Source organism: Sphingobium sp. L-44, assembly GCF_056859495.1.
In genome coordinates this window covers 1-52,433 of record NZ_JBSXOQ010000029.1, presented here as the reverse complement: position 1 = coordinate 52,433, position 52,433 = coordinate 1, and the positions used below count along the sequence as shown (strand labels likewise).

Annotated in this window: 49 protein-coding genes and 1 pseudogene; 17 read left to right on the top strand and 33 right to left on the bottom strand. The window is 61.9% G+C overall.

The window, feature by feature from the left end; genetic code table 11:
• The 4 genes and pseudogenes from AC13EK_RS01710 to AC13EK_RS01695 all read right to left on the bottom strand — a co-directional run.
• Window positions 1-226: pseudogene (locus tag AC13EK_RS01710) on the bottom strand (IS30 family transposase); the annotation flags it as partial.
• Window positions 175-444: an acylphosphatase gene (locus AC13EK_RS01705; protein WP_069337051.1), complete on the bottom strand. Its 270-nt coding sequence runs from the start codon at window positions 442-444 to the stop codon at window positions 175-177. The gene AC13EK_RS01705 and the pseudogene AC13EK_RS01710, both read right to left, overlap by 52 nt.
• Window positions 444-1,262, bottom strand: coding sequence for an NYN domain-containing protein (locus AC13EK_RS01700; RefSeq protein WP_069337052.1), 819 nt, complete (start codon window positions 1,260-1,262; stop codon window positions 444-446). The genes AC13EK_RS01705 and AC13EK_RS01700 overlap by 1 nt, the downstream gene beginning before the upstream one ends.
• 13 nt (window positions 1,263-1,275) lie before the next feature.
• A complete protein-coding gene (locus tag AC13EK_RS01695) occupies window positions 1,276-1,914 on the bottom strand; it encodes a carbonic anhydrase (protein WP_048936498.1) in 639 nt (212 codons plus the stop codon).
• 38 nt (window positions 1,915-1,952) lie between these two features.
• Between AC13EK_RS01695 and lipA the strand changes: the two genes are divergently transcribed.
• Both lipA and AC13EK_RS01685 read left to right on the top strand, forming a co-directional pair.
• Window positions 1,953-2,933 (top strand): lipoyl synthase, encoded by a 981-nt coding sequence (gene lipA, locus AC13EK_RS01690; protein WP_069337053.1) that lies wholly within the window; start codon window positions 1,953-1,955, stop codon window positions 2,931-2,933.
• Between the two features lie 7 nt (window positions 2,934-2,940).
• Entirely contained in the window at window positions 2,941-3,417 is a 477-nt protein-coding gene (locus AC13EK_RS01685; RefSeq protein ID WP_026109377.1) for a type II toxin-antitoxin system RatA family toxin, read from the top strand.
• On the opposite strand, the gene AC13EK_RS01680 is transcribed toward AC13EK_RS01685, so the two are convergent.
• Both AC13EK_RS01680 and AC13EK_RS01675 read right to left on the bottom strand, forming a co-directional pair.
• A complete protein-coding gene (locus tag AC13EK_RS01680) occupies window positions 3,363-3,881 on the bottom strand; it encodes a CinA family protein (RefSeq protein ID WP_004212578.1) in 519 nt (172 codons plus the stop codon). The two genes, AC13EK_RS01685 and AC13EK_RS01680, sit on opposite strands and share 55 nt — an antisense overlap.
• 7 nt (window positions 3,882-3,888) lie before the next feature.
• Window positions 3,889-5,070 (bottom strand): bifunctional 2-C-methyl-D-erythritol 4-phosphate cytidylyltransferase/2-C-methyl-D-erythritol 2,4-cyclodiphosphate synthase, encoded by a 1,182-nt coding sequence (locus AC13EK_RS01675; RefSeq protein WP_069337054.1) that lies wholly within the window; start codon window positions 5,068-5,070, stop codon window positions 3,889-3,891.
• A 116-nt stretch (window positions 5,071-5,186) separates the two neighbouring features.
• On the opposite strand from AC13EK_RS01675, the gene dusB reads away from it, so the two are divergent.
• The 7 genes from dusB (at window position 5,187) to hflX (ending at window position 14,520) form a co-directional block, all read left to right on the top strand.
• Window positions 5,187-6,209 carry a tRNA dihydrouridine synthase DusB gene (gene dusB / locus AC13EK_RS01670; protein WP_069337055.1) on the top strand — a complete coding sequence of 341 codons (1,023 nt, stop codon included), beginning with the start codon at window positions 5,187-5,189 and terminating at the stop codon, window positions 6,207-6,209.
• Window positions 6,206-7,315 carry a two-component system sensor histidine kinase NtrB gene (locus AC13EK_RS01665; protein WP_069337056.1) on the top strand — a complete coding sequence of 370 codons (1,110 nt, stop codon included), beginning with the start codon at window positions 6,206-6,208 and terminating at the stop codon, window positions 7,313-7,315. Before dusB ends, AC13EK_RS01665 begins: the two co-directional genes overlap by 4 nt.
• Entirely contained in the window at window positions 7,315-8,757 is a 1,443-nt protein-coding gene (gene ntrC / locus AC13EK_RS01660) for a nitrogen regulation protein NR(I) (protein ID WP_069337057.1), read from the top strand. Before AC13EK_RS01665 ends, ntrC begins: the two co-directional genes overlap by 1 nt.
• 98 nt (window positions 8,758-8,855) lie before the next feature.
• The gene (locus AC13EK_RS01655) at window positions 8,856-11,111 is read left to right on the top strand and encodes a sensor histidine kinase (RefSeq protein WP_069337058.1); all 2,256 of its coding nucleotides are present in this window, start codon (window positions 8,856-8,858) and stop codon (window positions 11,109-11,111) included.
• Window positions 11,101-12,474, top strand: coding sequence for a nitrogen assimilation response regulator NtrX (ntrX, locus tag AC13EK_RS01650; protein WP_004212586.1), 1,374 nt, complete (start codon window positions 11,101-11,103; stop codon window positions 12,472-12,474). Before AC13EK_RS01655 ends, ntrX begins: the two co-directional genes overlap by 11 nt.
• A 156-nt stretch (window positions 12,475-12,630) precedes the next feature.
• Window positions 12,631-13,113 carry an RNA chaperone Hfq gene (hfq, locus tag AC13EK_RS01645; protein WP_004212587.1) on the top strand — a complete coding sequence of 161 codons (483 nt, stop codon included), beginning with the start codon at window positions 12,631-12,633 and terminating at the stop codon, window positions 13,111-13,113.
• A 75-nt stretch (window positions 13,114-13,188) separates the two neighbouring features.
• On the top strand, window positions 13,189-14,520 hold the full coding sequence (gene hflX / locus AC13EK_RS01640; RefSeq protein ID WP_069337059.1) for a GTPase HflX: 1,332 nt from the start codon (window positions 13,189-13,191) through the stop codon (window positions 14,518-14,520).
• A 99-nt stretch (window positions 14,521-14,619) separates the two neighbouring features.
• Here the strand turns inward: hflX and AC13EK_RS01635 are convergent, their stop codons facing one another.
• The 11 genes from AC13EK_RS01635 to AC13EK_RS01585 all read right to left on the bottom strand — a co-directional run bounded on the left by AC13EK_RS01635 (window position 14,620) and on the right by AC13EK_RS01585 (window position 24,531).
• Entirely contained in the window at window positions 14,620-15,525 is a 906-nt protein-coding gene (locus AC13EK_RS01635; RefSeq protein WP_069337060.1) for a 5'-methylthioadenosine/S-adenosylhomocysteine nucleosidase, read from the bottom strand.
• Window positions 15,522-16,847 carry an NCS2 family permease gene (locus tag AC13EK_RS01630; protein WP_277788497.1) on the bottom strand — a complete coding sequence of 442 codons (1,326 nt, stop codon included), beginning with the start codon at window positions 16,845-16,847 and terminating at the stop codon, window positions 15,522-15,524. The genes AC13EK_RS01635 and AC13EK_RS01630 overlap by 4 nt, the downstream gene beginning before the upstream one ends.
• A 169-nt stretch (window positions 16,848-17,016) precedes the next feature.
• Window positions 17,017-17,571 carry a tetratricopeptide repeat protein gene (locus AC13EK_RS01625; RefSeq protein WP_139149990.1) on the bottom strand — a complete coding sequence of 185 codons (555 nt, stop codon included), beginning with the start codon at window positions 17,569-17,571 and terminating at the stop codon, window positions 17,017-17,019.
• Window positions 17,572-17,626: 55 nt separating this feature from the next.
• Window positions 17,627-18,130, bottom strand: a complete 504-nt coding sequence (locus AC13EK_RS01620) for a GNAT family N-acetyltransferase (protein WP_069337063.1) — start codon at window positions 18,128-18,130, stop codon at window positions 17,627-17,629.
• A complete protein-coding gene (gene mazG, locus AC13EK_RS01615) occupies window positions 18,103-18,873 on the bottom strand; it encodes a nucleoside triphosphate pyrophosphohydrolase (protein WP_010339363.1) in 771 nt (256 codons plus the stop codon). Before mazG ends, AC13EK_RS01620 begins: the two co-directional genes overlap by 28 nt.
• 135 nt (window positions 18,874-19,008) lie before the next feature.
• Complete coding sequence (locus AC13EK_RS01610; protein WP_069337064.1) at window positions 19,009-20,754, bottom strand: ABC transporter ATP-binding protein; 1,746 nt, start codon at window positions 20,752-20,754, stop codon at window positions 19,009-19,011.
• Complete coding sequence (locus AC13EK_RS01605; protein ID WP_483021993.1) at window positions 20,751-21,728, bottom strand: hypothetical protein; 978 nt, start codon at window positions 21,726-21,728, stop codon at window positions 20,751-20,753. The genes AC13EK_RS01610 and AC13EK_RS01605 overlap by 4 nt, the downstream gene beginning before the upstream one ends.
• The gene (locus tag AC13EK_RS01600) at window positions 21,715-23,604 is read right to left on the bottom strand and encodes an asparagine synthase-related protein (RefSeq protein WP_277788498.1); all 1,890 of its coding nucleotides are present in this window, start codon (window positions 23,602-23,604) and stop codon (window positions 21,715-21,717) included. The genes AC13EK_RS01605 and AC13EK_RS01600 overlap by 14 nt, the downstream gene beginning before the upstream one ends.
• Entirely contained in the window at window positions 23,601-24,035 is a 435-nt protein-coding gene (locus AC13EK_RS01595) for a lasso peptide biosynthesis B2 protein (RefSeq protein ID WP_004212597.1), read from the bottom strand. Before AC13EK_RS01595 ends, AC13EK_RS01600 begins: the two co-directional genes overlap by 4 nt.
• Window positions 24,019-24,318 (bottom strand): PqqD family protein, encoded by a 300-nt coding sequence (locus AC13EK_RS01590; protein ID WP_069337069.1) that lies wholly within the window; start codon window positions 24,316-24,318, stop codon window positions 24,019-24,021. Before AC13EK_RS01590 ends, AC13EK_RS01595 begins: the two co-directional genes overlap by 17 nt.
• Window positions 24,319-24,390: 72 nt before the next feature.
• Window positions 24,391-24,531: a lasso RiPP family leader peptide-containing protein gene (locus tag AC13EK_RS01585; protein WP_004212599.1), complete on the bottom strand. Its 141-nt coding sequence runs from the start codon at window positions 24,529-24,531 to the stop codon at window positions 24,391-24,393.
• Window positions 24,532-24,698: 167 nt separating this feature from the next.
• Here AC13EK_RS01585 and AC13EK_RS01580 point away from each other — a divergent pair, with 167 nt between their 5' ends.
• Window positions 24,699-25,859, top strand: a complete 1,161-nt coding sequence (locus AC13EK_RS01580) for a nucleotidyltransferase family protein (protein ID WP_234792337.1) — start codon at window positions 24,699-24,701, stop codon at window positions 25,857-25,859.
• Window positions 25,860-25,877: 18 nt separating this feature from the next.
• On the opposite strand, the gene AC13EK_RS01575 is transcribed toward AC13EK_RS01580, so the two are convergent.
• The 5 genes from AC13EK_RS01575 to AC13EK_RS01555 form a co-directional block, all read right to left on the bottom strand.
• Entirely contained in the window at window positions 25,878-26,663 is a 786-nt protein-coding gene (locus AC13EK_RS01575; RefSeq protein WP_483021992.1) for a class I mannose-6-phosphate isomerase, read from the bottom strand.
• Between the two features lie 198 nt (window positions 26,664-26,861).
• A complete protein-coding gene (locus tag AC13EK_RS01570; RefSeq protein WP_069337071.1) occupies window positions 26,862-27,959 on the bottom strand; it encodes an acyltransferase family protein in 1,098 nt (365 codons plus the stop codon).
• Window positions 27,956-29,227 (bottom strand): polysaccharide biosynthesis protein GumE, encoded by a 1,272-nt coding sequence (locus AC13EK_RS01565; RefSeq protein WP_234792340.1) that lies wholly within the window; start codon window positions 29,225-29,227, stop codon window positions 27,956-27,958. The genes AC13EK_RS01570 and AC13EK_RS01565 overlap by 4 nt, the downstream gene beginning before the upstream one ends.
• Window positions 29,220-30,344 carry a GumK N-terminal domain-containing glycosyltransferase gene (locus AC13EK_RS01560; RefSeq protein WP_069337072.1) on the bottom strand — a complete coding sequence of 375 codons (1,125 nt, stop codon included), beginning with the start codon at window positions 30,342-30,344 and terminating at the stop codon, window positions 29,220-29,222. The genes AC13EK_RS01565 and AC13EK_RS01560 overlap by 8 nt, the downstream gene beginning before the upstream one ends.
• Window positions 30,341-31,525: a glycosyltransferase gene (locus tag AC13EK_RS01555; protein WP_277788499.1), complete on the bottom strand. Its 1,185-nt coding sequence runs from the start codon at window positions 31,523-31,525 to the stop codon at window positions 30,341-30,343. The genes AC13EK_RS01560 and AC13EK_RS01555 overlap by 4 nt, the downstream gene beginning before the upstream one ends.
• 62 nt (window positions 31,526-31,587) lie before the next feature.
• Here AC13EK_RS01555 and AC13EK_RS01550 point away from each other — a divergent pair, with 62 nt between their 5' ends.
• Entirely contained in the window at window positions 31,588-32,604 is a 1,017-nt protein-coding gene (locus AC13EK_RS01550; RefSeq protein ID WP_234792342.1) for a glycosyltransferase family 2 protein, read from the top strand.
• Here AC13EK_RS01550 and AC13EK_RS01545 read toward each other — a convergent pair.
• The 9 genes from AC13EK_RS01545 to AC13EK_RS01505 all read right to left on the bottom strand — a co-directional run bounded on the left by AC13EK_RS01545 (window position 32,562) and on the right by AC13EK_RS01505 (window position 42,916).
• Window positions 32,562-33,578: a polysaccharide pyruvyl transferase family protein gene (locus tag AC13EK_RS01545; RefSeq protein WP_069337075.1), complete on the bottom strand. Its 1,017-nt coding sequence runs from the start codon at window positions 33,576-33,578 to the stop codon at window positions 32,562-32,564. The genes AC13EK_RS01550 and AC13EK_RS01545 overlap by 43 nt on opposite strands.
• A complete protein-coding gene (locus AC13EK_RS01540) occupies window positions 33,575-34,630 on the bottom strand; it encodes a glycosyltransferase family 2 protein (RefSeq protein WP_069337076.1) in 1,056 nt (351 codons plus the stop codon). Before AC13EK_RS01540 ends, AC13EK_RS01545 begins: the two co-directional genes overlap by 4 nt.
• Window positions 34,620-36,665 carry a WecB/TagA/CpsF family glycosyltransferase gene (locus AC13EK_RS01535; protein WP_483021991.1) on the bottom strand — a complete coding sequence of 682 codons (2,046 nt, stop codon included), beginning with the start codon at window positions 36,663-36,665 and terminating at the stop codon, window positions 34,620-34,622. The genes AC13EK_RS01540 and AC13EK_RS01535 overlap by 11 nt, the downstream gene beginning before the upstream one ends.
• Entirely contained in the window at window positions 36,551-37,261 is a 711-nt protein-coding gene (locus AC13EK_RS01530) for a P-loop NTPase family protein (protein WP_069337078.1), read from the bottom strand. The genes AC13EK_RS01535 and AC13EK_RS01530 overlap by 115 nt, the downstream gene beginning before the upstream one ends.
• Window positions 37,258-38,580: an exopolysaccharide biosynthesis protein gene (locus AC13EK_RS01525; protein ID WP_234832033.1), complete on the bottom strand. Its 1,323-nt coding sequence runs from the start codon at window positions 38,578-38,580 to the stop codon at window positions 37,258-37,260. Before AC13EK_RS01525 ends, AC13EK_RS01530 begins: the two co-directional genes overlap by 4 nt.
• Window positions 38,581-38,637: 57 nt before the next feature.
• Window positions 38,638-39,687: an ATP-binding protein gene (locus AC13EK_RS01520; RefSeq protein ID WP_483021990.1), complete on the bottom strand. Its 1,050-nt coding sequence runs from the start codon at window positions 39,685-39,687 to the stop codon at window positions 38,638-38,640.
• A gap of 288 nt (window positions 39,688-39,975) precedes the next feature.
• Window positions 39,976-40,770: a polysaccharide biosynthesis/export family protein gene (locus AC13EK_RS01515; protein WP_004207145.1), complete on the bottom strand. Its 795-nt coding sequence runs from the start codon at window positions 40,768-40,770 to the stop codon at window positions 39,976-39,978.
• Window positions 40,771-40,781: 11 nt separating this feature from the next.
• A complete protein-coding gene (locus AC13EK_RS01510; RefSeq protein WP_069337081.1) occupies window positions 40,782-41,981 on the bottom strand; it encodes an outer membrane beta-barrel protein in 1,200 nt (399 codons plus the stop codon).
• Window positions 41,978-42,916 (bottom strand): glycoside hydrolase family 5 protein, encoded by a 939-nt coding sequence (locus tag AC13EK_RS01505; protein WP_234792351.1) that lies wholly within the window; start codon window positions 42,914-42,916, stop codon window positions 41,978-41,980. Before AC13EK_RS01505 ends, AC13EK_RS01510 begins: the two co-directional genes overlap by 4 nt.
• Before the next feature lie 155 nt (window positions 42,917-43,071).
• Here AC13EK_RS01505 and AC13EK_RS01500 point away from each other — a divergent pair, with 155 nt between their 5' ends.
• Window positions 43,072-43,647, top strand: a complete 576-nt coding sequence (locus AC13EK_RS01500; protein ID WP_069337082.1) for a hypothetical protein — start codon at window positions 43,072-43,074, stop codon at window positions 43,645-43,647.
• Window positions 43,648-43,673: 26 nt separating this feature from the next.
• Here the strand turns inward: AC13EK_RS01500 and AC13EK_RS01495 are convergent, their stop codons facing one another.
• Window positions 43,674-44,840 carry an NAD-dependent epimerase/dehydratase family protein gene (locus AC13EK_RS01495; RefSeq protein WP_069337083.1) on the bottom strand — a complete coding sequence of 389 codons (1,167 nt, stop codon included), beginning with the start codon at window positions 44,838-44,840 and terminating at the stop codon, window positions 43,674-43,676.
• A gap of 270 nt (window positions 44,841-45,110) precedes the next feature.
• Between AC13EK_RS01495 and AC13EK_RS01490 the strand changes: the two genes are divergently transcribed.
• The 4 genes from AC13EK_RS01490 (at window position 45,111) to AC13EK_RS01475 (ending at window position 49,986) form a co-directional block, all read left to right on the top strand.
• On the top strand, window positions 45,111-45,677 hold the full coding sequence (locus AC13EK_RS01490; RefSeq protein ID WP_234792362.1) for an acyltransferase: 567 nt from the start codon (window positions 45,111-45,113) through the stop codon (window positions 45,675-45,677).
• 51 nt (window positions 45,678-45,728) lie between these two features.
• Window positions 45,729-47,156 (top strand): lipopolysaccharide biosynthesis protein, encoded by a 1,428-nt coding sequence (locus tag AC13EK_RS01485; RefSeq protein ID WP_069337084.1) that lies wholly within the window; start codon window positions 45,729-45,731, stop codon window positions 47,154-47,156.
• A 291-nt stretch (window positions 47,157-47,447) separates the two neighbouring features.
• Complete coding sequence (locus AC13EK_RS01480; RefSeq protein WP_277788502.1) at window positions 47,448-49,439, top strand: PAS domain-containing sensor histidine kinase; 1,992 nt, start codon at window positions 47,448-47,450, stop codon at window positions 49,437-49,439.
• Window positions 49,369-49,986 carry a response regulator transcription factor gene (locus AC13EK_RS01475; protein WP_072894451.1) on the top strand — a complete coding sequence of 206 codons (618 nt, stop codon included), beginning with the start codon at window positions 49,369-49,371 and terminating at the stop codon, window positions 49,984-49,986. The genes AC13EK_RS01480 and AC13EK_RS01475 overlap by 71 nt, the downstream gene beginning before the upstream one ends.
• A 3-nt stretch (window positions 49,987-49,989) precedes the next feature.
• Here AC13EK_RS01475 and AC13EK_RS01470 read toward each other — a convergent pair whose 3' ends face one another.
• A complete protein-coding gene (locus AC13EK_RS01470; protein ID WP_139149991.1) occupies window positions 49,990-50,211 on the bottom strand; it encodes a hypothetical protein in 222 nt (73 codons plus the stop codon).
• 320 nt (window positions 50,212-50,531) lie between these two features.
• On the opposite strand from AC13EK_RS01470, the gene AC13EK_RS01465 reads away from it, so the two are divergent.
• Entirely contained in the window at window positions 50,532-51,917 is a 1,386-nt protein-coding gene (locus AC13EK_RS01465) for a sugar transferase (protein WP_069337085.1), read from the top strand.
• The last annotated feature ends 516 nt before the right edge of the window (window positions 51,918-52,433 follow it).

Here is a 52,433-nt window from a genome sequence, read left to right as displayed (position 1 = left end):
GTGCTATCGCACGCAAGGGTTTACTGACGCTCAGGCCCCGCGATATCTCCTCCCGCTCGGCAAGGCTCAGCGCACGACTGCAACGCTTGCGAGCGGCGGGCTGGATGCCGCCGGTCGGCGAAATCACCGAAAATACCGACGGTGACGCTCGATCAAACCTTCGCCCGATCGAACTCATCGATTCTCCGCGCTGCCAGCGATCCCATATCCCCGCTCGCGCCGGGATGTGGCATAGGCGTCGGTCCGGGAAAGATCCCGTGCCAGCGTGACGAAGTGATCGACCATGTCCGCCTCGCCCTGCACCAGCGCCTCGACACTGCCATCCATCCGGTTGCGGACCCAGCCGGTCAGGCCCAGGCCGCGCGCCGTCTCGACCGTCCAGTTGCGGTAGAAGACGCCCTGCACCCGGCCGAGGATCGTCAGATGGCGGGCGACGACCGGCATCAGCGGATTCGCTTGATCCAGGTCTGGCCGCCTTCGCGCACTTCGGTGGTGAAATTGGGGATGGCCGCGACCAGATCGGACAGGCGCTTGAAGCCATAATTGCGCACGTCGAAGCTGGAGCGGTTGCCGACCCGCTGACCGACCGGTCCCAAGGCGACAAAACCGCGTTCGTCCCGTTTCGCCTCGTCATAGGCGTCGATCAGCAGGCGCACGACTTCCGGGTCCACCGCCGCACCGGTGCCTGCCGGCGCAGGCGTCGCCGCCGGCGGGGGCGGGGCTGCCGCTGCGGGGGCAGGCTTGGCGACCGCGCCGCTCTTGGCCGGCGCCTTTTTCTTCGGCGCAGTCGCGGGCTTGGCCACCGGCACTTCGACCGGGCGCAGCGCCGCGACGTCGATGAAGCGGGTGCAGGCGCGGCGGAAGCCCTCCGGCGCATTGGCGTTGCCAAAGCCATAGACCGGGATGCCGTCCTGGCGCAGGCGCGTCACCAAGGGGGTGAAGTCGCTGTCGCTCGACATCAGGCCGAAGCCGTCGACGCGCCCGCTGGACAGCAGGTCCATCGCGTCGATCGTCATCTTCATGTCGGTGGCGTTCTTGCCCTTGGTCAGGTCGAACTGCTGCTGCGGCTCGATCGCCTGTGCGACCGACAGCGCAGCCCAGGTCTTGAGCGTCGCCTTGTTCCAATTGCCATAGGCGCGGCGGATATTGACCGTGCCCAGCTCCGCCAACACCGTCATCACCGCGTCAAAATGGGCCGCCGACGCATTGTCCGCGTCGATCAGCAGGGCGATATTGCCGCGCCCTTCCTGCCGCATGGGCATGATGCGCCTCCCGTCAGGCTGCGGCGAAGACGCCGGTCTGTTCGTCCAATATGTGGAGCTGGCCATCGGAAATGGCAAAGAAGCTGCCGACCAGCTTCAGCTCGCCGCTCTTTTCCTTGGCGCGCACACAGGGGAAGCTGCGCAAATTGGTAAGGCTGACCTTTACCCCTTCCTGCTCCATGGCGCGCTCAACCTCACGGTCGCGCTGGTCGCCATAGCGGTCCACCACCACGTCGCGGGCATCATCAAGCAGTTGTATCCAGTTATGGATGAAGCCGCCTTCACCCGGAGGCGCATCCTTGAGGTCATGGCTAAGCGCCGCCTTGCAGCCGCCGCACTTGCCATGGCCCATAACGACGATCTCGCCGACCTTGAGCACCTGAACGGCGAATTCCAGCGCCGCTGACACGCCGTGCCAGCCCGGATTGGTTTCGAACGGCGGCACCAGCGCGGCGACATTGCGGACGACGAAGATTTCGCCGGGGCTGGTGTCGAAGATCTGGGCCGGGTCGACTCGGCTGTCGGAACAGGCGATCACCATCACGCGGGGGCTCTGCCCTTCGTTGAGTTCGTCCCATCGTTCGCGCTGCTGGGACCAGCCGGTGTCACGGAAGCGGCGATAGCCTTCGAGCATGTCTGCAAAGTCGGTCATGATGATTGATGTGCCGCACAAAGAGAGGGCTGGCAAGTATGGTCCTGCATCGCTATCTGGGGCCGATGAACGACATTGCCCCGATCCCCGTCCCCGGTCAGCCCGCCACGACCGAGCGTGCCCGCAAGCCTGACTGGATCCGCGTCAAGGCGCCGACCAGCCCCGCTTATCATGAGACGCGCAAGTTGATGCGGGAAAAGGGTCTGAACACGGTCTGCGAGGAAGCGGCCTGCCCGAACATCGGCGAATGCTGGACCAAGAAGCACGCCACGGTGATGATCCTGGGCGATGTCTGCACCCGCGCCTGCGCCTTCTGCAACGTCAAGACCGGCATGCCGCGCAAGGTGGACGTCAACGAGCCGCAGAACCTGGCCGATGCCGCCGCCGAGATGGGCCTTGAACATATCGTCATCACCTCGGTCGATCGCGACGACCTGCCCGATGGCGGCGCTAGCCAGTTCGTCAAGGTGATCGAGGCGCTGCGCCGCACGACGCCGGGCACCACGATCGAGATCCTGACCCCGGATTTCCGCAACAAGCATGAGCGTGCGATCGAGATGATCGTCGCCGCCCGTCCGGACGTCTATAACCATAATTTGGAGACCGTGCCCCGGCTCTATCCGACCATCCGCCCCGGTGCGCGCTATTATGCGTCGCTGCGCCTGCTGGAGAGCGTCAAGAAGCTCGACCCGTCGATCTTCACCAAGTCGGGCATCATGCTGGGCCTGGGCGAGGAGCGTCTGGAAGTGCATCAGGTGATGGACGACATGCGTTCGGCCGACATCGACTTCCTGACCATGGGCCAATATCTGCAGCCCACGCCCAAGCATGCCAAGGTGATGGAATTTGTCACCCCGGCTGCGTTCAACGCCTATGCGGCGATCGCACGCGCCAAGGGCTTCCTGCAGGTCGCATCGAGCCCGCTGACCCGGTCGAGCTATCATGCCGGCAAGGACTTCGCCGAGATGCGCGCCGCGCGCGAGGCGAAGCTGGCCAAGGCGGCCGTCGCGAAGGCCTGATCGGCGAATGCCCAAGCATAACGAGACCCGTCAGCTGCCCTATAGTCCGGAACAGATGTTCGACCTGGTGTCGAACGTCTCGGCCTATCCGCAATTCCTGCCCTGGGTCAGCGCGATCCGTATCCGCTCTGACAGCGAGAGCGAGATGGTCGCGGACATGATCGTCGGCTTCAAGGGGATCAGCGAGAGCTTCACCTCGCGCGTCCACAAGCATCGGCCGGATCATGTCCGCGTCGACTATCTCAATGGCCCGCTCAAGCATCTCCACAATGAATGGCGCTTCCGCGACGACGGGCAGGGCGGCGTGCTGGTGGATTTCGAGGTCGAGTTCGAATTCAAGAACCGGATATTCGAGATGCTGGCCGGTCAGTTCTTCGACAAGGCGCTGCGCAAGATGATCGGCGCGTTCGAGACGCGCGCGGCGGCGCTTTATGGTGCTGGCGAGTCGGGCAGCAGCAGTTCGAGCGCGCACAACGCCGCCTGAAGGCGGACGCCGCCCCGGCCATTATCCTCGAAATGATGCATGTCGGCCACGACCTTGTCGGGGCTGCCGCCGCGTTCCGCGCGCGCGAAGACGACGGTGCCGACCGGCTTCTGCTCGCTGCCGCCGCCCGGCCCGGCGATGCCGGTGATGGCGACCGCGACATGGGCGTGGCTCTTCTTTAGAGCGCCCTGCGCCATCGCCCAGGCGGTGGCGATGGACACCGCGCCGAACGTGTCCAGCACATCATGCGAAACTTTCAGAAGTTCCGCCTTCATATCATTGGAATAGGTGATGAAGCCGGCTTCGAAGACGTCGGAGGAGCCGGCAATTTCGGTAAGGGCCGCGGAGACCAGGCCGCCGGTGCAGCTTTCCGCGACGGCCACGGTGCGACCGGCGCGGCGGTTGGCGATGATGACCTTCTCGGCAAGGTCGACGAGCTGGGCGGGCAGGATGGTATTGGGCATGGTCGGCTCAGAATAGCGTGGGGAGGGAGAGGGTGGCAACCGCCTGCGCGGCGATGCCCTCGCGCCGGCCGGCGAAACCCAGCCGCTCGGTCGTCGTCGCCTTGACGCTGATCCGGTCGAGCGGAACGTCCAATATCTCCGCGATCCTGGCACGCATGGCGTCGCGATGCGGTCCGATCTTGGGCGCTTCGCAGATGATGGTGAGGTCGACATGGTCGATCCGACCGTCCCGTTTCAGGACCAGATCGCGGGCATGGGCGAGAAAGCGATCCGACGAGGCGCCGCGCCATTGTGGATCGGACGGCGGGAAATGGCTGCCGATATCACCATCGGCGAGCGCGCCGAGGATCGCATCGACGATAGCATGGAGGGCGACATCGGCATCGCTGTGGCCGGCGAGGCCCCGATCGTGCGGGACCAGTACGCCGCCGAGCCACAATTCTTCGTTGGGCGCGAGGCGATGGACGTCATAGCCCATGCCGACGCGGGTGGTGCGGGCGTCCACGATGCGTGCTTCGGCGCGAGCGAAGTCTTCGGGATAGGTCAATTTCTCAAGCCTTTCATCGCCCTGCACCAAAATGACGTCATGGCCCCAGGCGTGCAATATCTGGGCATCGTCGGTTGCTTCCTGTTCCTCGTCCCAGCCGCGATGGGCGGCCAGGATGGTGTCGAAGCGGAAGGCCTGCGGCGTCTGCACGCGATGCAGGTCGGCGCGATCGACGCCGTCGCCCATCTGCGCGCCCTCGCTGCGTACCAGCGTATCGGCGACGGGCAGGGCGGGGATGGCACCTTCGGCATCTTCCAGCGCGGCCAGCAGCCGGTCGACCACCGATGCGGGCAGGAAGGGGCGGGCGGCATCATGGATCAGCACGATGTCTGCGCCACCGGCGGCAGCGATCGCCTCAAGTCCGGCCCAGACCGAACCGCGCCGGCTGTCCGCACCGGTGACGAAATAGGCGGTGCGATCGCCCAGCATGGCCTGTGCGCGGCTTTCCTCGCCTTCGCCCAGAACGATGTGGATGGCCGACACGCTGCCATGTGTCGTCAGCGCGTCATGGGCATGGGCCAGCACGGCCTGGCCGCCGATCTGCCGATATTGTTTGGGAATGTCGCCACCGGCCCGGCTTCCCTGCCCGGCGGCGACGATCAGCGCGACGATCCTGCTGTTCGATGTCATGCTGCGGCGCATAGACGCTCTGCCCCATGATCGCCAACCTCTAAAGCGCGACAAGTGGTCCGGCGCCCGCCTTGTCGTCGCGGCCATTTTCGGCTAAGGGCTGCCTGTTTTTTAGGCAGTGATAGAAGATGACGCGCAGGCTTTCCCCCATTTCCGTTGGACCGGTGACGGTCGACATGCCGGTCATATTGGCGCCGATGACCGGTGTTACCGATATGCCCTTCCGTACCCTGGTTCGCCGTTTCGGGTCGGGCCTGAACGTCACCGAGATGATCGCGAGCGCGGCGATGATCCGCGAAACGCGCCAGTCGCTGCAGAAGGCCGCCTGGCATCCGCTGGAAGAACCGGTGTCGATGCAGCTGGCCGGTTGTTCGCCGACGGAAATGTCCGAAGCCGCCAAGCTCAATGCCGATCGCGGCGCGGCGATCATCGACATCAACATGGGCTGCCCGGTGAAGAAGGTCGTCAATGGCGATGCGGGGAGCGCGCTGATGCGCGACCTGCCGCTGGCGGCGGCGCTGATCAAGGCGACGGTCGAGGCGGTCGATGTGCCGGTGACGGTCAAGATGCGCATGGGCTGGGATCATTCGAGCCTCAACGCGCCCGAGCTGGCACATATCGCCGAGGATCTGGGCGCGAAGCTGATCACGGTTCACGGTCGCACCCGCTGCCAGATGTACAAGGGCAGCGCCGACTGGGGCTTCGTCCGCTCGGTCAAGGATGCGGTGAAGCTACCCGTGATCGTCAATGGCGACATCTGTTCGATCGAGGACGCGGAAACCGCGCTTGACCAGAGCGGCGCCGACGGCGTGATGATCGGCCGTGGCGCCTATGGCAAGCCGTGGCTGCTGGGCCAGGTGATGCACTGGTTCGCCACCGGCGAGCGTCGTGCCGACCCGAGCCTTGCCGAGCAATATGATCTGATTACAGAGCATTATCGGATGATGCTCGACCATTATGACAATATGACTGGCGTCAACATGGCACGCAAGCATATCGGCTGGTACACCAAGGGCCTGACAGGATCGGCGGAGTTCCGCAACACGGTCAATCAGGAGGCGGACGCGCAGCGGGTGCTGGATATGCTGGCCGCCTTCTACGAGCCGCTGATTGCGGCGGATGAACCGGCGGTCGCACTTCAGGCTGCATGACCATGCCATTGCCGTCCCTCCCGCCGCTTCAGATGCAGCAGGATGGACCATCCCTGTCGGAACTGATGACGGCGTTGCCGGTCGCGACCTTGGTGGTGCGGCCGGACAACGGCATTGCCGACGCCAATGTGCGGGCGGAAACCCTGCTCAACATGGCGCGGTCGGCGATCATCGGCAGCGATGTGGCGCGCACGGTGCGGATCGCCGAGGCTGGCGCGCGCTTCGATATCTGGCACAGCAACAAGCCGATCGCCGCCTATGACATCAAGGTCCATGCCGGTCGCACCGCCGAGATGGAGGTGGACCTGATGATTTCCCCCATCGTCGATCATGATGGCTGGCGGGTCGTGTCGATCCATGCGCAGGGGCAGGCCCGCAAGATCGGCCATCGCGGCACGGCAGGCGGTGCGCGATCGGCGGTCGGCGCGGCGGCAATTTTGGCGCATGAGATCAAGAACCCGTTGTCGGGCATTCGCGGCGCTGCGCAGTTGCTGGAAACGAGCAATGGCGGCAGCGATGCCGCGCTGACCCAACTCATCTGCAACGAGGTCGACCGGATCGCCGCCCTGATCGACCGGATGCAGGATTTCACGACCGACCGCACGCTGGAATGCGGCCCCGGCAATATCTATCCGCTGATCGATCGTGCATCCCATATTGCGGCGGCCGGTTTTGCCAAGAATGTAAAAATTATAAAGCGTTATGATCCATCCCTACCATTCGCGATCATCAATGACGATGCGCTGGTGCAGGTGATGATCAACTTGCTGAAGAATGCGGCGGAAGCGCTGGAGCATGTCGAGCACCCCTGCATTCGCGTCGAGACGGCGTTCCGGCATGGCATGTCGGTGCTGGTCGGCGATCGCAAGGGCAGCGCCGTGCTGCCGATCGAGATCGTGGTGATCGACAATGGACCGGGCGTGCCGGAGCATATTCTGGACCACCTCTTCAACCCGTTCATCACGGGCAAGCGGGACGGGCAGGGGCTCGGCCTAGCACTGGTCGACAAGTTGGTGAGGGACATGAGCGGTTTCGTGCAATATTCTCGCGATCAGGAAGCCGGGGAGTCGACCTTCCGCATCCTGCTGCCGATGGGCATGGGCTGATGGCCGCGACGGGCACGGTCCTGGTCGTCGATGATGATCCCGCCATCTGCGTGGTGGTAGGGGAAGCTCTGCGGCGCCAGGGGCACAAGGTGAAGATCGCCGGATCGATCCGCGAGCGCACGGCGTTGATGGAGAGTTTTTCTCCGGACATTCTGATCACCGACGTCATGTTGCCGGATGGCGATGGGCTGGATGGCGTGGCGGAGATTATCGAGCGCAAGCCCGACCTGAATGTTATCATTCTTTCTGCACAGAACACCCTGAACACAGCGATCCGGGCGACCGAGAAGGGGGCGTTCGAATATCTGCCAAAGCCGTTCGATCTCAATGAGTTGACGCGCGCTGTTGCGGACGCCTTGGGGCATCGATCGGGCGGCGCTGATGCGGCGGAACAGGGGCTGCCGCATGATGGCTTGCCGCTGGTCGGGCGCTCGCCTGCGATGCAGGAAGTCTATCGCACCATCGCCAGGGTTCTTTCCAATGATCTCAGCATCCTGGTGCTGGGCGAGTCGGGGACGGGCAAGGAACTGGTGGCAGAAGCCATCCATAGCCTGGGCCAGCGACGCACCCGGCCCTTCGTCGCGATCAACATGGCGGCCATTCCGCGCGAGCTGATCGAAGCCGAACTGTTCGGCTACGAAAAGGGGGCCTTTACCGGCGCGCAGGCGCGGACCGCCGGCAAGTTCGAGCAGGCCCAGGGCGGCACCCTGTTCCTTGATGAAATCGGCGACATGCCGATGGAGGCGCAGACAAGGCTGCTGCGCGTGCTCCAGTCGGGCGAGGTGACGACGGTCGGTGGGTCGAAGCCGGTGCGGGTCGATGTCCGCATCATCGCCGCCACCAACAAGGATCTGCCGCGGCTGATCGAGGAAAATCGGTTCCGTCAGGATCTCTATTATCGGCTCAATGTCGTGCCGGTGTCGCTGCCGCCTTTGCGCGAACGGCGCGAGGATGTGATCTTGCTGGCCCGCCATTTCCTGGATCGGGCAGCGCAGGACGGCTTGCCGCGCAAGGCGCTGGCCGAGGACGCCGCGCAGTTGCTGATGGCCTATCACTGGCCGGGCAATGTGCGCGAGTTGCAGAATATCATGCAGCGGCTTGCCGTGCTGAGCCGCGAGAATGTGATCGCGGCCGACATGCTGCGGCATGCGCTGCCGCTGGATGCGGTGCCGGCCGACCACGCCGCGCCCGCAGGGCAGCTTGCGCAGGCCGTGCGGGAATGGACCAAGCGGCAACTGGGCGTCGGGCTGGGACAGGCCAATCCCCAATTGCATGACAATCTGCTGGCGGTGATCGAGCCGATCCTGCTGCAGGAAACGCTGGCCAGCGTCGATGGCAATCAGATCCGCGCCGCCGGCCTGCTAGGCATCAATCGCAATACGCTGCGCAAGAAGTTGACCGATTATGGCCTCGACCCCCTGCAATTGCGGCTGAGCGACTAGCAAGGGCGAGACGAAGCGCCCAATCGCATCGACCAGCGACATGGTTTTATGTAAAAACTGTGTTTGATCGGGCACGGCATTGTTGTAACGAAGCCACTATGACTGGTGCGGTGACAATCCCCCGACGGGGGCAGGCTTGGGCAAGGCTGATCCGGCCTTACCTGCGCAACGGTCGCCTGGCCGCCGCGATCGAAGCGGTCACGCTCATCCTGTTTCTCGGCACCGCTGGCCTGACCTATCGCCTGTTGTCCGGGCAGGACCAGTCCTACACTCTGCTGACCCCGCCGATCGTGGCGCTGTTGCTGGTCGCCAATCTGGTGCCGGCGATCGCGCTGCTGATGCTGCTGGGGCGCCGCGTGGCCAAACGTCGGGCTGCAAAATCGGCGATCGGCAGCGATGGTCAGCTCCACGTCCGCCTGGTGGCGATCTTCTCGGTCGTGGCCAGTGTGCCGATGCTGCTGGTCGTGATCTTTGCGTCACTGTTGTTCCAATATGGTGTGCAATTCTGGTTTTCGGACAGTGCGCGCGGCATGCTGCAAAATGCCAGCGATCTGGCGCGCGGCTATTATGAGCAGAATTTGCGCGAGGTCCGCGACGAGACGCTGACCATGGCGAGCGACCTGCGCGACTATCTGGGCCAGTCGAGCGTTTCGAGCCCCCGCTTTGCCGAGGGCTATATCTATCAGGTGGTGACGCGAAAGCTGAACCGGTCGGCGATCATCGAGATCGGCAAGGACGGCGTGGCGCGGACCGCTGCGACGGTCGATCCCGAGAGCCGGCCAGCGTCTGAAATGCTGTCCGCCGAGGTCGTGAAGCGCCTGGCGTCCGGCGAGGATGTGGTGGTGGCTGCCAAGCCGAACCAGATCGAAGCGGTGACGCTGCTTTACCCCAATTCCAAAATCTATCTCTATGCCACGCGCAATGCCGGCAGTTCGTCCTTCTCCAATGTGGAGCGGGCACAGAAGGTGCTGGGCGATTATGACCTGTTCGCGGCGCAATCCCGCGCGCTGCAATTGCGGTTCAACCTGCTGCTGTTCGTGGGGTCGCTGTTGCTGGTCGGCATCGCCGTCTACATCGCGCTGGCGGTCGCCGACTGGATGGTCAGGCCGGTCAATGAACTGGTGACAGCGGCCCGCAAGATCACGGCGGGCGACCTGTCCGCGCGCGTGACCAGCCCGGCCAGCCGGGATGAAATCGGCACGCTCGCCTCCGCCTTCAACCGCATGACCCAGCGGTTGGAAGCGCAGACTGGCGCGCTGGTCGCGGCCAACAGTCAGCTTGATGAGCGGCGCGCCTTTATCGAGGCGATCCTGTCGGGCGTGAGTGCCGGCGTGTTGTCGGTGGACCGCGGCGGCGTGATCCAGTTGCTGAACAGCTCGGCCGCTGCGATCCTGGTGCGTGAAGGCGATGATCCGGTCGGACGGCCGCTGGCCGAGATTTCGGCTGAGCTGGCCGAACTGGTTGCGTCGCAGGAGGATGCCGGGATTGTCCAGGTGCGCGCCCAAGGCGACCTCCGCACGCTGGCGGTCAAGGTGTCGGAAGATGTGTCCGGCCATATCCTGACCTTCGACGACATCACCCAGCAATTGTCGGATCAGCGCCGTGCAGCCTGGTCGGATGTGGCGCGGCGCATCGCGCATGAGATCAAGAACCCGCTGACCCCGATCCAGCTGGCAGCCGAACGCCTGCAGCGCCGCTATGGCGAGGAGGTGACGAGCGACAAGTCGACCTTTGCACGCCTGACCGGCACGATCGTGCGGCAGGTGGGCGATTTGCGCCGCATCGTCGACGAATTTTCCTCCTTTGCGCGCATGCCCAAGCCGGTGTTCCGGCGCGAGGCGCTGGGCGACATCGCCCGGCACGCGCTGTTCCTGCACGAAGTGGCCCATCCCGATATTCGCTTCGCCTTCGACGCGGATGCCGGGGAGATGGAGATGGTGTGCGATCGCCGGCAGCTTGGCCAGGCGCTGACCAATATCGTCAAGAATGCGGTCGAGGCGATCGAGCCGAAGCCGGTGCCCGAGGATGGCGGGGTGCGCGGCCATGTGCGCATGCGCCTGCATGAGGCTGATGGCGCGCTGGTAATCGAGGTGCGCGACGATGGCATCGGCCTGCCGCCCGAACGTGAGCGCATCCTGGAGCCCTATATGACCACCCGGTCGAAGGGGACGGGTTTGGGCTTGGCCATCGTCAAGAAGATTGTCGAAGAACATATGGGCGAAATCCGCTTCGATGATGCGGAAGGCGGGGGCGCGCGGGTGACGCTGCGCTTCCCTGTCGCGGCCCTGGAGAAACTGGAAGAGGGGCAGGTGGTTGCCTTGCCCAAAGGAAAAGTGACGGCCAATGGCGCTTGATATTCTGATAGTCGACGACGAAGAGGACATTCGCGATCTGGTTGCGGGTGTGCTGGAAGATGAGGGTTTTACCACCCGCACCGCCGCCAACAGCGACAGCGCGATCGAGGCGCTGGACAGCCGGCGCCCCTCGCTGGTGCTGCTCGACGTCTGGCTGCAGGGCTCGAAGCTCGACGGGCTGGAACTGCTGGACGAAATCAAGCGGCGTGACGCGACCGTCCCGGTTCTGATGATTTCCGGCCATGGCAATATCGACACGGCGGTGGCGGCGATCCGCAAGGGCGCGGCCGATTTCATCGAGAAGCCGTTCGAGGCGGACCGGCTGCTCCATCTGGTGGCGCGCGCCACCGAGACCGAGCGGCTGCGGCGCGAGAACCAGACGCTGCGCGCGCGCTTTGGCCAGGATGATGAGCTGACCGGCACGTCGGCATCGATCAACGGCGTGCGGGCGACGATCAAGAAGGTTGCGGGCACCGGTAGCCGGGTGCTGATTTCCGGGCCGGCGGGCGTCGGCAAGGAAGTCGCCGCCCGCATGCTGCACAGCTGGAGCGGTCGCGCCGATGCGCCCTTCATCATCGTCGCCGCGGCGCGGATGGACCCGGACCGGGTCGAGGAGGAGCTGTTCGGCGTCGAGGATCCCAGCGGGCTGGTGCGTCCGGGCTATCTGGAACAGGCGCATGGCGGCACGCTCTATCTGGACGAGATCGCCGACATGCCGGTCACCACCCAGGGCAAGATATTGCGGGTGCTGACCGACCAGAGTTTCACCCGCGTCGGCGGGCAGCGGCAGGTGAAGGTGGACGTGCGCGTCATTTCCTCGACCGCGCGCAACCTGACGGCGGAGATCGAGGAGCGGCGCTTCCGCGAAGATCTCTTCTATCGACTCAATGTCGTGCCCTTGCAGATCCCGTCGCTGTCCGAGCGGCGCGACGATATTCCGCCGTTGGTCGAACATTATCTGGCGCGCTTCGCCGCCGATCGCCGGGTCAATCCACCCGAGATCGCCAGCGATGCCATGGCGGCGCTGCAGGCCAATGAATGGCCGGGCAATGTCCGTCAGTTGCGCAACGTGATCGAGCGGACGATGATCCTGGCGCCGGGCGACCGGATCGGCCGGATTGAACTGGACATGTTGCCGGCCGAACTGACGAGCGGTGGCGGGGGCGACGGCATCGGCCAGTCGGCGATCATGGGCGCGCCGCTGCGTGAGGCGCGCGAAAGTTTCGAACGGGAATATCTGCGCATCCAGATCCGGCGGTTTTCGGGCAATATCTCGCGCACCGCGACCTTCATCGGCATGGAGCGATCTGCGCTGCACCGCAAACTGAAATTGCTGGGCATTACCGACGGAAAGGACGGCTGACGCAAGGGAAATTCCCGATGGCGATGTCAGGCATGGACGCCCCTTCGCAATTGCGGTAGGATTGCCTCGCCCTCGACAAGCGGGGGCAGGCAAGACACCTCCGCCCAGAGGTGCGAGAGCGGGTAACGTCCCGCCAATAAAGGACTGGCAAAAACCATGGCCGACAAAGTGAACAACCTTCAGGATATTTTCCTCAACAGCCTGCGCAAGTCGAAGACCCCGGTGACCATGTTCCTGGTCAAGGGCGTGAAGCTGCAGGGCATCATCACCTGGTTCGACAATTTTTCCGTGCTGCTGCGCCGGGATGGTCAGTCGCAGCTGGTCTACAAGCATGCCATTTCGACGGTGATGCCGGCCCAGACGATGGACCTGACCGATCTGCGCAAGGCCAGCGACGGCAATGGCAAGCCGCGCCTGCTGCAGGAAATCTTCCTGAGCGCCGTGCGCAAGTCGGGCAGCCCGGTGACCATGTTCCTGGTCAACGGCGTGATGCTCCAGGGCGAGATCGCCGCCTTCGACCTGTTCTGCATGCTGCTCGAACGCGACGGCATGGTGCAGCTGGTCTACAAGCACGCCATTTCGACCGTGCAACCGCTCCATTCGCTCGACCTGTCGGGCGAGAACGAGCAGGACGACTGATCGTCCACGCCGCATCCGGTCTTCCCGCCGATCCGCGCGGGTAGACCGGAGCGCGGCCAGATGCTCTAAGCTGACATGGCCATATTCAATCGCGACTCCGAGGACGAAGTGGCGCGCGGTGCGCGTGCCGTCGTCGTGCATGCCGAAACCCATGGCGGTGACCGCCGCGACAGCGACGCCCGGCTGGAGGAAGCCCGTGGCCTCGCCCTGGCGATCGGTATCGATGTGCGCGCCGCCCAGAGCTTCCGCGTCCGTGACCGCAAGCCCGCCACCCTGTTCGGCAGCGGTCAGGTCGATCAGATCGCCACGCTGGTGAACCACGAAGAGGCGGAACTGGTCATCGTCGACAATGCGTTGACCCCGGTGCAGCAGAGCAATCTGGAAAAGGGAACCGGCGCCAAGGTGATCGACCGGACCGGGCTGATCCTGGAAATTTTCGGCGAGCGCGCGGCCACCAATGAAGGGCGGCTGCAGGTCGAACTCGCCCATCTCGACTATCAGGCTGGCCGCCTGGTACGGAGCTGGACCCATCTTGAGCGCCAGCGCGGTGGCTTCGGCTTCCTCGGCGGTCCGGGCGAAACCCAGATCGAGGCGGACCGGCGCATGATCCGCGACCGCATGGCCAAGATCCGGCGCGAACTGGATCAGGTCACCAAGACGCGCGGCCTGCATCGCGCCCGGCGCCAGCGCGCGCCCTGGCCGGTGATCGCGTTGGTCGGCTATACCAATGCCGGCAAGTCGACCCTGTTCAATCGCCTGACCGGCGCCGAGGTGATGGCCGAGGATCTGCTGTTCGCCACGCTCGACCCGACGATGCGGCAGATCGTGCTACCGGGGCTGGACAAGGCGATCCTGTCCGACACGGTCGGCTTCGTCTCCGACCTGCCGACCCAGTTGATCGCGGCCTTTCGTGCGACGCTGGAGGAAGTGCTGTCGGCCGATATCATCGTCCATGTCCGCGACATCGCTCATCCCGATACCGAAGCGCAGCGCGACGACGTGCTGGACGTGCTGAGTGAACTGGGCGTGGCCGGCGAAGGCGCGCTGGAGCGTAGTGATGGCGAGGCTGATCCGCCGCCGATTATCGAGGCGTGGAACAAGCTGGACCTGCTCGATACAGAGAGTGCCGGGCAGGCGCGCGAGATTGCGGCACGGCATGATGACGTCGTCATCATCTCGGCCTTGACCGGCGAGGGTGTCGAAGGACTACAGCGGGCGATCAGCAGCCGGCTGACGCGCGGTGCGCGGGTTCACAGCCTGCGCCTGCCGATCGCCGATGGGGCTGCCCTCGCCTGGCTGCACGAGCATGGCGAGGTGCTGGCAACGCGGCCGAGCGAGGCGGAGATGCAGGTGGATGTCCGCCTGTCCGACTCCGGCCTCGCCCGTTTCCTCAAGCGCGACCGTTAGAGCAAATTCCGATCCGACTGCGTCAGATCGGTTGCTCTAAGTTTTTGGTTTAACGCGTTTTCCGAGTCATCAGGTGATTCCACCTGATTAGAAAACGCTCTAATCGGGCAGTCGCGTCACGAAATCCTGTACGACGCGGGCCGAATTGGCCGAGGCGAGCGCCATGAAGACGCTCATCTGGTTCTGCTCGGCGTCGCCGCCGGCGAGATCCGAGAGGCTGCGGAAGGCCAGGAAGGGCACGCGATTGGCATAGGCGACCTGCGCCACGGCCGCGCTTTCCATGTCCAGCACCTGCGCCTGGAAGGTGGCGAACAGATATTGGCGATAGGCGGCATTGTCCATGAAGGCGGGGCCGCTGATACCGCGCCCGCCGACATGCAGGCTTGGCTGGTGCGGCAGGCATTTTGCAGCGTCCGCATCGGCGCAGCGGGCCAGGCGTTCCGAGGATGACAGGGCGCGGGCGATGGCGAGCAAAGCGGGATCGGCCGGGAAGGCGCGGTGCCAGCTCTTGGCTTCGGCCTCATTGCCGACCTCGACATCGCGGGGGAAGATCATGCCATAATTGGGCAGGTCGTTGCCCGGCGTGCGGAAGATCGGCGCATAGCCGCCCGGCGCCTCGCGCGCGATCGTGCTTTCCATGAACTGGCCCCAGTCGGCCGCGACCACGACATCGCCGATGTGCAGCGACGGATCGATGCCGCCGGCAATGCCGGAAAAGAGGATGCGCTTCACCGCGAAGCGATCGACCAGCCACTGGGTGGTCATCGCGGCATTGACCATGCTGACGCCGCTTTCGACTAGCAGCACCGGCTTGCCGGCCATCTGGCCAAGCGTCACCGGCACGCCGTTGACGCGAACGGTACGCGGTTGCTCGATCCGGCCGACAAGTGCGGCATGTTCGGGCGGGAAGGCGGTCATGATCGCCGTGCGCGGTTGCTCGTCGAGCTTCTGGGCGAGGGCGGGGGTAGCGGTCAGCAGGCCGAACAGGGCGAGGAGGAATTTCATGCAGCGGCAACCCAGGCAAAGCGGATGACGATCAATATAGCGAGCAGGAAGAGCAGCCAGTCGGCGCGGTTCATCCTGCCGCGCAGCAGCTTCAGGATCGCATGGGCGACAATGCCGAAGGCGATGCCGTTGGCGATTGAGAAGGTGAGGGGGATGAGTGCCAGGGTGAGGAAGGCGGGAACGGCCTCGAACGGCTCTTCCCAGCTGACCTCGACCAGCGGCGCCATCATCAGGCTGCCGACCAGGATCAGCGCCGGCGCCGTCGCATAGAGCGGCACCAAGCCGGCATAGGGCGCGGCGAAGATGGTGAGCAGGAAGAGGAGGCCGGTGACGATGGCGCTGAGGCCGGTACGACCGCCGGCCGCGACGCCGGCTGCGCTTTCGACATAGGAGGTGACGGTGCTGGTGCCCGCCGTCGCGCCGACCATGGTCGCGGCCGCGTCGGCGATCAGGATGCGGTTGAGATTGGGCACGCTACCATCGGGGCGAGCGAGGCCGGCGCGCTTGGTCACCGCCATCAGCGTGCCGAGATTGTCGAACAGGTCGACGAACAGGAAAACGAAGATAATCTCCAGCACGCCAATACCGTGGCTGCCGGCGAAGACCGCGCCAAGATCGAGATGGAAGGCCGTGCTGCCCAGCGCCGAGACATCATAGGGCGTCGGCGTGAAATGCAGCGCGCCAACCAGCCAGCCGAGCAGGGTGGTGGCAACGATGCCGATCAGGATCGCGCCGCGCACCTGGCGGATCGAGAGGCCGGCGATCAGCGTCAGGCCGAACAGGGTGAGCAGAACCGGGGCCGAGCGGAGGTCGCCAAGCGCGACCGAGGTGGCGCTGTTGGAGACGACGATGCCGGCATTGCGCAGGCCGATGAAGGCAATGAAAAGGCCGATGCCGCCGGCAACCGCCGCCAGAAGATGCGGCGGGATGGCAGCCAGGATCATCTGGCGGATGCCCGCCAGCGTCAGCGCCAGGAAAGCGACGCCCGAGAGAAAGACGCAGCCGAGCGCGACCGGCCAGGGGATACCAAGGCCCAGCACCACCGAATAGGTGAAATAGGCGTTGAGGCCCATGCCCGGTGCCAGTGCCAGCGGCACGTTCGCGACCATCCCCATCAGAATGCTGGCGAAGGCGGCGGCGAAACAGGTCGCAGCGGCCACGCCGACCAGCGGCATGCCGGCCTCACCCAGGATCGCCGGGTTGACCAGCACGATATAGGCCATGGTGAGGAAGGTGGTGATGCCGGCGACGATTTCCGTGCGCACATTGCTGCCGCGCGCAGCTATCTGGAAACGGCTGTCCAGCCATGCAGGCGCGCTCATATGCGCGCCCCATCGATGAGCCGGACGCTGATATGCTGCATCCCCAACACGCTATCGATCAATTCACGCCCCCTTTATACGCTCTTCAATCTGGCCCTATGCCGTCAGCATGACGTCAGGTCAAAGGGCAGGGCAGTGAGAGCGGGGAAGAGAACGACTCAGAACGAAATCAAACTAGCCCCTTTTCGACCACGGTGATTGCCTGACGAAGCGATTTGGAATCCGCGCACATACCGCCGCATTTTTCAAGTCGGCTGCGCAGACTGTCCAGGATCTTCTGCGCTGCATCCTGATTGCCCAACTGTATATGGGCGAGAGCGAGGCCGGACAGCGCGCCCGGATGCCCCGTTCGACTTGCCGGTTCGAGATAGCGCCGAGCCGCGGCAGGGTCCCCAAGCCCTAGCATGGTGACCCCCTTGAGGAAACGCACCTGGGGGGCGCTGGTCCGTCCAATCAGCATATTGAGAACGGGATCGGCTTCGGCATAGCGGCCTTCGGCAACAAAATTGCGGGCCTTGATGAAATCCCGTTCCAGCGGATTGCCACCGCCAGGCCTGAAATCATGGTTTCCGGCAAAACCGTTGATCGGCCCCGCATAAGAAGAGGTCAATACACCCAGCGAATTGGTGCCAATCGCGTTGGAACTGTCCATATAGGTTTGCGCGATACCTGTTGTGGGCGCGGAAAGCGCGACGCACAAAGTGAAGATCGGACCAAGACGCATGACCTGACACTCCCATCTAGTTGCCAAATGAAACTATCAAGTGATCGCAGACCTGTCAAAGCGGGCGATGCATGATAAGAGTATCGACGGGGCCATAGGTCGGATGCCGAAACGCAGCGGGTGAACGCCCGACGGTGCTGAAACCCATCGCAGTCCAAAGGGAAACGGCGCGGGCGTTGGTGGACACGACAAAATTATATTGCATCGCGCTGAAGCCCAGATCGCGTGCCAGATCGAACGAGGCGGCGCACATGCGCCGGGCGACGCCGCGTCCGGTGGCGTGGCCTGCGGTGACATAGCCGGCATTGGCAACATGGTTGCCACCGCCCGGCTGGTTGGCGCGGACGTAGAAGATGCCGAGCAGGGTGCCATCTTCCTCGACGACGCGAACCGTGCGGTCCGGGGACAGCCACAGGGCAAGGGCATCTTCGCGGCCGATCGCGCGATCGACCGCCAGGGTTTCGCCAGCGCGCAGCACTGGTTTCAGGATATCCCAGATCGCATCATGATCCGCCGGCGTGACCGGCCTGATTATTCCGCCTGCTTCGCCTGTTGCCATAGCGCTTCCTTCTCGTCGAGCGACAGGCCCACGAACGCGTCGCCGGCGATTGCCTCCATCTGACGGAAACGACGATCGAACTTGGCATTTCCGCCACGCAGCGCGACTTCGGGGTCAATCTTGAGATGGCGTGCGAGGTTCACGACGGCAAAGAGCAGGTCGCCGACCTCTTCCTCCCGATGGGCATGGCTGGTCGCGCTGGCGACCTCGTCCAGTTCCTCATGGATCTTCGCGATCGCGCCCTGGGCGTCGGGCCAGTCAAAGCCGGTGCGGGCGGCCCGCTTCTGCAGCTTTTCGGCGCGCAGCAGCGCCGGAAGCGCCTGTGCCACGCCGGCCATGGCGCTCGGGTCGGGGATCTTGTCGGCGCGTTCGGCCGCCTTGATGCTTTCCCATTGGGCATGGCCATCCTCGCGCCGGGCGCCTTCGCCAAAGACATGGGGATGACGCCGGATCATCTTGGCCGCGATACTGTCGATCACATCCTGCAGGCGGAAATGGCCGGCCTGTTCGGCGATGCGGCTGTGGAAGACGACCTGGAGCAGCAGATCGCCCAGTTCATCGCGCAGGTCGGCCATGTCATTGCGCTCGATCGCGTCCGCCACTTCATAGGCTTCCTCGATCGTGTAGGGCGCGATGCTCGCGAAATCCTGCTCTATGTCCCAGGGGCAGCCCGTTTCCGGATCGCGCAGCCGCGCCATGACATCGGCGATCGGCATGATATCGGCGGGACTGGCTTTGGACATGGGAACCTTCGCATTGGCTGCTGATGGCCCTGCGGATAGGCGTTTGCCGGATACAAGGCCACCCCCGATGTCGAACGGGGCGCCGATAGGCGGATATGGTGCCCATGGCGATGCGCGTCGGAGCCTGTGGGAGGGCTATTCCGCTGCGGCGACGACATCCTCGTCCTTGACCGGATTGTTCGTCCGGACCTGCACGACCCGACCCCGGTCGAGATGAATGATGACGTCGGCAAGTGCGACGAGCGATGCCGTATGGGCTATGGCCAATATGGTGATATGGCCCCGCAAACCGGCAATCGCGGTTTCGATCTTGGTCTGTGCGTCGATGTCGAGCGCGCTGGTCGCCTCGTCCAGGATCAGCAGCCTGGGATGGCGCAGCAGCGCGCGCGCGAGGGCAATGCGCTGCCTTTCCCCGCCGGACAGACGGCTGCCACGATCGCCGACCACGGTATCGAGCCCCTGGGGCAAGGCGCCGACGAACTGGAGGGCGTTGGCGGCGTCGAGGGCGTTCCACAACTCCTCATCGCTCGCATCCGCCTTGCCGATGCGCAAATTGGTTGCGATGCTGTCATGCAACAGGAAGACATCCTGGGGCATATAGGCGATCTGGGACCGCCATTGCCGATCATCCTGGGCAAGGTTGACACCGTCGACCAGAATCTGGCCCTCGCTGGGATCGAGTAGCCCCATCAGCATGTCCGCGATGGTGCTCTTGCCTGCGCCCGAAGGCCCGACCAGGGCAATGATCTTGCCGGCGGGCAATTCCAGATCGAGGTTCGCGATCGTCGGCGTGCCCGCGCCCTGATGGGTGATGGATACACGGTCGAAACGGACATGCCGGGTCAGGAGGGGCATCTGCCCGCGCTCCGGTCCTTCGGTGCGGTTCTGCTCCGCCGTGAAGATGTGCAGGAGCCTGGCGACATTCTCATAGCCGGGCAGACAGAGGAGCAGTTGCTGGAGCGTGCTCTGCAGGGCGTTGAAGCGCGGCGCGAGGCGCATGAACAACAGCAGCATTGTCATCAGCTGCGGCAGGGGCAGCGCGATGACGGCATAAGCCACATAAACGAACAGGGCTGCGGCCGCACCGCTTGCCAACTGGAACAGGGCGGTGCTGTTGGATGTCAGCCGGGCGAACTCGACAGTGCCAACGCGCAGCGTTGCGAGCAGCCGATCCAAGCGTTGAAGATAATAGGGTTCGCTGTTGAAAGCCTTGGCGATCTTCATGCCGGTGATGAATTCGAACGCGACATATTGCCGTTCCTGCAGGGAATTCGACATGGATTGCGCATGGCGGGCGATCTTCCGGCGCACCGGGTACAGGCTGAACAGGGTCGCTGCGCCAACGGACATGGCGAACAAAGTCATCTGCCAGGATATCAGCGTGGACAGCAGGCCGTAGAGCGTCAGCCAGATGATATTCTGGCCAAATGACATGAGGCTGAAGACCGCGACCTGGATGCGATCGACATCGTTGCTGAGCGCATGGTTGAGATCGGACCCGCGCATGTTCGCGACCAGCGACCAGCGACCATAGCCGATGGCCGTGAACAGGCGCATGCGGATGTCGTCTACCGCCTGCTGCATCGTGCGGGTCATGAGGAGGAGGCGGCGGCGCGACACCAAGGCCTGAAATACCATGAGGCACAGCATTGCCGTCAGCAACCAGCCGAGCGATATGCTGCCAATCCAGGGCAGTTGAATGCTGCTCTGGGCCGCACCATGATTGGTGCCGATCAGTTTCAGCAACGGGATCATCGCCAGCAGGGAGCAGCTTTCCAGAATGCTGCCGATCAGGATCAGCAACAGGATGACGGACGCCTGTCGGCCATATCCCCCGAGGGAAAAGCGCGCGAAATCGCTGATCTGACGGAACTGGCTCACCTATGGTCCTCGCAGTCGGCGCGGACGAGTTCGACCGTCTCTTCCAGTCGATTGAGGGCATGCGGGACGTGCAGCGTTGCCACCTGGACGCAACGGGCCAGGGCAGCGCAGCCCTGCATGTGACGGGCCTCGTCGGCGGGCGAGAGCGCTGCCTTCCCGAAACGGGTTATGTAGGAGTAGCGCAGGATCGCCGACAGGGCCTGGGTTCCGGCAAGTCGGGTGAGGCCGGGCTGATCCCCCACGCGGTCGAGAACATAGAGGCGTTCGGGTTGAAGCTGATCATGGCGGAAATCGCCCATCAAGCGATGCTGGCGTTTGGAAAAGCCGGGATAGACCAATGGCAATGGCTGGGCTTCGGCCAGTTGCATGGCGTCTGCGGCCTCTTCCGCGAGCTTGAGCTGGCCATAGGCCGGCAGGATTTCGAGCGTGCCGTCCGGGTTCTCGCGGATCGCCAGGAGGTCGTCCGTCAAGAGCCGGTGCCCGGCCCGCAGGAAGGCTGCGGCCGTGGTGGATTTGCCCGCCAGTTTGTCGCCAACGAAGATGACGCCATGCCCGTCCAGGTCGATCGCGCTGGCGTGGAGCGTGATGTAGCCGCGCATGTGCAACGCCAGCGCCATGATCGGCCCCAGCAGAGGGAAGGGGAGGTAGGTCACGGGCGTATCGGGATAGGGCTGAATCTCGATGAGGTCGGGGCCGTGGAACTGGAAGGCCGCAACGTCGGGCCATGCCAGGAAATGCGTTCCGTCCGTGCGGAACTGCGTGATCACGCCCTCTTCGCGCGACGGCAAGGGCAGATCGCGGCTGTAGATGATGCGGATGTCGGGCACGGATCCCGCCGGGGCGGTCGTCAGTTCCGGCAGCGGAACATCCGATTCGATCGTCAGCCCAAAGGCACGATAAAGGGACGAGGCCTTGCCGGCGGGGGTAATGGCGGGCTGAGGCGTTGGGCCCATCTTCATGTCATCCTCCTGCATGTACGATGTGAAATTTAGCCCTCGGAGCGGCGGGCCGGGATCGTCTTGCAAGCCAGCGGCCCAGGCTTGCGACCCGGTAGGCAGCGAATAAGGGGGCGGCATCATTGGCCATGGACTGATCGAACTGCGTGATGGCCGCGCGGGCGACATCAATGTCGACAAATGGCGCCAACATGTCAGCCTGCGCATCCAGCATCGTCAGCAAGGATGCCCGGTGACGCGCCATGCCTGTTCCCAACTGGCCGGCAAAGTTGAACTTGTCGCGCCGCAGCCGGACCTGCTCTGGCAACAGGCCTGCCATGGCGTTCCGCAGGGATGCGCGCGGATAGCCATTGTCGAGCTTGGCATGGGCCGGGAGCGATACGCAGAATTCGACGAGACGGCGATCATAGAATGGGAAGCACAGGCGCACTCCGGCTGCAGCGGCCGAACGATCGAGCACTTCAAACGCATAGGGTTGTTGTGGCGATGTCAGGGTCGACAGGTGGCGCTGCTGCTCGGTCTGATAGGCCGAGCGGCTGGGCATTGTCGCTGCGCGGCGCAAACCTATGTCCGTACGACGGGCGAGGTCTGGTGCGACGAGCGCGGTCGTGAAATTCGGTGAGGTGCGGGGCGGATGTGCATGGTGGACGATGCGCCGCCAATTCTGCCGGAATCGCCGTATCGTCGCGATATGATCGAAATGGGGGGACGCTGCCTGCCAGGTCGAACAGCGGAGAATATGGGCCAAGCCATGTGCTTCGCGCAACAAGGTGGCCCAGCGTCGTTCCATCGCCAGTTCGTTCAGCCGCCCAAACCCGTGGGAAACGACTTCATCGCCGCCATGTCCGTCCAGAAGGCGGGGAAGCCCCAGTTGCCGGGCCCTGTGATAGAGGCGTCGTGAGCTGCCGAGATTGTAGGCGAGGCAGGGGCCGTCCTGTTCAGCCAGGATCATGTCCAGTTCCTGTAGCGGATCCTGATGCTCAGTGGGCAGGAAATGGGGAGCAAAACGCCCTGCTTGCAGAATGGCCTCTATGTGCGGGCCATCCGTCCAGTTGGGACTTGCGTCGAACGTCATGGACAGGCTTGGCACGGGCGGTCCCGCCGCCTCCGCCCGCAAGCGCGATGCCATCATGGCGATGGACGAGGAGTCCAGTCCACCGCTGAGCAGCACGCCGGCTTGTTCGCTGATCCGACACGAGACCGCCTGTTCGAACAAATGCCGAAACTGCTCGGCGGTTTCCTCATCCTTGGGCGGCTGCGATGCCGCCAGATGCCAGTAACGGCTGATGGTGAGTTCGTCGCGCGTGACCTGAATGATGTGCCCTGGCGGCAGACGCCGGATTTCGCGATAGAGCGTCGTCTGGGCATCGCCGACTATGCCGGCGACAAAATCTGCTGCACCAACTTCGTCGATGGCGGATGAAATCTCCGAACCGAGCAGCGCGCCAATCGTTGTCGCTGCCATGAACAGCCTGGGCGAAGCATGATAGTAGAACGGGCGGACGCCGAAATGGTCACGGGCGCCAAATAATGTCTGTGTCACTTCGTCCCAGAGCACAAAGGCGAAGTCGCCCAGCAACATGGAGGCGCAGTCTGTGCCATAGCGCTCGTACAGTGCGGCTATCAGGCTGGCTTCAGGGAGGGCGGGGCGGGGAGGAAGGCCGAGCCGTGCCTCGATTTCCGCGCGATTGTCGAGCCGGACGTCGGCGGCCACAATGAGGCCCGGACGCCGCTTCTCATGGTCCAACGCCTCCATGCCAGCCCCGGCAACAATCGTCGGGCCGCTATCGATCGCGCAACGGACCCCGCGTGATACCAGGGCGGCGATGCCTTCGCCGGGCCAATGCCGTGCCGGCCGGCCATCGCGGTGGAACAGGCCGGCAAAAGCATTCATTGCCGGACCAGTCCGTCCAGGTCCGCCAGGACGTTGAAGCCGGCCAAGTCCTGCCGCCTGCCGCCAATAATGGGCCTTGCACGATGGTCGAGCAGCCAGGCATGGGCCTGGAAGCTGCCATCTTCGGAGCGGCGTACACCGATCCGGATCCAGCTTTCATGTCCCATCCAGGCGAGCAACGTCCGTGTGGCCACGGCCTGGGTCAGGCACGTGGCGCCGGGAACAAGTCGTGAGACGATGCTGACAGCGCGGGCGACCTGGCGCACCCAGAGCGGATTGCGCTGGCCAGTGGATTGCGGCAACCATTCGCACAGGCGCGCATAGCTGGTGAGGCTGAGGGCAAGACGGACAGCCAATACCACAGGCAGTGCGACCGGCAGCAGGAGCGCCAGAAGCAGCCCTGCCAGAGTGCGATCAGGACGCCGGCGCATGCTGGACGCTGATCAATGTGAACTGCGACAGGTCGCTTAGCAGGCTCTCCAGATCCTTGCGACACTGTTCCGGTCGGACGTCGAAGCGTTGCTCGATATTGTCCTGCAACGCGCCGACACTGGTGGGGGTCGCGATCGTTTCCCAGACATGGACGCCGACGCGATTGAGCGCGAAATAGCGGCTGGAGGTCAGGTCCAGTAGAACTCTCTCATTGTCTAGGTCGCAAAACACGATGTTGGGATCTGCTGCCACGATTGTCGCGGCTGGCCAGGCGATCGTCATCTTTCTTCCCCGCTACCAAGGGCTTTGCAGGAGAATGGACGCCCCCTCTGTCCGAGAAGGGCGTCCACCCTGTCAGGAGAACGTGAGCTCGCCGCGCGGCGTACCGTCCGGGAAGGTCGCGTCCAGGCTTTCGCCATAGGACGTGCCCTGCGTCAGCGATTCGAACGAGCCGAGTTCGACGAGCTCGGGCGATTCATAAGACTCCTTTTCCATACTCAACTCCTCATCATCTGCTGAACCATTCAGCGGATATAAATTGATCGTAAGTAAATGTTTAAGTCAAATTCCAATCCATCCGCGGTAACACCTATAGGTATAAACACATATCGCCATGATTTAACTTTGTAGGGCAATGTTTTGCATAAGCTAACATTCGAGGCGTGACTGATGTGTTGTTAGATCCCTCCCGCAAGGCACGGAAAATCGTGGACATCGTGAGATGCCATGTGGCGCTGTCCGTTCCGCAGATGATCGTTAGCGCTCCCTCTCCGGCGATCGACGCGGACGATTGGGCGGACATCATAATGGTTGGGAAATCCTGTAAACTTCTGCTGCACCTTGGTGCCGGACTCCGCGTCGCTGGGCAGGATATTCCGGACGCCTTCTCGCGCGAGGAGGACAGGTTCAGGAAGTTGACGCTCGCGATGAACGGCGTGAACATCGCTACAATAACCAATATATCTAAAGCTCTGATCCGTGATGAGATGCGATTTATAGTTTTCAAAGGGCCGCTTGCGCAGAGAAGAATCCATGGCGGATACTTTCATCGCCCCTCATCGGATGTCGATATCCTGATCGATCGCAGTGATCTGCGTCGCTGCACTGGGCTTCTCCAGGGGGCGGGTTATTTCCTGCCCGCGGAATGTGATCGTATCTGGTGGCGCGCCTTTCTCGGAGAGCAGCATTTCTTCTCGCGTTCGCCGAACCAGGCAACGGTCGACGTTCATCACCGGCTCCAGCAGCCGGGTTGTCCGCACCCCATGGACGTGGGCGCGTTTCTGCGTGAGCCGGCGGATCAGGAACTGGGGCAGGTGAAGGTTCCCTGCATATCGCCGATCCACGAGATTCTGTTGGCAAGCCTGAGCTTCGTGAAGTCTTTGACCCAGCATTGCCACGCAGCGGCCTATCTTCTGGACTTCTGTGCCGCAATTGCCGGGCTCGATCATGCGGCCTTGGCGATTTTGCATCAACGGGCAACGGAGCAGAATATCGAGCATAGCCTGCGCATCACCTTGGCCTGTGCCGAAAGCATGTTCGGCTTGGAAGTACCGGAATTTGCGGAGCCACTGCCGATCTCGGACCTATTTGGCGCGGATTTGTCCCTGGCCGTCTTCACGCCCGATGATCCGTCCATTGCCTGGCCGCGCTTGCGGCATTTGCTGTGGCGGCTATGCGATGACCGGCGAGCCGGCCAGAAACTGGGAACATATATGTGGGTCGGTGGCAGCTTCCTGGCGTCCAAGGCAGCGCGCAAGATACCGGGATGGCCGAAGGAAGATCCCACCATTATCCATGTTGCGCCTGTTGCCGCATCGGGCTGATCGCTCCGCAAAAAAGCATTACACCGTTGCGAACAGATAGTCGGTGTCACTGGCCGCGCGGATCAGGGGAGTGGGTTGGGTCAGCAACCAGCACTCCCCCGCCCGCCAGGTCAGGCCATCGATGTCCCCGCGCCCCCGCAACGGAATGAACCAGGCGAGGCCGCTGTTGGTCACGTGCAGCGCGTCTCCGCCCTGCATATGTGCCAGTCGCAAACCGAAAGGCCCATCATCTAGTAGGACGCCGCTGCAGCCAAGTGGACGATGCAGGGCAACAGCAGGGCGCTGCTCGGTTTGCAGATCTCCGGCGGTCGCCTTTGTCTCAAGGCCGCGAGTGCGGTCATGTCCATCGCGATTGCAGGTCAGGTCGATATTCTGCTGCACTTCGACAAGAGATATGCCGGCGCCAACGGCATATATGGTGCCAGCCGGCACGAAATAGAAATCGCCGGCGCGAGCCGGCCGCCAATCGATGAACTGCGCCCATGCTTCAATTTCCGCCGCATGGTGCTGCAGCGGCTGTTTCAGCGGAACGATCGTGCCGATGCCGATCATCGATGCAGGCTCCGCCTCGAGGATGTACCAGCATTCTTCCTGGCCGGTGGATTCGCGGTGGGCGTGAATATGGGTCGACAATCTAACGCTGGTATAGATGTACCTAACCTGTAGCGGGGGCCTGGTTCCAGACGGAGATCCAAACCACAATTCGCCGATGCGCTTGCCCAATTTGTCGACAGGGTGGTTAGGGACGACGTCCTTTCCCCAGATCTTTTCCACGAAATTTGGCTGAAGCTTAATACTTGGCATCGGGTATGCCTTGCGTTGTACCTTTTCGCAGGGCGATCGATTGCCTCCGAGGTCTCATGCTCGTCTCCCGCAAGGAATGAGTTCATGAGAGTGATTGATTGGCAGCGGATTGAAATCCGTTCGAACACCTAACCGACTGGCAGGGTTGCGCAAGACAAGCTTGTCCATTCTTCCAGTTGGCCGCGCCTGTTTGACTGGTCAGGAAGAAGGGCTTTCTGCCGCTAACGGCAACGGTCGTGTCGCGGCATGCCCGTTCAGGGCATCGGTCAGCTTGCGACGGACCCAATTGCCGACGGGGCGTTCAAACATCTTGTTAGACAGGCCGGCGACGGCCAAGGACAAGATTGTCGCGATCAGGATCTGCATGGGCATGCTGATGCCCGATGCAGGCCCGGCGAGGCGAACCAATTGAAGGATGGGCATGTGGAGCAGATAGAGCGAGAAGCTATATGCACCCAGTCGGCGCATCAACGGATTGCCCCATAGCATGTCGTTGAGCGGATGACGGATTGCTGTGCCCAGAATGACCAAGGCACAGGCAACGATCTTCAAAGGGTCCGCATAATAGATGATGTGTTTCGGATCGTTGGTCACGGGCGGGAATACCCATGCGCTGACTGAAGCAGGAGGTGCGATGAGGACCCAGATAAAGGCCGCGGTGAACAGCAGCAGCGGCGGGAATAATCGCGTCATGCGGTCTTCCGGGATCTGTCGGACCAGTACTGCGCAGAGAATGCCGGTCATGAAGATGTGCATCTTAGCCAGGGCAAAGATGCCCGGCAGCCAAGGGCTCGCTGCATAGCAGCCTGCCACGATCAGCCCGATCAGCACATATAGCCAGCCGCGTAGCGGTTGCTTCGCATGGGTGGCCGCCCAGATCGCCGGGAAGAGAAAGTAGAATTGGAACTCCGGCCCGATCGACCAGAAGACCGATACGGTACTGGTGAATGTTCCCTGCCGGACCAGTTCGATCAGTCCGATCGGATAGATGAAATCGGCGTAGACGAAGCGATAGATCAGGAAGGATAGCAGCGAGACACAGGCGTAGAGCGGCACGATGCGGGCTATGCGCGCCGCAGCGTAGGATGCCAACGCATCTCGGTCGGGCGTTCTGGGGAGGTAGAGATGGCCCATGAGAAAGCCGCTGAGCGTGAAGAACAGCAGGACGCCATAATCGCCGGCGCGCGGATGCAGAAGTTCCGGATAGCCGAACGTGCGGAAGTGGCAGAATACGACGAGCAAGGCAGCAAAGCCTCTGATGCCGTCGAGCGCCGGTATATGACGGCCAGGGCTCATGCGGCGTTTCCTTCCATGCGCGTCAGGCGTCCGCGGGCGTAACAGAAGCCGTAGACGACCCACATCAGGGCGGCTGTCTTGATTGACAGCAGTGAATTGCTGATGGGCAGGCAGAGTGCGAGGAAGAGCATAATGCCATGCTTTGCCATCCGGTTGCCGGGATCGCGGCCGAAGCTGCTGCAGGCGAGCGCCAACCAGAGCCCGATCGCGATCACCACGGATTGGGCCTGGACGAAATCGGCCCAGCCGGCGTCATCGAACCGGACCCGATCCGCACGAATGCCCAACAACTGGTCAAGGTCCATCGATCGCAGTGCATCGAGCCCGACGCTGAGCCGTCCGGGAAGATTGTCTTGGTGCTCCGCCAGGATTCCCAGTGCTTCGCCCCCGACCAATGCGACCAGCAGCAACGGCAGATAGGCGACGCTCCATTGATCGGGAACATAGGCGCTGATCGGCAGATAGAGGCAGAAGAGCAGGATCACGCTGAGCGCAAGCCTGCCATCGCACGTGACCAGCAGCACCGCCGTCGAAACCAGCATGAATAGCCGCGCGCCGCTCGACAGAGACCGCCACATGGCCGCCGTGAAGATGGTGCCGACGATCGCCCAGTTGCCGAGCGATACCGGCTCCAGAAACAGCGATGATCCGCGATGCAGGCCAAGGCCGTCGAGCAGCATGCGGCCGCCGGGACGTTCCGAACTGAGGAAAAGGTCGCCGCCAGCCCAGAAGGCATCTGCGTCATAGCCACGGGTCTGCACATAATAGTCGATCACGCGAAAGGTCGAACCAAAGCCGCCAGGGCTCGCCAGTTCCCACAGGCCCACCAACATGATCAGCAATTGCAACGACAACATTGTCCGACGCAGCAACGCGCCTTCAATGCGGGTTCCAAGCAGGATGAAGGCGGGGATCAACAATATGTCGCCCAGGATCTTGGGTTCGAAATATCCCTTGATCGCGCTCGTCAGCAGCGCCGAAACGACCATGATCCAGGTCAGCGCAAGCCACCGGAAACTATATTGGACCGGTTGTGTGATCCCAACGAGCAGGGCGGTCAGAACTATGCCCGCCTGCGCGGCGGACACGATTCCGGCTGTCATCGGGAACAGATGCGCGTTGACCCAGGCCAGGGCCGGATTGAAGAGGACCGTGGCGACAAGCAGTCCGGCGGCGACATAGTTGACGAGCCTGTCATGGATCAGGCTGCGTCGATGCACCGCGTCGCGCCGCGCGCGAGCCGGCGGAGAAAGGGCAATCTCAGCCAAGAGAAGCCTCGACGAGCCTGGCGGCCACGTCGCTCCAATCCTTGCTCGCCACCGGGCTGCGGCCAGCGTTCAGTGCCCGATCAAAAGCCTCGACCATTTCCTGCGGGTGATCAGGCCGGTAACCAAAGCGCAGGGCATGGTCGCCAACGGCGAAATCGGGGCAAACGGCGGGCAGGCCGATTGCCTTATATTGCAGGAGCTTGAGGCTGGAATCCGCGAGATAGGCGGCGGCAGCTGCGCGCTGATAGGCCGCGATCCCGACATCGGCATGCTGGAGATAGGGCAGCGTTTGCGCAAAAGGCATCTCTTCATGCTGGATCACATTGGTCGGGAAGACGCTCTTGGGCGATCCGATGGTGTGGAAGGTGAATTCCGGGCGTGCCAGCGCGAGGGTGCGGATCGCCCCGGCATCGAACAGCATCGATCCGACTGTGACTGCGTTGCGCTTGGTCGCGTAGGGACTGTCTGTTGCCTGATTAAGCAAAGCAGTATCGACGCCATGCGGAATGAATAATTTGGGGCAGCTGAAGGCCTCGAAATGCGGGAGCATGGAGCGGGCGACGACCACGATCAGGTCGATATCGGCCTCCGATTGCCAAAGCATGTCTTCAATGCATTCAGGCACGCCGGCGGTAGATAGAAGGTCCGTGGCCCGATAGACGATCCGCGCCGAGGGTGCGACGGCTCGGATGCGCTTCAGCAATGCCGGCGCAATGCCGGATTCGACGATGATGATGTCTGCCGCGCCTGCCGCTTCGTCCAGCGCGGTGCAGCGGTTTCTGGCCCATTTGCTGTAAAGCCAGGATTCCACCTTGCCCGAGACCGGCAACTTCACAGGGTGCCATGCACTGCGCCACAGATAGGCCTGAAGCCCGTCCACCTGTTCCCAGGCATTGGCGCGATCAAACAGATCAGCCCGGCTGTCACCACGCAGGCGCGACAGCCAGCTGTAGCCGATCGACATGAAGGTCACCTGATGGCCCTGTTGCGCCATATGGCGCGCCACGAAATGCACGCTCGCGCGGCGCCGGGTCCGATAGTCATGGCGCGAGATGATGAGGACGCGGCGTCCTTCGCAGTGAACCGGCTGCGGCTTTGCGGCGGATTGTCCGGTCATGAACGGGCCTCCGTGCTGGCAAGGATCTCGTCATAATAGTCTTCCAGGGCGGCTACGCGGTTGCGGAGGTCGAACTTGGCGGCCACGTGGGACCGGCCGGCTCGGCCAAAATCGCCGCACAGGTCCGGCGCACCCAGAAGTGTTTGCAGATGGTCGGCAAAGTCGTGGCTGTTGCGCGATCGTGCGAGCAAGCCGGTCATGCCGGGTTTGATCGCTTCGCGCATCGGACCATCGTCAAATGCGATCACCGCCATGCCCATCGCTTGTGCTTCCATCAGAACGATAGGAAGCCCTTCGGAATCGCCGTTCGCCGCGCGCACGCTCGGCATCGCGAAGATGCGGTGACGGGCCATGGCGGCGAAGACTTCCGCGCGAGATCGTGCGCCCAGGAAATGCGGCTGGATACCAAGCCGATGGGCCTGGGCGACCAGGGTGGGCATCAGGGGGCCGTCGCCGATGATGGTGAGCGGTTCGCTTCGAATGCGTTCGGGCAACTTCGCCCAGGCATCCAGCAGGAAATTGACCCCCTTCTTCTCGACCAGACGGCCGACGAAGAGGGCGCCCCGGCGGCCATGGGCGGCGGGTGGCGGCGGCAGGCTGGACGTGTCGATGCCAAGCGGAATGACGCGCAGCTTGTGGTCGGGATAGCCTGCCTCGAGCAGGCACTGTTTGATCCACTGGGATACGCAGATGATGCCATGGGCGTAACGCAGAAGGAAGGGCTTGAGCATCAGATACCAAAGTCCCTCGGTCCGGCGCGCATGTTCGCGCGCGGTCACCGTTGCATCATAGCCATGGGCGGTGACGACCAGTGGGATGTTCCGTCGCGCGGCAAGGGACAGGATGTTCGCCCCATCCTGCAGGAAATGCGCATGGATCAATCGCGTTGAGGGAGCCGACAGGACATCGCCGATATGGCGATATCGGCCGGTCAGCCGATTATAGACTTTTTCATATTTACCCGCCTGGGCACGATGCAACAGATGGGGAGTATGGCCGTTAATAGAGTATCCGTTCAGTATGTTTTCAGTTATTATGATCGGATTATATCTATTAAGGCCATGTATGTGATCTGATATGAAGGTTTCAGAAAGAGGAAGGAAGCCTCTTCTGTATATTGCAACGTTGGGTGTGTCAGATAATTTCACTAGGTGAAATTCCTCAATTCGTTGCGGTTTCATCGATTGGTATATCGAAGCTTATTATCGCTTTCGAGTAAGGCATAACACCTATGCAAAGTCCCGTGACTGCTCCTGCGTCTCCCCTTGTCAGTGTCGTGATTGCGGCGTTCAACGCCGAGGACAGCCTGGATCGCGCGGTACAATCTGCGCTTGCGCAGAAACTCCCGGTGGAGGTGATCATCGTCGATGACGCGTCCGGCGACAAAACCGTGGCAATCGCCGAACGGTTGATGGAGCAGGACCCACGGGTGCGACTGGTGCTAAGCGAGGCCAATGGTGGCCCTTCGGTCGCGCGGAATCAGGGGATTGGGGTCGCGCGCGGCGAATGGATCGCGATACTGGACGCCGATGATGCGTTCGCACCGGGCAGGCTGGTTCATCTGACCGCGCTCGGCGATCGGCATGACGCGGACCTGGTCGCGGACAATCTGTTTTTCTATGATTGGCACGCCGGAACAGTCGTCGGCACGGCATTGTCGCGGACAGCGCAGCCGATCCGGCATATCCGACCGGCCGAATTCGTCCGCAACGCGATCACAGGGCGCTCGCCGTTCGATTTCGGCCAGCTCAAGCCGATCTTTCGTCGCCGTTTCCTGACGACCCGTTGCCTGCGCTACCCGCCCCAGTTGCGGCACGGCGAAGATTTCGCCTTCATCATCGATTGCCTGCTGGCGGACGGTCGCTTCATTCTGAGTGCAGAGCCGCATTATCTGTTCACTCAGCGGCAGGGCTCCATTTCGGATCAGGGATCGGGGCAATCCCGGACATTACTGAACCTGGATGCAATGCGTGCCCATAGTCTTGCCATGCTGGATCTGCCCCGCGTTCGCGATGATCGTGTTCTGTCACGGTTGTTGGCTCGTCGCGCCAGCGCCATAAGGCAGCAGCATAGCTGGAACCGCGTCTATCCGCATCTTCGCGCACGCAAGCCGATGGCATTGCTGGAGGCGATGATGACGGACTGGAGCAACTGGCCCATGCTGGGACGCCATCTGATCCGTCGCTGGCATCATCGCGCGCAGATGGCGCGGATCGCTCAGCCCGATCGCACCAGCTTGTCGAACTCGACGCTGAGCTGATCGACACGGCTTGCAAAGATCCGATCGTCGCTCAGAAATCCCGCCTCATTCTTCAATTGTTCAAGTGCAGAGGCGATGCGGCTGTGTTGCCGTCGGTTCCATGTGGCGATACGCCGCGCGACCGCGGGTGGTTGTGGCAGACGCCGCGGCAGGGCGAGCAGATGATGTTTCAGTTTGGGCCGCATGGACATCCACCAGCCGCGCTGTTCACGACGGGTCATCTGCCTTTGGTGCGCAAGCGCGCCTTCTGCATCAGGATGCGCAAGTCGATAATGTTCACCGACCAGGCGCCGGACTCCGTCGCGATAGGCAGTGTCCAACGTCGCGGTAGGCAATATTCGCGGCTCATACGGCAAGTTGAGGGAAAGTGACCAGTCGAGCCATTTGAAGCTGTTGATCCTTCCCGAACTGGAGACCGGAATCCAGGGAACGCGCAGCGTATCGGCGATGATCGCTGCGTGCATCGAATCGGCGATCACCAGACGTGACCGGCGGATTTCGTCGATGACCTGATGCGCGCATTGCCGTGGGTCCACCAACTTTACGTCGGCGGTGGCGCAGGCCGCAGCCCAGTCGCCTTCATCCATCGCCTCATAGTGGGGAATGAAGATGGGCCGGTCGCGCTCCGCTTCGGGTAGAGGCTTGAGCCGGTCCAGCGTGGAAAGCAGCAGCGCGCCATCGGCAATCGCCCGATCTGGGCGGTTGACGACGCGCGCCGTGAGCGGGCCGCGTAATGCCACCACATCCCAGCGATCGGTCGAGAAATCCTCGGGCACCGGCCTATAGCCCAGGCCGCTCGAGAAAATTCTGATCCGGGATGCGGGCGGCATATGATTGCCGATGATCGTGCCGATGCCGCAGAACAGCGTATCGGCTTCGTCGGACCAACGGCCGGGAGCAAGCTCCTCCCACAGCCAGCCGTTGAGGTCATCGCCAAAATTCCCTTCCTTGGCGCGATAATAGAAGAGTTTCATGTCATGGCCTCGTCCAGGCGGGGGCTGTGCCAGCGCATCTTTCGAATGATGATGTCGCGCCATAATGGCAGCAGCGAGACGTTTATGAGCCGATAGGCATCCAGGATGATGCGACGCTGCTCACCATTTTTCAGGCCCTGATAAACACGGGGGTGAAGCAGGATCGCCGCCATCTCTCGGCGCAAGATCATGATGCGCTGGTCGGTCAGGCACGCGGCAGCGGCGCTGATGCCCGGCGTAATCTTCATCAATCGATTGGCGAGTACCATCGACATGAGGCGGCGCAGATTTTTGGCACCAAGGCGCTCATGCGCATCGCGATAAAGATTGATACCTTCTCCCCGCTGGGCCTTGGCCAGCTTGGAGAAGCAGATCCCCTCAACGCTGTGCGCCAGCCGCACCCACATCAGCCAGTCTTCGCCGGCATAGCGAAGCCGTTCCTCGAACCGGAGATCGCGCATCGCCCTGCGGCGCAAGATTACGGCGGATGTCTGGCAGAGATATTCCTGCACCATGAATTGCCCCGCGCGGTCGGGCTGCAGGCGATAGATTTGCCCGCCCAGAGGCAGGGGTTCGAACGCATCCTCATTGGCGCCCTGCGCAAAAAGTGTCAGCGAAGCGAACAGGCTGGACGGCGGCATGGCGCTGTCGCAGAAATAGAAATCATTCCCAAGTTCGAGCGCGCCGACGCCCTGTTGCAGATGGTCTGGCGCCCAACTGTCATCGGAGTCCAGGAAGGCGACATAGTCGATGTCGGGTCCGATCTGATCAAGGCCGCGATTGCGCGCAGCAGCGGGGCCGGCGTTCGATTGCTGCACGGTCCGGAGCTTCAGCCAGGGTGGCAATTCCATGTCTGCCAGTTCGTCCAGCGCAGGAATGGGCGAACTATCGTCGATTATCAGGAGTTCCACCTTGGTGGGCGCGGTGAACGTTTGCGCAACGATCGAGCGGATGGCCTGCTGCAGGATACCCCGCTCACGCTGGAAGTAAGGGATAATGACCGCGATCCGACGCAGCGCTTTTGGGTTCGGCGGCACGAGATCAGGCGGCATCGGCGTTGCGGACAGTGTGGGAGTGGGGCGATGGCGGCGGGATCGGCCCGTCCGAGTAGCCACCCCTGGCGTCACGGATGGCATTCATGAGGAAGGTGACATTGCCGCGCAAATAGCGGTCTGCCAGTCGGGTCGGTTCGTTCATGAGCCGGAATATCCATTCCATGCGCATGCGGCGCAGCCAGCCAGGCGCGCGCGGGACATGGCCGGCGGTGAAATCGAGCAGGGCGCCCGCGCACAATATGGGGCGGCCGATATGGGATGCCCATTTGGTCGCCCACAATTCCTGGCGGGGGTTTCCCATGGCTGCGATTACCAGATCCGCGCCGCTTTCCCGAATATGGCGGCTCAGATGCTCCTCCTCTTGCGGGTCGAAGAAGCCATGGAGGGTGCCGACTATGCGAATATGGGGATGACGCTCTTCCAGAATGGCGGCTGCACGTTCCGCGATGCCGGGGGCTGCGCCTACCAGAAATAGCCGGAGGCGGTCCGGGTAGCTCTTCAGCAACTGGGGAATGAAGTCCGTGCCGTTCAGATTGTGCGGGAAGGAGTCCCCGTAGCGGAGGCGGCTTGCGATATCGACGCCGACGCCGTCATTAAGGACCAGCGCGTCGTTCAGTGCGGCAGCGACGCCCTCGACCCGCCGTGCCTGGTTGATCAGATGGGCATTGCCGAATGCGACCACGCGCGGCGACTGGTCCCTGATCAGATCGGAAACGGCTTTCAGCGCGTCGCTCTCCGAAAGAACGGCAAGGCGAAGCGGCCCGATCTGGCGGGTCTGACGTCCCAGAATATGTTCGTAGATGGCCGAGATCCTGGCGCTCACGCCCGGCCAACCATAAGCGAGCAGACCTGCGGCAGTGGTGGGGGAGGGTGAGCGTTGCTGCGCCTTGCGAATGTCCTGCAGGGTGCGCGCAGCGGACAGCGGATCGGCGAAATCGATCAGGCTGCCGGTATCGAGTTTGACGCAGGAGCGGCGATGCGCCGGAATGTCGCTGACGACTGGATAAAGCCCGGCGGACACCCCCTCGATCAGGGAAATACCGAAACCTTCATAGGCGCTGGGCGATGCGAAGATGGTACTACGGGCAATCAGCGCCTGCAGCGCCTCGTCGCTGGGGCTGTCATGAAATTCCACCAGATCGCCCAAACCGAGCTGTTCGACGATCTGTTGCAGATCGGCGAAGGTGACACCCATCGGCTTTCCCGCGATGATCAGCCGAGCCTTGCGGTCCAGCCGGTGCAGATGCGCAAACCAGCGGATCAACAGGTCGATCCGCTTGTTCGGCGCGATCCGGCCGAAATAGATGAAGCGATGCTCGGTGGAAGGCGATTGCGCAAGACCGGCGAACTTGACCGTGTCCACGCCATTTTCGACCAGCGTGAGTGCGCGACGATTGACCTTGGCGAACGTCTCGTAGTCCGCTTCGCTGCAGGCAATGATCGCCCGATATCCAGCCAGTGAAAGGCGGGTCATGCTGTGAAAATAGAATTGCTTCAATCGACGGGCATAGCCGGTATGAAAGAAGCCGCCATGCGTGGACAGGACCAGCGGTTTGCGGTGCAGCAGCCGGGTCAATGCCAGATAGTCGGCGAAGAAATCGACGGCATGGACATGGACGATGTCGCAATCGTCCAGATGGTGCAGCACGGATGGCGCGAGCGGATAGCGACGTCCACCCCGATAGGGTATCCGGACAACCTCGACATCGTCGATGATTTCGGATCGGGGCAAGGGTGCGTCGTCGCCGTCGAAGATGCGGTCCAGGGTGATCATCCTGACCTGGTGCCCGGCGCGAGCCTGTTCGCGGCACAGATTTCGGGTGAAGCTTTCCAGCCCGCCGAGGCCGGGATGATATTGTCGGGAAATATGGGCGATTTTCATATCATACCCCCTTGGTGCCGACCTATGGCTGACCGCTAGATCAGCATGATGGTGCCGATCAGCACCGTGTTCAGCATGGTCATCTTGTTGATCACGGCCTTGAGCTCGCTGGTCGATGTCTGATCGCGCTGGACCGCAACGATCGCGCAATCGGCGCTGCCTGCCGCATGAGCGAGATCGTCGATATGGCTGGCGTCGACCAGGCACAGATCGAAGTGAGCCGTCAGCGACGACAGGCGTTGCGACAGTGGCGCAAGCGGACTGCCGTCGATGGCGCAGCCATCCTGCTGGGGCGCGGCCATGACGAACAACGACCGGATACTGCTCGGCTGGACCAACTGAAATGGCTCATCCATGTCGTCCGGCGAGCCTGTTCGTGCATTCATGCCAAGCAGGCGATGTTGAACGAAGCCGGAATGCTCCATGTCTACGATCAAGGTGCGCAGACCGCTCAGGGCTGCCGATACGGCGATATTCGCCGTCAATATGGCCGCCTGCTCGCTCGCCTCGATTGCGATGACCGCGATAGAGCCGGGCGCGCGACCGTCGGGATGGCGCATTGCAGACAGGGTCGACTGGATGTCCCGCGCTTGTTCCGCCAGCATTGCGCTGGGAGCGTGGATCACCGCGATCGCGGGATCGACATTGGCGTGGACAGTCGCCGTTTCCTTGCGCGTATCGCCATCGTAAGTCGGCGGCAGGCCGGGATAGACATCCTCTACCGGTTCAGTCGAGCGAAGCCTCATGACCAATTGCCTCCTTCGATACGGAGTTGCTTGCCGTTGACGCGCAGGTCTGCCTGACCAAGCAACGGCACGCCGGTAAGATAGGTGACGGTGTTACGGCTGCGGACGCGCGGACTGAGCCATTCGGCTAGGATGACCGAGCCGATTGCGAGCATGAGGGCCACCATCGTCATCATCAGGAACCGCACGCCGATATTGGGCGCGTTGGGGATCATCGGCGGTTCTGCAATATCGAGCCGCACGATGTTGAGCGACGGAGCCGTGCTGGTGGCATGCAACTGCGAGAATTGTTCGGTCTGCGCCTCATATTCCTTGCGCGCCGATTCCACATTGCTTTCCAGCACGGCGAGCTTGCCGCGATCGGCCGCGAGCGACAGCATGCGCCCGCGATGCTGGTCGAGCAGGGCCTGCATCGTGCCCTGATTGGCCGATGCCGCCGAACTGGCGGCCGCAAGCGTGCCCGACATCTTGCCGGTTTCCTGGGCCAGACTGTCCTGCATCTGGCGCAACTGCTGCTGGGCGGCACGCATCGTCGCATGATTGGGGCCGAGTTCGGCAGCCATCTGGCTGATTTCCGCCGATTTGGCTGCGATCTGAGCCCTTAGCCCCTGGATCACCCCGCTCGATTGAATGTCGGGCATATTGGCGCCGCCCGCCGCGCGCGACCGGGCCTCCGCAGCCACGGCTTCGGCCGACGACAGTTTCGACGACAATTCGCTGAGGCGCGTGCTTTCCGCATCGATGGCGCCAGTGGCGACTATACCGTGCGCGCGCTGGAAATCCGCGAGCCGTGCCTGCGCCTCTTCCATTCGCTGTTCGGACGCGGCGATCTGTTTCTTGTACCAGGCAGCAAAGCGCTGGGCGAATTCGTTGCTGATGCCCAGGCGCGCATCATTGAAGGCCTGGGCGAAGCTGTTGGCCATCAACGCCGAACGCTGTGGATCGAGGCTGCGGTAGGAGACGTCGATCGTATTGCCGGTCGCGCTGGGCGAAACCTGCAAACCCGACTGGACGCTGCGGCTGATCCAGCCTTCGAAACTCTGATTGCCGTTCGTCTGCTCCTGCCAACGTGCGCGCATGGCCGGATTTTTGAAAAGGCCAAGCCGCTCGGCCACCTTGCGGGCAATCACCTCGCTTTGCAGGATTCTGGACTCCGTCGCGAGCATGGATTCGCCGGTCGCCTCGTTCGATTTGCCGCCGGTCGGGTCCGGTGCGCGGTTGTCGAACAACAAGGTGGCGGTCGCGCGATATTCGCGTGGCGTGATCGCAATCCACAGGACCGTCAGCGCCATGACGCAGCAGAAGATGGCGGCTGCCATTCTCCAGCGCTGCAGGATGGCTCGCGTTATGTCGAACATGTACATCCTATCGGTCCCTTACGATGCAGCGCTTTGGCGCTGCCCTTCTACAAGGCTGACGACACGCCGGGTCAGGTGGTCGCCGTGGCGGCTGGCAGACAACATGCCGAGCAGGAACTGGGGGGCGAGGCTGTCCCGGAACATGAGGGCGGTGCTGCCCGGCCGGGCATGCATTGCGCGGCGCAGGATTTCCAGGACCGGACCGTCGCGGTCGATATGCGGCGCCTGCTGTTCCGGTGCTAGTCCGGGAGGAACGATCGCGGCGCGGACGACCTGCTCGATCACCGGCCAATGGCCAGCACCCAGATCGATGGCCTCATGGAACAGCGCAGCATCTGTCGGATTGGTGATCGTCCAGTCGTCGACCGCCCGCATCATTCCCGCGAGCGTTGCCGGCATTTCGACCACTGTCTTGCGCTGCCTGAGGGTTTCAAGGCAGGCCAGCGCGCAGAACAGGCGCACATGATAGGGGGACCCGCATGCGACATGGGCAATTGTCTCGCGCGCGGCATCACTGAAGTTGAGGCCGGCCTGGGACGCGCCGCGGTCGATCAGGTCGAACACGGCGGACGTGTCGATCCGCACGATGGGAACGGCTGTCATGTGCCGTCGCAGCGATTCATGGCCTTCGATGAGCTGGCTCAATCCGGACGCGATACCGACCGCCAGAATATGAACCGGGAGGGCCGCGTCGGAGAGCAGCTTCATGGTGCGCGACAGTTCGCCAAGAACAGCCGGATCGGTGATGCGGTCGAACTCGTCGAGGATGAAGATGAATTTTCGCTGCCCATGTTCGGCGAGCGCTTCCACGACATCGCGCGGTCCAACGATGATCGGCGCATCTGTCGCGGGTGAGCGCGGCAGGTTCCCGCGGGCGGCATCGAGGAACGGTGCGATCAGGCTGGTAAAATCCTGCCCAGGCTCGCATGCCATGTAGAAGACCAGATAGCCGCGATTATCGGCAACATTGGCGAAGACGCGCGCCAGCGACGTCTTGCCTGTCCCGCGGCCGCCAAAGATCATCGCATGATTGCCGCGGTCCAGCACCCCCTCCACCAGCAGATCCATCTCCTGCTGCCGGCCATGAAGATGGCGGGCGGCCGTGACGGGCTGGGTCGCATTGAACCCCTTGCGTATCGCTGATCGGACAGCGTCAGCGGACATGGCTGCATTTGTAGATGGTGTGATGGATGCAGCACCGGCCGATTGCGCATTTTCAGGCACGCCGCCCGTAGCTCGGGAACGCCGGCCAGGCGCTTCTCGGTGACGCTCGGGCTCGGGCGTTCGTCGGAGCCAACGGGCAATTCTGGTGAAGATATTCACGCAATGCCTCCTATCGGGATACCGGATCGCATCTCAGAAGGTCCGCTCGTTGACGGTGTAGACGTCACCAGGCTTGACCAGCATATCGAGACTGGCCTTCTTGATGATCTCCGTGCCACGGTGCAGCGTGATCTTCTTTTCCGATCCGCCCAAAGTCGGCCCGCCGGCCTGGGCCAGCATCTGGCGCAGGGTCATGCCGGTTTCGAAGGCGACGCGGCCGGGCTTGTTCACCTGGCCGTAGATGAAGACCTCCTCTGCCTTCGGCACGAAGATGGAATCGCCTGCGCGCAGGAACTGACCGGTCCCGCTTTGCGGGTCGAGATCGCTGAGCGCAATCCGGCGATCCGCTTCTCCCGTTCGTTGCAGGATCGCATAGTCCGCCGCGTCCGCGCGGGCGCCGCCGGTGCGCGCCAGCATCATCGCGATCGTCTGAGGCCGATCCAGGGGGTAGAGTCCAGGGTTCTGGAGGTTGCCGAACATCGTGACCGATCGACTGACGAAGCTCACGACTTCGACATTGACGATCGGATCGACGAAATATCCGCCGGTCTGCAATTGCCGGCGGATATTGTTTGCAAGGGCGTTGGTCGTGGATCCCTCCGCGACCACGTCGCCGATGCTCGGCAGAGTGATGCGCCCATCTTCCTTGATCCGCGTTTTGACCTCGATCGGATAGGCGCCGAATATCGAGACGCGTATCTCGTCATTGGCACCCAGGACATAGGCAGCGACAGCTTCCTTGTTGTCGACGCCGGCCAATACGGGATTGGCGAGCGTGGCCAGAAGAAGGGAACTGCACAGGTTTCGCATCGCACGGGGTAAGAACATGGCCATGCTCCTCACAATGTAAGGCCAAGGGACAGCATCATCGATGTCGATTTATATCGGTAGCGCTCGACTGCGCTTTCACGCCATTCGTGGCGAACGTCCACGCCGGCCGTCAGGCGGCTGCGCAGTGCAAATCGATATCCGGCGTTGAGCGCGATCGTTTCGTCGGTACCGCGCATCATGTCGGTGTCGATCAACAACTCGCCCTTGAACTGGCGCCTGGCATAGCTCGCGCCAGCCTGGATCGAAGATCGCGAACTGAGGGTCGCATTGCCGCGCAGCGAAAAATTGGTCAGGACGATATAGGTCGCGCCGGTGTTGCTCTGGTTGCTGGTGCTGCGGCTGCCGTCGAATACCAGGGATGTGCGCGGCGATGGCCGATAGACGGCACCGGCATGATAGCCCAGACCCGAATAGTCATCGACCCGTTCATCACGCGCCTGGGTATGAATATAGCCAATTCCGGCACTCCAACTGAGACGCGGAGCGACAGCGCGTTTGAACTCGATCCCAACCCGATAATTGTCGGCACCGCGGCTCATGCGCAGTTCGGACGTCTCGCCTGACCAGTGGGGGCGGCGGAAAGCTTCGACGTTGAACATCAGTCGGATGTCGCCAAGGCTTGCCTTGCTATAGGCGATACCAATGCCCGCGCTGCGGGTGCGGATGTCGAACGGCCGGCGTGAATCGACGCTATTGTTCGTTTGCAGATAGCCGAGCTTGATGACGGGATAGTAACCATAGGGCTTGTCGCACTCGGCGGTGACCGCATAGTCCTGGGTGCGTTCACTGTTGCCGACGATCATGCCTTGATCGGCCAGATCGGCCTGTGCGAAATTCAGTCGGGCGCTTGGACGCAGATAACAGAGTGCGCTGACCTTTACATCGCCCTTGGCGGTGAGCGTAACGCGCTCCCGATCGAGATTGCTGTAGCGCTGATGGAAGTCATAGCCCAACGATCCCACGACCGTGACCTGGTGGACACCGAGATTTTTCCTGAAGGTGACATCGAGCGCCGGGGTGATGCGAAGATCGTCCTTGTCACCGGAGACGAGATCATCGCTCTGGCGCAGGACATTGTCGTCGTAGAGCATGCGCACCGTGGGTGCGACGGTCAGGCCGTCAGGCGGCACTTCGACCTGCGCAAAGGCTGGGCAGCCCAAGACGATCGAGCAGGCAAGGGGAAGGCGCGCATAATGCAGGCGGGTCATCTTGCGGCTCCCGTCTGGCTGTATTTTGCAACAATGGCTGCCTGTGGCCGGGCTTTGCCTTGCAAGGGTTGCAGGCTCATGGGATAGTTTGCGCCCCACCATGGGCCGCCGGCCCAATAGGCCCAACCCATCCAGACATCGGCATTGTCATCGAGATGCTTGAGCAGGGCGTCCAGGCTGTCGAGGCAGGCAGCATTTGCAGGGGCGCCGAACTCGCCAAGGAAGCCCTTGTGGCGGTTGTCCCGAAGCCATTTTGTCGCCGCTTCCATGCGGCGTTGGATGACCGGCGGTGCTTCGCATTGCGCCTTCATCCCGGAACTGTCCGAGTCCAGATATTGGTGCATCTCGATCGCATAATTGCCGGCTGGATCGCGGAAGTTCTGGAAGGCGGCAGCGTTGGAGGCGCGGCCGCCAGTGATCCAGCTATGCGCGCCGGTCCAGTTGGAGCCCGGCACGAACAGCATGTTGCGCGCACCCGCCTTTCGGATGGCGATGACGCTTTCGTCCACCATCGATCGCCAGCGTGCTGGGGCCATGCCGTTCGGCTCATTCATCAGGCCGAAGGCCACCTGCCTGTTCCCGCGATAATGCTCGGCCAGCCGGCGCCAGAGATCGGCAAGTTTCGCGCTCCCATCTGGCGATTGATCCAGTCGCTGCCCCCCGTTTGCGCCATAATTATGGATGTCGAGGATGATGATCCGGAACGGGGCGAGGATCGCCACGACCTTGTCGAGGCGGGCCTGTTCGGCAGTCGAAAGGGGCTGGAGCGGGACGGGTTGGATCCGCTCCCACAATATCGGAACCCGGACGATCTTCATGCCCATCGCGACGAAGGGCGCCGCGGTGCGGGTATCGGGGTAGATATAATCCTTCCCGAAAACGCCCGGCTTCCTGCCCGAGTTGAACTCTCCGCCCGCGAGGTTGATTCCCGACAACGGTGGCTCCGCGCAGGCCATCCAGGGGCATGCCGTCAAAAGGAGGGCAGCACATCGGATCGCAAGGACCGTCCGTCTCGGGCGCTGAGGGGCGCTCATGGTCAGCGCTGCCCGCCTGTGCTAGCAGAGCGCCGCAAAGGGATAGATTGTAGGGCATGGCACCGATCGGGAACAGGCAGGCGAGCGTGGATGTCGCTATCGCGCCCGCGTCGCGACATGCGGCGCGGGCCGTCGCCGGACGTGAACGACATGCCGCGTTGCTGACTCATTTCGGCAGCGTCGGATTGTTGTTGATGCGGGGCATCGTGACCGAGGTTGGGCAGCCGGGCGATGCGGAAACGCGCGTGATCCATTATCGCCGGCAGGTTGATGGAAAATATTGCGTCGAACTGCCCGCGGGCATCGATGTCGATATCGGAGATATGATCATGATCCGTGCGCTGACGCTGCCCGACGGGGCGGTGCGGCCGATCATGGCGCGGGCGAAGAGCCAACGGGAATGGATAATGCTCGATGATGTCAACGTGATCGTCGACGATTATACTCGTGCCACACGCCGGTTCGTTCGTTGGGGCACAGGGGCCGGATCGGCTCTGGCAATGCTGGCGGTTTGCGGCATCGCGGCTCCTCTCGCGCTGACCACAGCGGTATTTTCCTTTGCCGGTGCCTGGAGCTTGCATCGCCGAGATCGCCAAGATCGGACTAGGATCGGCCGCTGGCTCGCCCGTTAGGGCGGCAAGAATTCCAATCGACATGGTCATGCGAGCATCCCCTGCTGTCGATACCAGGTGATGGTGCGACGAAAGCCTTCCTCCAGATTGATCAGCGGCTGATAGCCCAGAACGGTCTGCGCGCGTGCGATGCTGAACGCGCGGTTATGCTTGAAGATGGTCAGCCGGCGACGAGGTAGAGGGGGTTGTAATCCTAGCGGCGCATAAAGTGCTTCGCACAGGCGTGCGGCCATTAGCGCGAGGCTGTAGGGGATGGTCGCCTTGGGCGGTGGCACATCCAAGGCGGTCGCGACGGCCCTCACATAGTCGCGCAGCGGCAGGAAGACGCGATCGCCCAGGATGAAGGTGCCCGATGGCGCATCGGGATGAACCATCGTCAATATGTAGCCGGCGACCAGGTCATCAATATAGACAGGATGGAAATTGGGCGTTTGCCGGCCCACAAACAGAAACCGGCGGCGCTGGATCAGCCGGAACAGCTTCAGCATCCGGGTGTCGCCTGGGCCGTAGGTGGAGCAGGGGCGAACGATGACGACGCCCATGCCCGGACGGCCCATTTCGTCACGGCAAAGACCTTCGGCTCGCAACTTGCTCTCCTGATAGGGGTCGCGCGGGTCGAATGGCGCATTTTCGTCCGCAGGGGCGTCGGCCACATTGCCGTGGACGCCAATCGACGAGCAATAGATGAAGCGCTCGATTCCGGCTTGTCGGCTCGCTTCAAGCAGGGTCCGAGTAGCATCCCGATTGACCTGCATGAACGCCTTGCGCGGTCCTTCGGTACGGAACATCGCGGCGATGTGAAAACAATAGCGTGCGTCCCGAAGCAGCGCGTCGAAACGATCAGTGTCGGTCAGCGAGCCCTCGATCCACTCTATACCGCTCTCGCGCTCCGCTTCGGTCAGGGGCCTGCGGCACATCGAGCGGACGCGGTAGCCCATTTGCAGGAGTTGACGGGCGAGCGCGCCGCCAACGAAGCCAGTCGCGCCGGTCACTGCTATGATGGGCTGATAACCGATTTCGTTCATGTAAATAGCTTCCAGTCGACGACGAGAGGCGATGCATTCATCATCGCTATATTGCCTCCAGGCGCATTGATCGGCGAAAGCAATTGCGTCTCCATTGAAGAAACGATCATTCCGTTGCCCGATCGCGATAATATTGCCTCGATCTTGCTTGCGGAAATTCTTACGCAACTGCGGTATTAGTCAACATCAGGGGTAACACCTATCAATTAGGTGCAATTACATAATGGAACATGATTTTGTTATGTGTGAATTTGGTGTTTGTTCGGGTGAGTGACGCGAGCACTCGATGCACGTGCCATCTTGTCCGACGCGGACGCGTTTTCATGAGTGGATCTGCATGGTGCGTTTGGTTCTTGGCGCCCATTCGATCGTGGAGGCGCGCCGCTATTCAGGCTTTCGGCTCATGCTTGTCGCGTGAGCGCCAGTCGGAGAACGGGTTTGGCATTGCAATTTCTGTCTGCACAGCTGGATCAGCTTTACGCGCGGCTGACAGTGATGCGACTCCGCGCGCAAGGCTGCCAACCGGGTCGGGGCCTGCGCGTGCGAGGTGGCGTGCCTTATCTCCGGAACCCCGGATCCCTGGTCATTGGCAACAATGTCCGCCTGCGGAATGAACCGACCCGGATTCGCCTGGCTACGGTTCCGCAGGGGGGCATCATTCTTGGCGACGAGGTTTCGTTGAACACGGGAGTTCATATCTTCAGCGCTGCGCGGATCGATGTCGGCGGCGGTTCGCGTATCGGTGATAATGTCGCGATGTTCGACACGAGCTTCCATCCCGTTCATGAAGGGCGCTCCGTAAGGCCCCGTCCGATCACGATCGGTCGCAACGTCTGGATTGGCCGCAACGCCATCATCTTGCCCGGCGTGTCGATTGGCGATCATTCCGTGGTGGCAGCCGGATCAGTGGTCTTTGATGATGTTCCCGCCCGACAAGTGTGGCGGGGCAACCCCGCGGCATTCGTGAAGCATGTCCGGGCGACCGACGATTTTCGACGTAGCTAGGGGGAGGGCGATATGTCAGGTCCGGGGTTGGGGCGCGCAGTCCGTTCAGGCATGGCCTGGTCCATCCTGGAAAGTTGGGGTGTGCAACTGTTGCAGTTCCTGACCTTCCTCGTGATTGCGCGCTATGTCGATGCGACGATGCTGGGTATTGTCGCCATGGCCCTGCTCGTGGGGCAATGGTTCCAGATGATCATATTGTCGGGGATCAGTGCATCGCTTGTCAGCAAGGGCACTGCCGATGCCGACTTGGATGACACGGCCTTCTGGATTTCTGCGGCGGCCGGCGCACTGCTGCTGATCGCGACCTTCTTGCTAGCCGACTGGGTCGAGCGAACCGCCGCCCACCAGGGCTTGGGCATGGTTTTGCGCTGGCTGAGTGTCGCGAACTTCCTTGGCGCGCTGAACGTCGTGCCACAGGCTTGGCTGACGCGAGCCTTGCTGATGCGGCCATTGGCGACGCGCTCGACAATCTCGACCCTGGTCGGCGGCATCGTCGGAATAGCACTGGCGGTGGCCGGTTATGGCGTGATGGCGCTGGTTGCACAAAATCTCGCCGTAGCCGTCATCGGAACGATAATCCTGTGGGCCGCCTGCCCGATGCGACCCCGACTGCGTTTTTCACGGGAAAAGGCAAGGGGCGTGCTTTTCTATGGCCGTCATGTCGGCGTGACGGGCGCTGCGAATTTCTTCAATGCCAATGCTGACATCATGGTCATCGGCCTGGCGCTCGGCGGCGCAGCGACAGGCATTTATACCGTCGGCAAGCGGGCTTTGCTGGCCGCCAATCTGATGCTGGCGCGTGCGCTGTCCCGTGTGGCACTTCCGGTCTTCTCGCAACTCAAGGGGGATCCGCCGCGCCTTGCAAAGGCTTTCCTCAAAATAGTGTCGGCGACATCGTCCATAACGACCCCGGCCTTTGTCGGCCTGGCGATCATATCGGACGAGTTTATTTTCCTGTTGTTCGGTCCGCGTTGGGCGGCGGCAGCGGATGTGATGCGCTACCTCAGCCTGTTCGGGGCGCTCCAGGCGATCGGCATTTACAATCAGTCGCTAATGCTCGCCATGGGGAAGCCGCAATGGCAGACTTGGCTGGCGGGCATTTATGCGCTGGTCAATATTGTCACCTTTTTCTTTGCCGTCGAATATGGGATGGCAGCGGTCGCAGCCGCGTTCACGGCGCGCGCCTATATCCTCTATCCCCTGTCCGTCTGGCCAGTTGTGGTTCTGCTGCCGCTGGGATGGCGGGATTATTGGAAAGCGCTGGGACCCAGTGTTGTCGCATCGGTGGTCATGGCTGTTTTTCTATGGGGGTTCCGGTTCGCATTGGCCGGCCAAGCGCCGATTCCAATGCTGTTGTCGACGGTCATCGCTGGGGCAGCGGTCTATATGGTCGTCCTCGGACTGGTCGGACGGACCATTGTCATCGACATGTTCCATTTCGCACGGGCAGGGGGCAAACGCGTGTCCTCCACCAGTTAAATTTCCGAAGTGGACATTTTTGGAAATCCTCCGGCAATGACATTTTGCAGCTGCGGAACGAAATTTCTCAAAATGTGTAAAACTACCTACTATACTTCCCCTAATGCCGATGTTAAAAATTGCGCATTGCAGCAGAGAATTATGTAAACCTCCAACTGGATCAATAATCGGTCAGGGGTGAGCATGGGGCAGACGTCCGATTGAAGACGTGAGCCGGTTTCTGCCATCCCTTTCAGGGTGACGGTCGCAGCATATGAAATAATTCTGGGCGTTAAGCGCGGGGTTTGAGTTATGTTCGCAGCCGTCAGACGATTTAACATCATGCCGATCTCCAAGGCGGGCCAAGTCCGCGCCAGCTTTTCGCTGGTCAGATTGCGTTGCCTCAGGCGCCACGTCTCGTGGAGTGGGGTCAGTCGCTATCTGGTCGGGTTGGCCATGGTCGCGATCGCGCTCGCCGCTTTTCAGGCCGATGAATATCCGTCCTTCTCCAGCGAATTTTATGTGATATTCACATTCGTTGCATTGTTTACGACGATGCTGTTCGGCGCCGGACCGGGCTTTCTGGCTGGTATCGCCGCCTTGGCGGTCACTTATCTGCTTGAAGGCTTTCATGGCGGGCTGCTTGCGGCGGGCGCCTTCCTCATGGCGCTGGTTGCCGCCAACGTCGTTGCGCTTCGCGCGACATTCTGGCGCGCCAGAGCGGAATATCAGGCTGCCCATGTCGGCCGGCTGATGACGCAGATGAAGCTGCTGACCGACGGCGCGGCGCATTATGCCCTCTACATGACCGATGTTTCAGGGTTTATCCTGCATTGGAATCGCGGTGCCGAGCGCTTTACCGGTTGGTTGACCGGCGAGGTGATGCATCGCCATGTCGCGCTGCTCTACCCAGGGCGCGCGGAGATCAAGGCGCGCATGGCGCAGGCCTTCGCCTTCGCCCGGCAGCATGGCAGCTGGGAATTTGATCATGAATGCTGCCGCAGCGATGGCACCATCTATCTGCAGAATTGCGTTGTCACGGCATTGTACGACAATGACGGAGCGTTGCAGGGCTTTGCCAACCTGATCCGCGACGTCACGCTGGAGCGCGCGCATGAGCTTGCGCTGCAGGAGCGGGAGCATGAGTTGCGGTTGATATTGGAGACCGCGCCGGACGCCGTCTTCGTATTCGATGCCGACGGCTGCATCGAATATATCAACGAAGCGGCCTCCCGCATGTTCGGCTATGATCTGGTGGATCTCAAAGGCCAGAATTTCGAGAGCCTGCTGCTGGTCTGTCCTTCTGAAGACGAAGTGCCTGACGAATATCCATTCCGGATCGTCGATGTTTCGGAAAAGATCGAGCGGCAGTTGATCGGCCGGCATCATAATGGCTCGAATTTTCCAACCGAGATGACCTTCGTGCGGATGGAAGCGAACGGCGGCACAAGGTTTACGGCCTTTGTGCGCGACCTTTCCGAACAGGAGGCGACGAAGGCTCGGCTGGAAACCCTGCAGGCGGAAATGCTGGATGGCACCCGCTATAGCGCAATGGGCGCGATGGCGTCGATGCTGTCGCACGAGTTGACCCAGCCATTGACAGCGCTTGCAGCCTATATGGAAGGGGGCAGCATCCTGCTCAACAATCTCAACGGCGGGAGCCGGGCGAAGCTGGACGAAATTTTCCATCTCGCGTCGAGCGAAGCGGTGCGGGCGGGGGCGATCATGCGCCATTTGCGCGATTTCACCAGTAGTGGCGAAGCGCAACTGGAGGTTCAGGATATCGGCGAAATGGTGCGGAGCAGCATTGCGCTCGTCCGCCCCGCAGCTGCCCGTGCGCAAGTCCGTGTCGTGCTTCGGGTTGCGCCGGACGCGGGGCCGGTATTCGCCGATCCGGTCCAGATCCAGCAGGTGATCGGCAATCTTTGTCGCAATGCCATCGATGCGATGCGCAACATGGATGAGCGGATACTGACGATCCACGCATCCCGCGTCGATGAGCTTACCACCCAAGTCATGATTACCGACACTGGCTCGGGCATCGCTGCGGAAATCCGCGAGCGGCTGTTCGACGCCTTTGTCACGACCAAGGAAGAGGGAACTGGGGTCGGATTGTCCATTTGTCGAACAATTGTGGAGGCCCATGGCGGGCGGATCTGGGTTGAGCCCGCGCCTGCCGGCAGCTGCTTTTGTTTCACATTGAAGCGTAAAAAGGGGATTCTTTGTGGAGGAAATGAAGACGATTCACATCGTGGACGACGAATATTCCGTCAGAGCGGCAACGGCATTCTTGTTGGAGCTTGAAGGATATTCGGTCCGCACTTGGCAGAGGGGCGCTCATTTCCTCGCCGCCGCGCCGACCGAGCCGCCGGGCTGCGTCATCCTGGACCTGCGCATGCCCGACATGGATGGACTGGAAGTGCAGCGCCGGCTCAATGAAGCGGATCTCAATTTTCCGGTCATCATGCTGACAGGGCATGGCGACATTGCCGTGACGGTCGCGGCAATGAAGATGGGCGCCGTGGATTTCCTGGTGAAGCCGTTCGAGCGACAGAGCCTGTTGCAGGCGGTCGAGAACGCCTGGTCGGTGCTATATGATAATGGTGCGCGCCGGCAAAGGGTCGCGCAGGCGCAATCGCTGGTGGAAAAGTTGACGCCGCGCGAGCGCGATGTGCTGGCAGGCCTGACGATGGGGCTACCGAACAAGCACATCGCCCTGCAATTGGGCATCAGCCCGCGTACGATCGAAATTCATCGCGCAAACCTGATGGCAAAGCTCAAGACGCGCAATCTTTCGGATGCCCTGAGAGTTGCATTTGCGGCGGGAATAGGCCGGAGGCTGGATGGATGAGCGTCAATATTTCTGCCGCCGTGGTGCTTTTTGTCGCCATAGCGAGGGGATTGTCGCGATGAGCGCCAATAGTGCGATCGGGAGCCAGAAAATTGCGAAAAGGCGATCCGGCCATGCTGGCTTTATTTCGACGAGCGACGCATTTTGACGTTGCCAGAGATGATAAAGGCCGATCGCCCAAACGGCCAATATGATTGTCGCACTGGCACAGAGCGCAATGGTCATATTCCCCTGGACCTCCCATTTTTTCGGATGAAGGGACGATGATCTGGTTCGCCTGATTTAACAAAATCAATATGAGATTAATATAAGTGAAATTACGCTATTAATAAAATTGCAGATTAATTTAAATTTGTTCCGATATAAAATTGAATTTCCGATAATTGATTGGTTAATATTAATTAGGTGTTGTCACGGATTGATGCTTTTGAGGTGTCCGTGCTCTTGTTGGTTGAATTAATTTCGCTCCTCTGCGTGCTGCACGATTGGGAGCGGCCGGCCATTGCTGTGCCAGTGGTCGACAATCGACGGGAAAAGGACAGGGCATGGCAAATCCGGATTTGGCGGCGCGTTTCCACAGCGCGAGCGGAACGGGGGCGTTAATCGCCAGGCGCAATGCACGCCTATGGCTGTGCCTGCTCTTGCTGTCGGCTGATTGCTTGGCGCTGCTGATTGGCTTTGGCGTAGGCGCGCGCCTCTCGCCGGCATCCTCTTCGGGCATGATCGGATCATTATCCGCAGGCATTCTCGTCTTTGCGATCATAGCCTTTCACAGCCAGGCTTACAGCATGTCCTGTCTGACCAGCGCCACGATCAGCTGTCGTGCTGCGGCATTGGCATTTGGTGCCACCATGCTGCTGTTCTTCCTTGTAATTTTTGCATCAAAGGCGGTGGGAACCTTCCCGCGCTCAGGCATATTGTTCGGCGTCTTTGGCAGCCTGGGGCTGCTGGTCGTGCAGCGCTCGCTGATGGCCTATGCGGTCCGGCGTTGCTTCGGAAATCAGCTATTCGCGGAAATATTGATCCTTGATGGTATCGCGCGCCCCAATGATTGCGGTGCGGCGGCCGTGATCGATGCGCGCCAGATCGGGCTGCGCCCCGAAGAGGATGATCCGCACAAGCTGCACCAATTGGGTGTGCTGCTGCGTGATTATGACAGAGCGATCATCCTTTGCCCGGCTGCCCGACGGGCGAGTTGGGCCGAGATATTGAAGGGCAGCAATGTCCAGGGCGAAGTCGTCGTGCCTGAGGTCGGGGAGACTGCACCGCTTGCGGTAGGGACTTGGCTGGACACGTCGACCCTGGTGGTCTCGCGCGGCCCGCTCAACCTTGCTGACCGCGCGCGCAAGCGCTTGCTCGACATTGCCTTGACTGTGCCCCTGGTCATTGCGCTGCTGCCGTTGCTGCTTCTGGTGGCAATCGCGATCAAGATCGACAGCACCGGGCCGGTCTTCTTCCGTCAACAACGCATCGGTCGCGGCAACCGCTTGTTCCGGATCTACAAGTTCCGCAGCATGCGGACCGATTGCGGCGACGCGTTGGGGAGCCGTTCCACTGGTCGAAGTGATGACCGTGTGACCCGCATCGGGCGCTTCATTCGCAGCACAAGCATCGACGAACTGCCCCAGCTGTTCAATGTTCTGCTTGGCGAAATGAGCCTCGTCGGGCCGCGGCCGCACGCTTTGGGCTCGACCGCTGACAACGCCTATTTCTGGCAGGTCGATCGGCAATATTGGCATCGCCACGCGCTCAAGCCAGGCATCACGGGACTGGCCCAAATCCGGGGATTCCGTGGCGCGACGGAAACACGCGGCGACATCTTGCGGCGGATCGAGGCGGATCTGGAATATCTACATGGATGGAGTCTTGCGCGGGATATTGGCATCCTGCTGCGGACCTTCAACGTGCTCGTTCATCACAAGGCGTTCTGAAACGGAGGGGCATCATCGATCATGATCGGCCCCAAATCGCCTCAGGATGAGCCAGCCATGGCGACGAAGCTGGAATGAGGCAGGCGTCGCCACCCGCCCATATCATGATGAGCGCGGCCTCCAATTCTCCAATGTTGATGATGTCGCCTGGTGCCAACCCGGAATTGTCGAACATCGGAAGGATGACGTCGGCGTGGCTTGGCCGTGGTTCATGTGGTCAGGGCAGAAGGGTGGGGCGTTGCGGTGTAATTTTTGTTTTTGGTTCATTTTTTTGCGAGAAAGGTGTTGACGGACTCGAATGACGGGCCTAAATGCCACTCCACCGACGCGGTGATGACCAACGGTTTTCGCCACGCACGGTCGCAAACATAGCAAGACAGTATGTCCCCCGATAGAGATAGCGGGGAACGATCACTGTCCGCTTCGATGTTTGGACGGCTCTTTGACATTGTGATTTAGATGAAGGGACATGTGGGCGGCGGCCCTGGGTTCTTACGGCTTTCAGGCGTAGGAGTT

Excerpts from the sequence above, each read along its gene's own strand:
- AC13EK_RS01705 (WP_069337051.1), bottom strand. The coding sequence starts at position 444 with ATGCCGGTCGTCGCCCGCCATCTGACGATCCTCGGCCGGGTGCAGGGC.
- AC13EK_RS01700 (WP_069337052.1), bottom strand. The coding sequence starts at position 1,262 with ATGCCCATGCGGCAGGAAGGGCGCGGCAATATCGCCCTGCTGATCGAC.
- AC13EK_RS01695 (WP_048936498.1), bottom strand. The coding sequence starts at position 1,914 with ATGACCGACTTTGCAGACATGCTCGAAGGCTATCGCCGCTTCCGTGAC.
- lipA (WP_069337053.1), top strand. The coding sequence starts at position 1,953 with ATGGTCCTGCATCGCTATCTGGGGCCGATGAACGACATTGCCCCGATC.
- AC13EK_RS01685 (WP_026109377.1), top strand. The coding sequence starts at position 2,941 with ATGCCCAAGCATAACGAGACCCGTCAGCTGCCCTATAGTCCGGAACAG.
- AC13EK_RS01680 (WP_004212578.1), bottom strand. The coding sequence starts at position 3,881 with ATGCCCAATACCATCCTGCCCGCCCAGCTCGTCGACCTTGCCGAGAAG.
- AC13EK_RS01675 (WP_069337054.1), bottom strand. The coding sequence starts at position 5,070 with ATGCGCCGCAGCATGACATCGAACAGCAGGATCGTCGCGCTGATCGTC.
- dusB (WP_069337055.1), top strand. The coding sequence starts at position 5,187 with ATGACGCGCAGGCTTTCCCCCATTTCCGTTGGACCGGTGACGGTCGAC.
- AC13EK_RS01665 (WP_069337056.1), top strand. The coding sequence starts at position 6,206 with ATGACCATGCCATTGCCGTCCCTCCCGCCGCTTCAGATGCAGCAGGAT.
- ntrC (WP_069337057.1), top strand. The coding sequence starts at position 7,315 with ATGGCCGCGACGGGCACGGTCCTGGTCGTCGATGATGATCCCGCCATC.
- AC13EK_RS01655 (WP_069337058.1), top strand. The coding sequence starts at position 8,856 with ATGACTGGTGCGGTGACAATCCCCCGACGGGGGCAGGCTTGGGCAAGG.
- ntrX (WP_004212586.1), top strand. The coding sequence starts at position 11,101 with ATGGCGCTTGATATTCTGATAGTCGACGACGAAGAGGACATTCGCGAT.
- hfq (WP_004212587.1), top strand. The coding sequence starts at position 12,631 with ATGGCCGACAAAGTGAACAACCTTCAGGATATTTTCCTCAACAGCCTG.
- hflX (WP_069337059.1), top strand. The coding sequence starts at position 13,189 with ATGGCCATATTCAATCGCGACTCCGAGGACGAAGTGGCGCGCGGTGCG.
- AC13EK_RS01635 (WP_069337060.1), bottom strand. The coding sequence starts at position 15,525 with ATGAAATTCCTCCTCGCCCTGTTCGGCCTGCTGACCGCTACCCCCGCC.
- AC13EK_RS01630 (WP_277788497.1), bottom strand. The coding sequence starts at position 16,847 with ATGAGCGCGCCTGCATGGCTGGACAGCCGTTTCCAGATAGCTGCGCGC.
- AC13EK_RS01625 (WP_139149990.1), bottom strand. The coding sequence starts at position 17,571 with ATGCGTCTTGGTCCGATCTTCACTTTGTGCGTCGCGCTTTCCGCGCCC.
- AC13EK_RS01620 (WP_069337063.1), bottom strand. The coding sequence starts at position 18,130 with ATGGCAACAGGCGAAGCAGGCGGAATAATCAGGCCGGTCACGCCGGCG.
- mazG (WP_010339363.1), bottom strand. The coding sequence starts at position 18,873 with ATGTCCAAAGCCAGTCCCGCCGATATCATGCCGATCGCCGATGTCATG.
- AC13EK_RS01605 (WP_483021993.1), bottom strand. The coding sequence starts at position 21,728 with ATGCAGGAGGATGACATGAAGATGGGCCCAACGCCTCAGCCCGCCATT.
- AC13EK_RS01600 (WP_277788498.1), bottom strand. The coding sequence starts at position 23,604 with ATGAATGCTTTTGCCGGCCTGTTCCACCGCGATGGCCGGCCGGCACGG.
- AC13EK_RS01595 (WP_004212597.1), bottom strand. The coding sequence starts at position 24,035 with ATGCGCCGGCGTCCTGATCGCACTCTGGCAGGGCTGCTTCTGGCGCTC.
- AC13EK_RS01590 (WP_069337069.1), bottom strand. The coding sequence starts at position 24,318 with ATGACGATCGCCTGGCCAGCCGCGACAATCGTGGCAGCAGATCCCAAC.
- AC13EK_RS01585 (WP_004212599.1), bottom strand. The coding sequence starts at position 24,531 with ATGGAAAAGGAGTCTTATGAATCGCCCGAGCTCGTCGAACTCGGCTCG.
- AC13EK_RS01575 (WP_483021992.1), bottom strand. The coding sequence starts at position 26,663 with ATGCCAAGTATTAAGCTTCAGCCAAATTTCGTGGAAAAGATCTGGGGA.
- AC13EK_RS01570 (WP_069337071.1), bottom strand. The coding sequence starts at position 27,959 with ATGAGCCCTGGCCGTCATATACCGGCGCTCGACGGCATCAGAGGCTTT.
- AC13EK_RS01560 (WP_069337072.1), bottom strand. The coding sequence starts at position 30,344 with ATGACCGGACAATCCGCCGCAAAGCCGCAGCCGGTTCACTGCGAAGGA.
- AC13EK_RS01555 (WP_277788499.1), bottom strand. The coding sequence starts at position 31,525 with ATGAAACCGCAACGAATTGAGGAATTTCACCTAGTGAAATTATCTGAC.
- AC13EK_RS01545 (WP_069337075.1), bottom strand. The coding sequence starts at position 33,578 with ATGAAACTCTTCTATTATCGCGCCAAGGAAGGGAATTTTGGCGATGAC.
- AC13EK_RS01540 (WP_069337076.1), bottom strand. The coding sequence starts at position 34,630 with ATGCCGCCTGATCTCGTGCCGCCGAACCCAAAAGCGCTGCGTCGGATC.
- AC13EK_RS01530 (WP_069337078.1), bottom strand. The coding sequence starts at position 37,261 with ATGAGGCTTCGCTCGACTGAACCGGTAGAGGATGTCTATCCCGGCCTG.
- AC13EK_RS01525 (WP_234832033.1), bottom strand. The coding sequence starts at position 38,580 with ATGGCAGCCGCCATCTTCTGCTGCGTCATGGCGCTGACGGTCCTGTGG.
- AC13EK_RS01520 (WP_483021990.1), bottom strand. The coding sequence starts at position 39,687 with ATGGATCTGCTGGTGGAGGGGGTGCTGGACCGCGGCAATCATGCGATG.
- AC13EK_RS01515 (WP_004207145.1), bottom strand. The coding sequence starts at position 40,770 with ATGTTCTTACCCCGTGCGATGCGAAACCTGTGCAGTTCCCTTCTTCTG.
- AC13EK_RS01510 (WP_069337081.1), bottom strand. The coding sequence starts at position 41,981 with ATGACCCGCCTGCATTATGCGCGCCTTCCCCTTGCCTGCTCGATCGTC.
- AC13EK_RS01500 (WP_069337082.1), top strand. The coding sequence starts at position 43,072 with ATGGCACCGATCGGGAACAGGCAGGCGAGCGTGGATGTCGCTATCGCG.
- AC13EK_RS01485 (WP_069337084.1), top strand. The coding sequence starts at position 45,729 with ATGGCCTGGTCCATCCTGGAAAGTTGGGGTGTGCAACTGTTGCAGTTC.
- AC13EK_RS01480 (WP_277788502.1), top strand. The coding sequence starts at position 47,448 with ATGTTCGCAGCCGTCAGACGATTTAACATCATGCCGATCTCCAAGGCG.
- AC13EK_RS01475 (WP_072894451.1), top strand. The coding sequence starts at position 49,369 with ATGAAGACGATTCACATCGTGGACGACGAATATTCCGTCAGAGCGGCA.
- AC13EK_RS01470 (WP_139149991.1), bottom strand. The coding sequence starts at position 50,211 with ATGACCATTGCGCTCTGTGCCAGTGCGACAATCATATTGGCCGTTTGG.
- AC13EK_RS01465 (WP_069337085.1), top strand. The coding sequence starts at position 50,532 with ATGGCAAATCCGGATTTGGCGGCGCGTTTCCACAGCGCGAGCGGAACG.